Origin of the sequence: Pseudomonas sp. BYT-1 (genome assembly GCF_023611805.1) — a bacterium.
In the GTDB taxonomy this organism is placed as follows: Bacteria; Pseudomonadota; Gammaproteobacteria; order Pseudomonadales; family Pseudomonadaceae; genus Aquipseudomonas; species Aquipseudomonas guariconensis.
The window spans coordinates 5,426,373-5,483,048 of sequence record NZ_CP072559.1 but is presented as its reverse complement, the minus strand read 5'-3'; the positions used below and the strand labels follow the sequence as shown (position 1 = coordinate 5,483,048).

Annotated in this window: 51 protein-coding genes (1 of these 51 cut by a window edge); 26 read left to right on the top strand and 25 right to left on the bottom strand. The window is 62.6% G+C overall.

Annotated features, from left to right (window positions below):
- A protein-coding gene (locus tag J5X93_RS25730; protein ID WP_182942034.1) for a cation:proton antiporter crosses the window boundary here: on the top strand, nt 1-1,266 show its 3' portion. 495 nt of this gene lie to the left of the window's left edge; the window shows 1,266 of its 1,761 coding nt (coding positions 496-1,761); the start codon falls outside the window, past its left edge; the stop codon is at nt 1,264-1,266.
- A gap of 172 nt (nt 1,267-1,438) precedes the next feature.
- On the opposite strand, the gene J5X93_RS25725 is transcribed toward J5X93_RS25730, so the two are convergent.
- The 3 genes from J5X93_RS25725 to uvrD all read right to left on the bottom strand — a co-directional run bounded on the left by J5X93_RS25725 (nt 1,439) and on the right by uvrD (nt 5,218).
- On the bottom strand, nt 1,439-1,846 hold the full coding sequence (locus J5X93_RS25725; RefSeq protein WP_043209983.1) for an SMI1/KNR4 family protein: 408 nt from the start codon (nt 1,844-1,846) through the stop codon (nt 1,439-1,441).
- Between the two features lie 111 nt (nt 1,847-1,957).
- Nucleotides 1,958-2,806 (bottom strand): Tim44 domain-containing protein, encoded by an 849-nt coding sequence (locus J5X93_RS25720; protein ID WP_090344154.1) that lies wholly within the window; start codon nt 2,804-2,806, stop codon nt 1,958-1,960.
- A gap of 228 nt (nt 2,807-3,034) precedes the next feature.
- A complete protein-coding gene (gene uvrD / locus J5X93_RS25715; protein WP_090344156.1) occupies nt 3,035-5,218 on the bottom strand; it encodes a DNA helicase II in 2,184 nt (727 codons plus the stop codon).
- A gap of 239 nt (nt 5,219-5,457) precedes the next feature.
- Between uvrD and J5X93_RS25710 the strand changes: the two genes are divergently transcribed.
- Entirely contained in the window at nt 5,458-8,334 is a 2,877-nt protein-coding gene (locus J5X93_RS25710) for a putative bifunctional diguanylate cyclase/phosphodiesterase (protein ID WP_043209976.1), read from the top strand.
- A gap of 6 nt (nt 8,335-8,340) precedes the next feature.
- Here the strand turns inward: J5X93_RS25710 and zwf are convergent, their stop codons facing one another.
- Entirely contained in the window at nt 8,341-9,783 is a 1,443-nt protein-coding gene (gene zwf / locus J5X93_RS25705) for a glucose-6-phosphate dehydrogenase (protein ID WP_182816798.1), read from the bottom strand.
- 104 nt (nt 9,784-9,887) lie between these two features.
- Between zwf and hexR the strand changes: the two genes are divergently transcribed.
- Nucleotides 9,888-10,754, top strand: coding sequence for a transcriptional regulator HexR (gene hexR / locus J5X93_RS25700; protein WP_043209971.1), 867 nt, complete (start codon nt 9,888-9,890; stop codon nt 10,752-10,754).
- Between the two features lie 127 nt (nt 10,755-10,881).
- Nucleotides 10,882-11,100, top strand: a complete 219-nt coding sequence (locus J5X93_RS25695; protein WP_080642090.1) for a PA3496 family putative envelope integrity protein — start codon at nt 10,882-10,884, stop codon at nt 11,098-11,100.
- Here the strand turns inward: J5X93_RS25695 and J5X93_RS25690 are convergent.
- Nucleotides 11,042-12,004 (bottom strand): LysR family transcriptional regulator, encoded by a 963-nt coding sequence (locus J5X93_RS25690; protein WP_043209969.1) that lies wholly within the window; start codon nt 12,002-12,004, stop codon nt 11,042-11,044. The two genes, J5X93_RS25695 and J5X93_RS25690, sit on opposite strands and share 59 nt — an antisense overlap.
- Nucleotides 12,005-12,193: 189 nt before the next feature.
- On the opposite strand from J5X93_RS25690, the gene J5X93_RS25685 reads away from it, so the two are divergent.
- A complete protein-coding gene (locus J5X93_RS25685) occupies nt 12,194-13,609 on the top strand; it encodes an acetyl-CoA carboxylase biotin carboxylase subunit (RefSeq protein ID WP_070093419.1) in 1,416 nt (471 codons plus the stop codon).
- Between the two features lie 11 nt (nt 13,610-13,620).
- Complete coding sequence (gene oadA / locus J5X93_RS25680; RefSeq protein ID WP_043209967.1) at nt 13,621-15,429, top strand: sodium-extruding oxaloacetate decarboxylase subunit alpha; 1,809 nt, start codon at nt 13,621-13,623, stop codon at nt 15,427-15,429.
- Nucleotides 15,430-15,576: 147 nt separating this feature from the next.
- On the opposite strand, the gene J5X93_RS25675 is transcribed toward oadA, so the two are convergent.
- From J5X93_RS25675 to J5X93_RS25665, 3 genes are read right to left on the bottom strand one after another with little or no spacing between them, the layout of a single operon-like run.
- Nucleotides 15,577-16,248 (bottom strand): GNAT family N-acetyltransferase, encoded by a 672-nt coding sequence (locus J5X93_RS25675; protein ID WP_043209965.1) that lies wholly within the window; start codon nt 16,246-16,248, stop codon nt 15,577-15,579.
- Between the two features lie 4 nt (nt 16,249-16,252).
- On the bottom strand, nt 16,253-16,699 hold the full coding sequence (locus J5X93_RS25670; RefSeq protein WP_250034232.1) for a GNAT family N-acetyltransferase: 447 nt from the start codon (nt 16,697-16,699) through the stop codon (nt 16,253-16,255).
- Nucleotides 16,700-16,710: 11 nt separating this feature from the next.
- Nucleotides 16,711-17,340, bottom strand: coding sequence for an FMN-binding negative transcriptional regulator (locus J5X93_RS25665; RefSeq protein ID WP_102081160.1), 630 nt, complete (start codon nt 17,338-17,340; stop codon nt 16,711-16,713).
- An 89-nt stretch (nt 17,341-17,429) separates the two neighbouring features.
- Between J5X93_RS25665 and pdxR the strand changes: the two genes are divergently transcribed.
- Complete coding sequence (gene pdxR / locus J5X93_RS25660; protein WP_102081159.1) at nt 17,430-18,968, top strand: MocR-like pyridoxine biosynthesis transcription factor PdxR; 1,539 nt, start codon at nt 17,430-17,432, stop codon at nt 18,966-18,968.
- Nucleotides 18,969-19,049: 81 nt separating this feature from the next.
- Here the strand turns inward: pdxR and J5X93_RS25655 are convergent, their stop codons facing one another.
- The 4 genes from J5X93_RS25655 to aspA form a co-directional block, all read right to left on the bottom strand.
- Nucleotides 19,050-20,153, bottom strand: coding sequence for a polyamine ABC transporter substrate-binding protein (locus tag J5X93_RS25655; protein WP_250034230.1), 1,104 nt, complete (start codon nt 20,151-20,153; stop codon nt 19,050-19,052).
- The gene (locus J5X93_RS25650) at nt 20,153-21,196 is read right to left on the bottom strand and encodes a histone deacetylase family protein (protein ID WP_090344171.1); all 1,044 of its coding nucleotides are present in this window, start codon (nt 21,194-21,196) and stop codon (nt 20,153-20,155) included. Before J5X93_RS25650 ends, J5X93_RS25655 begins: the two co-directional genes overlap by 1 nt.
- Nucleotides 21,197-21,413: 217 nt before the next feature.
- Nucleotides 21,414-22,406 carry an AraC family transcriptional regulator gene (locus tag J5X93_RS25645; RefSeq protein WP_102081157.1) on the bottom strand — a complete coding sequence of 331 codons (993 nt, stop codon included), beginning with the start codon at nt 22,404-22,406 and terminating at the stop codon, nt 21,414-21,416.
- Between the two features lie 196 nt (nt 22,407-22,602).
- On the bottom strand, nt 22,603-24,027 hold the full coding sequence (aspA, locus tag J5X93_RS25640) for an aspartate ammonia-lyase (RefSeq protein WP_043209948.1): 1,425 nt from the start codon (nt 24,025-24,027) through the stop codon (nt 22,603-22,605).
- A 180-nt stretch (nt 24,028-24,207) separates the two neighbouring features.
- Here aspA and J5X93_RS25635 point away from each other — a divergent pair, with 180 nt between their 5' ends.
- The 5 genes from J5X93_RS25635 to J5X93_RS25615 all read left to right on the top strand — a co-directional run bounded on the left by J5X93_RS25635 (nt 24,208) and on the right by J5X93_RS25615 (nt 27,829).
- Nucleotides 24,208-25,149, top strand: a complete 942-nt coding sequence (locus tag J5X93_RS25635; protein ID WP_090344176.1) for a LysR substrate-binding domain-containing protein — start codon at nt 24,208-24,210, stop codon at nt 25,147-25,149.
- A 171-nt stretch (nt 25,150-25,320) separates the two neighbouring features.
- On the top strand, nt 25,321-25,812 hold the full coding sequence (gene purE / locus J5X93_RS25630) for a 5-(carboxyamino)imidazole ribonucleotide mutase (RefSeq protein ID WP_043209945.1): 492 nt from the start codon (nt 25,321-25,323) through the stop codon (nt 25,810-25,812).
- A gap of 10 nt (nt 25,813-25,822) precedes the next feature.
- The gene (locus J5X93_RS25625) at nt 25,823-26,905 is read left to right on the top strand and encodes a 5-(carboxyamino)imidazole ribonucleotide synthase (protein ID WP_070572184.1); all 1,083 of its coding nucleotides are present in this window, start codon (nt 25,823-25,825) and stop codon (nt 26,903-26,905) included.
- A gap of 96 nt (nt 26,906-27,001) precedes the next feature.
- On the top strand, nt 27,002-27,250 hold the full coding sequence (locus J5X93_RS25620) for a GlsB/YeaQ/YmgE family stress response membrane protein (RefSeq protein ID WP_043209941.1): 249 nt from the start codon (nt 27,002-27,004) through the stop codon (nt 27,248-27,250).
- 45 nt (nt 27,251-27,295) lie between these two features.
- Nucleotides 27,296-27,829: a DUF3299 domain-containing protein gene (locus tag J5X93_RS25615; RefSeq protein WP_043209939.1), complete on the top strand. Its 534-nt coding sequence runs from the start codon at nt 27,296-27,298 to the stop codon at nt 27,827-27,829.
- A gap of 60 nt (nt 27,830-27,889) precedes the next feature.
- Here the strand turns inward: J5X93_RS25615 and J5X93_RS25610 are convergent, their stop codons facing one another.
- Together J5X93_RS25610 and J5X93_RS25605 are read right to left on the bottom strand one after the other, a co-directional pair.
- Complete coding sequence (locus J5X93_RS25610) at nt 27,890-28,786, bottom strand: D-hexose-6-phosphate mutarotase (RefSeq protein WP_250034228.1); 897 nt, start codon at nt 28,784-28,786, stop codon at nt 27,890-27,892.
- 72 nt (nt 28,787-28,858) lie between these two features.
- Entirely contained in the window at nt 28,859-29,257 is a 399-nt protein-coding gene (locus J5X93_RS25605) for an acyl-CoA thioesterase (RefSeq protein WP_003253317.1), read from the bottom strand.
- A gap of 360 nt (nt 29,258-29,617) precedes the next feature.
- Between J5X93_RS25605 and J5X93_RS25600 the strand changes: the two genes are divergently transcribed.
- The 8 genes from J5X93_RS25600 (at nt 29,618) to J5X93_RS25565 (ending at nt 40,277) form a co-directional block, all read left to right on the top strand.
- Nucleotides 29,618-30,907, top strand: coding sequence for an MFS transporter (locus J5X93_RS25600; RefSeq protein ID WP_043209937.1), 1,290 nt, complete (start codon nt 29,618-29,620; stop codon nt 30,905-30,907).
- A 198-nt stretch (nt 30,908-31,105) separates the two neighbouring features.
- Complete coding sequence (locus J5X93_RS25595) at nt 31,106-32,104, top strand: phosphate ABC transporter substrate-binding protein PstS (RefSeq protein ID WP_043209935.1); 999 nt, start codon at nt 31,106-31,108, stop codon at nt 32,102-32,104.
- Nucleotides 32,105-32,243: 139 nt separating this feature from the next.
- A complete protein-coding gene (locus tag J5X93_RS25590; protein ID WP_070572176.1) occupies nt 32,244-34,532 on the top strand; it encodes an ABC transporter permease family protein in 2,289 nt (762 codons plus the stop codon).
- A gap of 17 nt (nt 34,533-34,549) precedes the next feature.
- Nucleotides 34,550-36,220 carry a phosphate ABC transporter permease PstA gene (gene pstA, locus J5X93_RS25585; protein WP_043209932.1) on the top strand — a complete coding sequence of 557 codons (1,671 nt, stop codon included), beginning with the start codon at nt 34,550-34,552 and terminating at the stop codon, nt 36,218-36,220.
- A gap of 102 nt (nt 36,221-36,322) precedes the next feature.
- A complete protein-coding gene (gene pstB / locus J5X93_RS25580; RefSeq protein ID WP_043209930.1) occupies nt 36,323-37,156 on the top strand; it encodes a phosphate ABC transporter ATP-binding protein PstB in 834 nt (277 codons plus the stop codon).
- A gap of 130 nt (nt 37,157-37,286) precedes the next feature.
- Nucleotides 37,287-38,057 (top strand): phosphate signaling complex protein PhoU, encoded by a 771-nt coding sequence (gene phoU, locus J5X93_RS25575; protein ID WP_043209928.1) that lies wholly within the window; start codon nt 37,287-37,289, stop codon nt 38,055-38,057.
- Nucleotides 38,058-38,221: 164 nt separating this feature from the next.
- Nucleotides 38,222-39,136: a response regulator gene (locus tag J5X93_RS25570; protein ID WP_043209926.1), complete on the top strand. Its 915-nt coding sequence runs from the start codon at nt 38,222-38,224 to the stop codon at nt 39,134-39,136.
- A gap of 244 nt (nt 39,137-39,380) precedes the next feature.
- Nucleotides 39,381-40,277, top strand: a complete 897-nt coding sequence (locus tag J5X93_RS25565; RefSeq protein ID WP_090344185.1) for a peptidoglycan DD-metalloendopeptidase family protein — start codon at nt 39,381-39,383, stop codon at nt 40,275-40,277.
- 66 nt (nt 40,278-40,343) lie between these two features.
- Here the strand turns inward: J5X93_RS25565 and J5X93_RS25560 are convergent, their stop codons facing one another.
- From J5X93_RS25560 to phoB, 3 genes are all read right to left on the bottom strand, one after another.
- Nucleotides 40,344-41,684, bottom strand: a complete 1,341-nt coding sequence (locus J5X93_RS25560; RefSeq protein WP_043209925.1) for a hemolysin family protein — start codon at nt 41,682-41,684, stop codon at nt 40,344-40,346.
- A 244-nt stretch (nt 41,685-41,928) separates the two neighbouring features.
- Nucleotides 41,929-43,236 carry a phosphate regulon sensor histidine kinase PhoR gene (phoR, locus tag J5X93_RS25555; protein ID WP_043209923.1) on the bottom strand — a complete coding sequence of 436 codons (1,308 nt, stop codon included), beginning with the start codon at nt 43,234-43,236 and terminating at the stop codon, nt 41,929-41,931.
- Nucleotides 43,237-43,394: 158 nt separating this feature from the next.
- The gene (phoB, locus tag J5X93_RS25550) at nt 43,395-44,084 is read right to left on the bottom strand and encodes a phosphate regulon transcriptional regulator PhoB (RefSeq protein WP_003253341.1); all 690 of its coding nucleotides are present in this window, start codon (nt 44,082-44,084) and stop codon (nt 43,395-43,397) included.
- Between the two features lie 177 nt (nt 44,085-44,261).
- Here phoB and J5X93_RS25545 point away from each other — a divergent pair, with 177 nt between their 5' ends.
- The gene (locus J5X93_RS25545) at nt 44,262-44,633 is read left to right on the top strand and encodes a COG4315 family predicted lipoprotein (protein WP_182942022.1); all 372 of its coding nucleotides are present in this window, start codon (nt 44,262-44,264) and stop codon (nt 44,631-44,633) included.
- Nucleotides 44,634-44,721: 88 nt separating this feature from the next.
- On the opposite strand, the gene ubiA is transcribed toward J5X93_RS25545, so the two are convergent.
- Both ubiA and J5X93_RS25535 read right to left on the bottom strand, forming a co-directional pair.
- Nucleotides 44,722-45,612: a 4-hydroxybenzoate octaprenyltransferase gene (gene ubiA / locus J5X93_RS25540; RefSeq protein WP_043209920.1), complete on the bottom strand. Its 891-nt coding sequence runs from the start codon at nt 45,610-45,612 to the stop codon at nt 44,722-44,724.
- Nucleotides 45,612-46,169 (bottom strand): chorismate--pyruvate lyase family protein, encoded by a 558-nt coding sequence (locus J5X93_RS25535; protein ID WP_090344189.1) that lies wholly within the window; start codon nt 46,167-46,169, stop codon nt 45,612-45,614. The genes ubiA and J5X93_RS25535 overlap by 1 nt, the downstream gene beginning before the upstream one ends.
- A 132-nt stretch (nt 46,170-46,301) precedes the next feature.
- Between J5X93_RS25535 and J5X93_RS25530 the strand changes: the two genes are divergently transcribed.
- From J5X93_RS25530 to J5X93_RS25515, 4 genes are all read left to right on the top strand, one after another.
- On the top strand, nt 46,302-46,469 hold the full coding sequence (locus J5X93_RS25530) for a rubredoxin (RefSeq protein ID WP_011536423.1): 168 nt from the start codon (nt 46,302-46,304) through the stop codon (nt 46,467-46,469).
- Nucleotides 46,470-46,498: 29 nt separating this feature from the next.
- Nucleotides 46,499-47,647 carry an NAD(P)/FAD-dependent oxidoreductase gene (locus J5X93_RS25525; protein ID WP_090344191.1) on the top strand — a complete coding sequence of 383 codons (1,149 nt, stop codon included), beginning with the start codon at nt 46,499-46,501 and terminating at the stop codon, nt 47,645-47,647.
- 189 nt (nt 47,648-47,836) lie between these two features.
- On the top strand, nt 47,837-48,136 hold the full coding sequence (locus J5X93_RS25520) for an HU family DNA-binding protein (protein ID WP_043209915.1): 300 nt from the start codon (nt 47,837-47,839) through the stop codon (nt 48,134-48,136).
- A 155-nt stretch (nt 48,137-48,291) separates the two neighbouring features.
- Nucleotides 48,292-48,666 carry a hypothetical protein gene (locus tag J5X93_RS25515; protein WP_043209913.1) on the top strand — a complete coding sequence of 125 codons (375 nt, stop codon included), beginning with the start codon at nt 48,292-48,294 and terminating at the stop codon, nt 48,664-48,666.
- A 118-nt stretch (nt 48,667-48,784) separates the two neighbouring features.
- Here J5X93_RS25515 and J5X93_RS25510 read toward each other — a convergent pair whose 3' ends face one another.
- The 6 genes from J5X93_RS25510 to exbB all read right to left on the bottom strand — a co-directional run bounded on the left by J5X93_RS25510 (nt 48,785) and on the right by exbB (nt 55,564).
- Complete coding sequence (locus J5X93_RS25510) at nt 48,785-50,188, bottom strand: aminoacyl-tRNA deacylase and HDOD domain-containing protein (protein WP_043209911.1); 1,404 nt, start codon at nt 50,186-50,188, stop codon at nt 48,785-48,787.
- Nucleotides 50,189-50,329: 141 nt separating this feature from the next.
- The gene (recG, locus tag J5X93_RS25505) at nt 50,330-52,408 is read right to left on the bottom strand and encodes an ATP-dependent DNA helicase RecG (RefSeq protein ID WP_090344197.1); all 2,079 of its coding nucleotides are present in this window, start codon (nt 52,406-52,408) and stop codon (nt 50,330-50,332) included.
- A 3-nt stretch (nt 52,409-52,411) separates the two neighbouring features.
- A complete protein-coding gene (locus J5X93_RS25500) occupies nt 52,412-53,338 on the bottom strand; it encodes a hydrogen peroxide-inducible genes activator (protein WP_043209907.1) in 927 nt (308 codons plus the stop codon).
- A gap of 94 nt (nt 53,339-53,432) precedes the next feature.
- The gene (locus J5X93_RS25495; protein ID WP_250034226.1) at nt 53,433-54,173 is read right to left on the bottom strand and encodes an energy transducer TonB; all 741 of its coding nucleotides are present in this window, start codon (nt 54,171-54,173) and stop codon (nt 53,433-53,435) included.
- Complete coding sequence (gene exbD / locus J5X93_RS25490; RefSeq protein ID WP_043209902.1) at nt 54,170-54,598, bottom strand: TonB system transport protein ExbD; 429 nt, start codon at nt 54,596-54,598, stop codon at nt 54,170-54,172. The genes J5X93_RS25495 and exbD overlap by 4 nt, the downstream gene beginning before the upstream one ends.
- Before the next feature lie 3 nt (nt 54,599-54,601).
- Entirely contained in the window at nt 54,602-55,564 is a 963-nt protein-coding gene (gene exbB, locus J5X93_RS25485; protein ID WP_250034223.1) for a tonB-system energizer ExbB, read from the bottom strand.
- A gap of 191 nt (nt 55,565-55,755) precedes the next feature.
- Between exbB and J5X93_RS25480 the strand changes: the two genes are divergently transcribed.
- Entirely contained in the window at nt 55,756-56,607 is an 852-nt protein-coding gene (locus J5X93_RS25480; RefSeq protein WP_043209901.1) for an SDR family oxidoreductase, read from the top strand.
- Nucleotides 56,608-56,676: the final 69 nt, after the last annotated feature.

Sequence of the window (56,676 nt, the reverse complement as noted above, 5' to 3'; positions counted from 1 at the left end):
ATCGCCCTGTTGTCGGGTATCGCCGTCAGCGGCACGGTCAGTTCCGGCGAAGTGTTTTCCACGGTCGGCAAATTGTCGCTGTTCATGATCGTTGCACTGGTGATCGGCATCCTGCTGGTGCCAAGGCTGTTGGCCTATGTGGCGAGGTTCGAAAGCAACGAGATGCTCCTGATCACTGTACTGGGGCTGTGCTTCGGTTTTTGTCTGTTGGTGGTCAAGCTCGAATACAGCATGGTCCTGGGTGCGTTCCTGATCGGCGCGATCATGGCCGAATCCCGGCAGTTGCTGAAGATCGAGCGTCTGATCGAGCCCGTACGCGACCTGTTCAGCGCCATCTTCTTCGTTGCCATCGGCCTGATGATCGACCCGCGCGTGTTGCTCGACTACGCCTGGCCGATCGCAGTGATCACCCTGGCGGTGGTGCTGGGCAAAATGCTGTCGTGCGGCATGGGGGCATTCATCGCCGGCAATGATGGACGCACTTCGCTGCGTGTTGGCATGGGGCTTTCACAGATTGGCGAGTTTTCCTTCATCATCGCTGCCTTGGGCATGACCTTGCAGGTCACCAGCGATTTTCTTTATCCGGTGGCTGTGGCCGTGTCGGCCATCACCACTTTGCTCACGCCTTATCTGATTCGCGCTGCCGATCCGCTCTCGCTCAAGCTTGGCAAGGTGGTGCCCGGACGCCTGGCGCGGGTGCTGTCGTTATACGGGGAGTGGCTGCGCAGCATTCAGCCCCACGGCGAGGGTGCGATGGTCGCGGCGATGATCCGGCGTATCCTGATGCAGGTGGGCGTCAACCTGGCGCTGGTCATCGCGATTTTCTTTAGCGGTGGTTACTTTGCCGCGCGCATTGGCAACTGGTTGAGCGAATGGGTCAACGATGTCAGCCAGCAGAAGGCGCTGATCTGGGGGGCCGCCTTGTTGTTGTCGCTGCCTTTCCTGATTGCCGCCTATCGCAAGCTCAAGGCGCTATCGATGCTGTTGGCGGAGATGAGCGTGAAGCCGGAGATGGCCGGACGGCACACTCAACGTGTCCGTCGGGTAATTGCCGAGGTGATTCCGTTGCTGTCGCTGCTGGTGATCTTCCTGCTGCTGTCGGCGCTTTCGGCGAGCATCCTGCCGACCAACGAGTTGCTGCTGGTCATCGCAATCGTGGCAGCGGTGGTGGTGGCCTTGCTGTGGCGATGGTTCATCCGGGTGCATACCCGCATGCAAATCGCCTTGCTGGAAACGCTGGAAAACAACCGGGATCAAACCCATTGAGCGTTTGCGCTCTCTGCGCAAGGCGACGTCGCAGTCCGAGGGGATGGAACGGTAACGCCGCCGCCAGGCGCAGAACGCCTGGCGATTCTACGTTGGGTGGTGGCTATGAGCCATCTCCTGGCGCAAGAAATTATGTCGCACCGAGGTGCACGAGCTTTGCGGGAAGTACGGTTCAGCTTTCCAGCCAGACGTCCCGGACCCAGTGCCAGACGGTTTCCCAGTTGTCTTCGCTGATCGCTTCTTCCTCGGCGTCCCACAGCACCACGGTGCCGTCTTCCTCGACACAGTAGTAGTTGTCCCCATCCTGGCACAGCGGGACCAGGTCGCGTGGTACGCCAGCATCCCAGGCGTTGGCGGCAACGTCTGGCAGGTAGGTGTGGGACTGGGGATCGGTGACGGTCACCGGCTCCAGGCTGCCGTACACCACGTCGCTGACCGTCAGCAGGAACTCACGCAGGCCGAACGGCATGTTGATCAGCAACTCTTCCTCGATTTCTACCAACAGGTCCTCGTCCGGCAATTCCAGTGGCACCGGCACGGGTTCATTGGCTTCACGGAGCTGATCGATCACTTCTTCCACGGCTTACATCCTCTGGCCTTGATGACAACGCTGCGGTTTATACCCTAGTAGCCCGCTGTGCCAAAAGCAAAAACCCCGGGCAAGCCCGGGGTTTGAGTGCAACGCGGTAGATCAGCCGTTCTGGCGGATACCGGCGAGCAGCCAAGGCTGGTTTTCGCCTTGGGCGCGCTCCATGTGCCAGCTTTCGCTGAATGCTTCACCCTGGTCGAAGCGCGAGGTCTTCGATACACCATGGAAGGTCAGGGTGGCGACAGTCTTGTCGGCACGATCGTCGACACCTTCGAGCTGCACATCGAGGTTGTCGATGTAGGTGGACTGGAAGCCATCACCCAGGTCGGCACGCTCGCGCTTGAGGAACTCGAGCATCTGCGGGGTGACGAATTCGGCGATCTTGTCCATTTCGTTGGCATCCCAGTGCTGCTGCAGCGACATGAAGTGCGTGCGGGCAGCGGACAGGAAGCTTTGCTCGTTGAACCAGGCCGGAGCGTTGATGACCGGTGCGCCAGCGGCGGCCGAAGCGCCACCGAAGACCGACGGTTGGGCTGGCTGGGCATGGGTTTCACGCTGGTAGGGCGCATGGCCGGCACCGGCCATCTGCGGCTGCTGCTGGCGGCGGCGGGCGGCGATAAAGCGGAACACCAGGAAGGCGATCAGGCCCATGATCAGGAAGTCGAAGATCTGCATGCCCTGGAAGCCGTCGCCCATGAACATGGAGGCCAACAGACCACCGGCGGCGATACCGGCCAGTGGGCCCAGCCAGCGCGAAGCACCGCTGGCGGCGGCCGGTGCACGGCCAGGAGCGGTTGGCGCGGCGGCAGGTGTGGTTGGCGCAGCCTGGCGGGTCTGGTGGATAGGCGCGGAGCCCGAGCTCTTGCCGCCGCCGAAACGCTTGGCGTTGGCATCCAGGCTCAGCGTCAGGCCGACGCACAGCGCCAGTACGATGCTAAGAAAACGTTGCATAGATGGGATATCCCCTGTGGGTGGATTGCACGCGCGTCATGTTGCACATGTTGTAGGAGACATGACCAGCGCCATAATGTTTCCAGCTTTTGCCTGAATGGTCTGAGGCAAGACTGATTGCTGGATAGGACCATTCGTCAAGATCTGTAGGAGGCGGCAGCATTGAACCAGGGGAGCTGGCGAAGCCTGCGGTAGGCCCTACTCGCACGGGGTCAGTGCCAGCGGGCCTCAAATCGCTTCCAGCTTGGCATACCCCAGCATCAACCACTTGCTGCCCTCGGCGAAGTTGACCTGCACCCGTGCCTGGGCACCAGAGCCTTCGAAGTTGAGGATCACGCCTTCGCCAAACACTGCGTGTTGCACGCGCTGGCCAAGGTTGAACGCGGTCTGTGGGATGCTGGCATTGGCGAACAGGCTGCTCGCTTGGCTCTGGCTGCCACCGAAGGGACGGCTGACCGAGTTGGACAAGCGCACCTCTTGAACCAGGCCTGCCGGAATTTCCCGTACGAAACGTGACACTTTGTTATAGGTCTCGCTTCCATACAGACGGCGGGTTTCGGCGTAGGTCATGATCAGCTGGCGCATGGCCCGGGTGATGCCCACATAGGCCAGTCGGCGTTCTTCTTCCAGACGGCCGGGTTCTTCCAGGCTCATCTTGTGGGGGAACAGGCCTTCTTCCATGCCGACCAGGAACACATAGGGGAACTCTAATCCCTTAGCGCTGTGCAGCGTCATCAGCTGGATGCTGTCCTCGTGCTCGTCGGCTTGGGCATCGCCGGCCTCCAGGGAGGCGTGGCCGAGGAAGGCGGAGAGCGGCGATAGGTCGGCGTCGTCCTCGCTGGTCTCGAAGTTGCGCGCCGCGCTGACAAGTTCCTCAAGGTTTTCTACCCGAGCCTGGCCCTTTTCGCCTTTTTCTTCCTGGTGATAGAGGATCAGGCCGGACTGCTCGATGACAGTCTGGGTCATCAGGTGCAAGGGCATTTCCAGGACCTTGGCTGCGAGGTTTTCGATCAATTCGATGAACGCGCCCAAGGCACTGGCGGCGCGGCCTTTGAGGGCCTTGGCCGCCAACAACTGGCACATGGCCTCCCACATCGACAACTGGCTGTGCCGGGCATGTTCGCGGATCGCCTCGACGGTCTTTTCGCCGATGCCGCGCGGTGGAACGTTGATTACTCGCTCTAGCGCGGCGTCGTTGCCGCGGCCTTCGAGCAGGCGCAGGTAGGCCATGGCGTTCTTGATCTCGGCGCGCTCGAAGAAGCGTTGGCCACCGTAGATCCGATAGGGAATGCGTTCGCGCAGCAAGGCTTCTTCGAGCACCCGCGACTGGGCGTTGGAGCGGTACAGGATGGCCACGTCGCTGCGGGCATTGCCCTGCTTGATGAAGCTCTCGATGGTCTCCACCACATAGCGCGCTTCGTCATGCTCGTTGTAGGCGGCATAGAGGGTCAGCGGCTCGCCTTCGCCCATGTCGGTCCACAGCTCTTTGCCCAGGCGCCCGCTGTTGTTGGCGATCAGGGCGTTGGCCGCCTTGAGGATACCGCCGGTGGAGCGGTAGTTCTGCTCAAGGCGAATCAGCTCGGCGTCGGGGAAGTCAGCGGTGTACTGATGGATGTTCTCGATCTTGGCGCCGCGCCAGCCGTAGATCGACTGGTCGTCGTCCCCCACCGCCATGAGGCTGCTGCCGCCTGCGGCAAGCAGGCGCAGCCAGGCGTACTGCACGGCGTTGGTATCCTGGAACTCGTCCACCAGCAGGTGGCGGAAGCGCCGCTGGTAGTGTTCGAGCAGTCCAGGGTGGTCGCGCCACAGGTCCAGGGCGCGAAGCAGCAATTCGGAAAAGTCGATGACCCCAGCGCGTTCGCAGGCCAGTTCGTAGGCCTCGTAGATGCTGCGCATGGTGCCCAGGAACAGATCGCCACCGGCCTGGATATGCTGTGGACGCAGACCTTCGTCCTTCTGGCCGTTGATGAACCATTGGGCCTGGCGGGCGGGCCAGCGCTGCTCGTCGAGGCCGAGCTCGCGGATCACCCGCTTGATCAGGCGCTGCTGATCATCGCTGTCCAGAATCTGGAAATTCTGCACCAGCCGAGCTTCCTGCCAGTGAGCGCGCAGCAGGCGGTGCGCCAGGCCGTGGAAGGTCCCCACCCACATGCCGGCCGGATTGATGCCCAGCAGTTGCTCGATCCGCTGGCGCATTTCGGCCGCCGCCTTGTTGGTGAAGGTCACCGACAGGATAGAGTGGGGGGAGGCCTGTTCGACCTGGATCAGCCAGGCGATACGGTGCACCAGCACGCGGGTCTTGCCCGAGCCAGCACCGGCCAGCACCAATTGACGCCCCAGCGGGGCCGCTACGGCCTGGCGTTGGGCATCGTTGAGGGAGTTCAGCAGGAGGGAGAGGTCATCATTGCGCATCCGGCCATTCTAGGGCCGCACAGGGGGCAGGGCAAACGGCCCCCGGAGAAATCTTGCAGGCGGTGCCAGGCCGTTCATCGGCGGCCTGGGCAGAGGCCTGTTCTTGAGCGGTCTGAGTAAACGGCCGCCGGTATTTTTGAAAACATGACGTAGAGCAGTTTGGCCCAGGCCATGGCTTGTGTATGCTCGCTGCACTTTTGCGGTCTGCCAATACAAGAACACAACAAGAACACGACCCTATGACCCAGGATTTCGCGGCGATCGGAGCATCGCCGGAGACGGCAAGGAGTGTGCGCAGGCAATTTGCGACCCAGCTCTGCATCGAGCGTACCCGTCTTCTCTATCAGGGCTCATTGCTGCCCACCCTGCTGATGCTGATCAACGGCCTGCTGTGCGCCTGGCTGTTGTGGAGCCCTGAGCGCTATCTGCTGGTCAGTGTATGGCTGGCCTGGCTGTTGGCGCTGGTGGCCCTGCGGGTGATCCAGGTCGCGGCCTTCGATGCGGCCACGCCAGCGCGTCAAGCCAAGGCGTCCTGGCAGCACATGTTCCTGTCCGGCTCGGCCTTCAGCGGCCTGACCTTGGCCTGTGCGGCGATCGCCTTGGTGCCGGTGGACGATTTCGTGCAGCAGGCCTGGGTGTTCGGACTGTTGGGGGCGGCGGCGTTGTCGGCCAGTGTCGCCTATGCCGTGAGCCTGCCGGCGTTTCTCAGTTTCGCCTTGCCCTGCCTGTTGCCGCCCATTGTGTTCCTGTTCTACTTCGATGCCGGTGCGCAGCGCGGCTGGGGCTGGCTCGGCCTGATCCTGCTGGGGGCGCTGATGGTGGTGGCCTGGCAGGTTAACCGCTTGCTCGAGCGCAGCCTGTTGCGCCGTTTCCAGAACCAGGCGCTGATCGAACACCTGCAGAGCGCCCAGCACCGTGGTGAGCAACTGAACCAGGCGTTGCTGGTCGAGGTGCGGCAGCGTCGTCATGCCGAAGACCAACTGCGCCAGGCCCAGGCTGGGCTCGAGCAGCGAGTGCTTCAACGCAGCCATGAGCTGGACCTGGCCAACCAGGCCCTGGGCAAGAGCGAGCAGCGCCTGGCCCTGGCGCTTCAGGCCAGCGAGTTGGGGTTGTGGGATTGGAACCTGCTCACCGACGAAGTGCATCACACGCAGCTGTACGCCTTGTTCGGCCTGGACCCGGAGCAGGTCCGCTCGGTCCGCGCCGACCTAAAGCCGCGCCTGCACCCGGACGATCTGCCGTTGCTGCGCAGGACATTGGTCGAACACCTCAAAGGCCGTACCGAGGACTACCGGGTCGAATACCGCATCCGGCATACCCAGGGGAATTGGCGCTGGATCGAAGACCGAGGCCGTGCCGTGGAACACGCCGCCGACGGCCGAGTCCTGCGCATGCTCGGCACACGGCGTGACATCACCGCGCAAAAGGAGCAGGAAGAACAGCAGCGTCTGGCGGCCACGGTGTTCGAAGCGGCCAGTGAAGGGATCGCGATCCTGGATGCGGGCTTCCAACTGCTGGCCGTCAACCAGGCCTTTTGCCAAATCACTGGCTTCGACCGGGAAGAGCTATTGCAGCGCAATGCCCTGGAGTTGCCCTGCAGCCGGGACGCCCGGCGTCACAGCCAGGCGATCGGCCAGGCGCTGGAGCAGCAGGGGCGCTGGCAGGGCGAGCTGGTCGAGGCGCGACGCAACGGCGAGCTGTACCCCCAGTGGTTGCAGCTCAATGGCGTGCGTGACGCGCGGGGCAACATCAGCAATATCGTAGGCTTCTTCACCGACCTGTCGGCCCGACGGGAGTCGGAGGAGCGCCTGCGCTACCTGGCCCACTACGACGACCTCACCGGGCTGGCCAACCGCGCCCTGTTCCGCCTGCGTTTGCATGAGGCCGGGCAACGGGTTCGGGTGAACGGGCGCAGCCTGGCGTTGCTGCACATCGACTTGGACCGCTTCAAGCTGCTCAACGAAAGCTTGGGCCACGAACTGGCCGACCAGCTGTTGAAGAAAATGGCCCTGCGCATCGCCAATGCGGTACCTGAAGCAGACACTGTCGCGCGCTTGTCTGGCGATGAGTTCGTCGTGCTGTTCGATGGCTACAGCAACCTTTCCAGCCTGGTGCGAGTGACGACCCGCCTGCTCGACAAGCTGCGCGTCCCGCAACGTCTGGGTGGGCATGAGCTGGTGATCAGTGCCTCGGTCGGCATCAGCGTGTTGTCGGACCCCAGTTTCGACCTCAACGCATTGCTAAGCCAGGCGGACATGGCCAAGCAGCATGCCAAGCATCTGGGCGGCGACAACTTCCAGTTCTATACCGAAAGCCTGCGCGCCAGCACCCTGGAGCGCCTGCAGCTGGAAAACCACTTGCGCAAAGCCATCGACGAAGGCCAATTGCTGGTCTACTACCAACCCAAGCTTTGCCTGCGCAGCGGCCGCCTGCTCGCCGCCGAAGCGTTGGTGCGCTGGCAGCATCCGCAGTGGGGCATGGTGCCGCCGGGCGACTTCATCGGCCTTGCCGAAGAAACCGGACTGATCGGGCCGATGGGCGAGTTCGTGCTGCGCGAAGCGTGCTGGCAGGCTTTTGAATGGCGGCGTCAGGGCATGAGCGTGCGGGTTTCGGTGAACCTCTCCGGCTATCAACTACGCCAAGGCAAGATCGTCAGCCTGGTGCGTCAGGTGCTGGCGGAAACGGGCCTTGCGCCGCAGTTGCTGGAGCTGGAACTGACCGAGAGCCAATTGCTGGACAGCGTCGAGCACATCATCTCGACGTTCCAGCAATTGCACCAGCTGGGGGTCAAATTGGCGATCGACGACTTCGGTACCGGCTACTCCTCGCTGAGCTATCTCAAGCGCTTCCCGGTGGACTACGTGAAGATCGACCAGGCGTTCATTCGCGGTCTGCAGGAGGGCAGCCAGGATGCGGCGATCATCCGCGCGATCATCGCCATGGCCAAGAGTCTGGGCTTGAAGGTCGTGGCTGAAGGGGTGGAAACCCAGGAGCAGCTTGCCTTCCTGCATGATCACGGGTGTGACGAGGCGCAGGGGTATCTGATCAGCAGGCCGCTGGATGCCCAGGCGTTCAAGGCTTTGCTGGATAAATCCCCGAGCATCCTGATGAGCTGATCGATTTCAGCTGTGCCAATGCCGGCCCTGATGGGCCAGCAGGCTGTTGGCCTGCTCCGGGCCGTTGCTGCCGGCAGGGTAGGGGCGAGGCGCCTGGAAGTGCTCTTCCCAGCCTTGCAGGATCGGATCGATCCAGGCCCAGGCGGCTTCGACCTCATCGCGACGCATGAACAAGGTCGAATCGCCCGCGAGCACATCCAGCAGCAGCCGCTCGTAGGCTTCCCAGCGACGGGTCTGGCCGAACACTTGAGCCAGGTTCAGGTTCAGCTCCACCGGCTCCAGACGCATGCCTTTGCCCGGGCTCTTGGTCATCATGCGCAGGCTGATACGTTCATCGGGTTGCAGCTGGATCAGCAACTGGTTGACCTGCCCGCCACTGAATAGCTCATGGGGCACCGGTTTGAACTGGATGACGATCTGCGAGGAGCGTCGTGCCATGCGTTTGCCGGTACGCAAGTAGAAGGGCACGCCAGCCCAGCGCCAGTTATCGATGTGCGCCTGGACCGCGACGAAGGTCTCGGTGTCGCTGTCGTTGTCCACGTCTTTTTCGAAGTAGTAGGCCGGCACTTCCTGGCCGCCGATCCGGCCGGCGCCGTATTGCCCGCGCACGGTCTTGTCCTGCACGTCCTGACCGGTGATCGGCTTGAGGGCACGCAGGATCTTCACTTTCTCGTCACGCACCGCTTCGGCTTCGAACTGCGCCGGCGGCTCCATGGCCACCAGGCACAGAAGCTGAAGCAGGTGGTTCTGCAGCATGTCACGGGTTGCGCCTGCGCGGTCGTAGTAGGCGCCGCGGTTCTCCACGCCCAGTGTCTCGCAGACGCTGATCTGCACGTGGTCGACGTGGCCATTGCGCCAGACCGGTTCCAGCAGGGCGTTGGCAAAACGTAGCGCCATGAGGTTCTGCACGGTCTCCTTGCCCAAGTAGTGATCGATGCGAAACACCTGGGACTCGTCGAACACCGCGCCGATCGCTTCGTTGATGGCCGTGGCTGACTCAAGGGAGTGGCCTATGGGTTTTTCCAGCACGATACGCGCCTCGCTGTCGGCAAGGCCTGCGATGCGCAAATGGTTGGCGATGGGCACGAACAGGTTGGGTGCGGTCGCCAGGTAGTAGATGCGCGCCAAGCCGCCAGGCTCGCCCAGGTAGCGTGCCAGGCGAACGAAATCAGCGCTTTGCGAGGCATCCATGGCGAAGTAGTCCAGGCGTGCGCAAAAACGTCGCCAGACCTCTTCGTCGAAATCCTGCCGGGCGATCTGCGCCCTGCAATTGCGTTCGGCGAGCTTGAGGTATTCATCCCGGGGCAGGTTGCGCCGCGCCAGGGCGATGATCCTCACGGCATTGTGCAGGCGGGCCTCGCGGTACAGGTGGTAGAGCGCCGGCAGTAGTTTGTGCAGGGCCAGATCGCCCGTACCGCCGAAGACCAGGATGTCGCAAGGAATAGTCAAAACCACCACTCTCCACATTGGTTTAGCTGGGCGGGTCGCTGGTCATGTAGTATAACTACAAGAAAGCTACATCCCGGCCAGCCGATCATAACCGAGTCCAGCCTGTGAATCTGTTGCAACATATCGCCCAATCGCGCCATTTGCTGCGCAAATCGGAACTGAAAGTGGCCGACCATGTGCTGCTAGATCCGGCTGCCGTCATGCACAGTTCGATGGCCGACCTTGCCCACAGCGTGGGCATCAGCGAGCCGACCATCGTGCGTTTTTGCCGCGCGATCGGCTGTTCGGGCTTCCAGGATCTCAAGCTCAAGCTGGCCCAGAGCCTGGCTGCAGGCGCCAGTTTCGGTCAGTTCGCAATCCATGAAGATGACTCGGTCGCCGACTATAGCCTGAAGATCTTCGATACCACCCTGCACACCCTGATGGAAGTGCGTGAGCACCTCAATCCCCAGGCTCTGCAGCAGGCGGTGACCGCCATGGCCCAGGCCCAGCGCGTGGAGTTCTATGGTTTCGGTGCCTCCGGCGCGGTGGCCGCCGATGCCCAGCACAAGTTCTTCCGCCTATTGCTCAGCGCTGCGGCGTACTCCGACCCGCACATGCAAGCCATGTCGGCGGTGACCCTCAAACCTGGCGATGTAGCGGTGTGCATTTCCCAGTCGGGTCGATCCAAGGATCTGTTGATCACCGCCAATCTGGTGCGTGAAAGCGGCGCCAACCTGATCACCCTTTGCCCGAGCCAGACGCCGTTGGCCGAATTGTCCACTGTCAACCTGGCCATCGACGTGCACGAAGACACCGAGATCTACACCCCGCTGACTTCGCGCATCGCTCACCTTGTAGTGATCGACGTACTGGCCATGGGCGTGGCCATGGCCCGCGGACCGAGCCTGGTGAATCACCTCAAGAGCGTGAAACGCAGTTTGCGTAGCCTGCGACTGTCGCCCAAGTCGATCAAGGCGACCGACGACTGAGCCTGCTGCCGATGCAGGGGCCAGAACAGGCAAAGCAAATTTCACGGTTTTGTCACCAATCCACAGCCAAACCGTAAACCTGCAAGGCCAACCTGAAGCTCCCCGCATCCTAACTGGGAGACAGGCAATGGCACGTGATCATGACGGTTCGTTCCAACCCACCGCCAAAGCTCGCAAGCAGCAGGAAAAGGACCAGCGCCGCATGGAGTTCCGCCGTGCGATCGAAAGCTACTGCGACCAGCGTCAGTTGCTGCGCGACATTACCGACTACCCCGACCTGCGAGACATCACGGTTTGGCAGGTATCGGCGGCATCTTCCCCGAAAATCGCTCCACAAGCCCGCTGATTTTCGCCCGTTCATTACGTATGAATGCAAGAAAGGCCAAGGCCACCGGTGATTGCCGCTTGGCCTTGGACTGCACCACGCACCAACTGCGATACAGCGGCAACTCCTCTACCGGCAGTTCTTTCAGCACGCCGGTGGCCAACTCCAAGTTCAGCGCATGGCGGGTGAGCAGCGCGATGCCGAGGCCTGCGATCACGCACTCGCGTTGGGCATCGGCCGAGGCGACTTCCAGCGTCTGAGTGAAGTGCACGCGTTTGTCCTTGAAGTATTCCTCGCAGGCCTTGCGGGTGCCCGAACCCTGCTCGCGAATCAGCAAGGTATGAGGCTCGAGATCCTGCAGGCGCAGCTTCTCCAGCTTGCACAGCGGATGGTCCGGCGGTGCCACGGCCACGATCGGGTTGTTCAGGAACGGCATGAACTCAAGCCCCATGTCCTGGGGCACCATCGACATGATGATCAGGTCGTCGCGGTTGTCCGAAAGCCGGCGGATCGCCTGTGCCCGATTGACCACCGTCAGGGTCAGGTTGACCTCTGGATGGCGTTGCTTGAACGCGGCGAACAAGTGGGGCACGAAGTACTTGGCGCTGGATTCGATCGCAAGTTTCAGTTGGCCCTGCAGTGAGCCCTGCATGTCCGAGAGCTGCATGTCGAGGTTTTCCAGGCGACCGAAGATGTCCCGGCTGGCGCGCTGCAGGGCCTCGGCCGCTTCGGTCAGGTAGAGCTTCTTGCCCACGTACTCGAACAGCGGCTGGCCAATCAGCTCCTCGAGCTGGCGGATCTGTAGACTTACGGCGGGTTGCGTCAATGCCATTTCTTCCGCCGCCCGGCTGTAGGAGCGCAGATCGCATACCTCGTTAAAGATTTGCAACTGACGCAATGTCATACGCATCAATGACTTACGCATTTTTCCACAGGCTCCCGCAAAACCTTGTTACGGCACTATAAGCTTTTGCTTATGTCGACCCTAACAAATATTGATTTTTGTTTATCAACCTACAGCGATAGGGTTGGTTTGCGACTGGCCAGCAACCTCTGGCCACGCGCCGACCGGGGAATCCGGCTCGTGTGTTCCATCGGCTTTGGGAAGACTCCAGTGATAAAAAAAATCCTGATCGCCAACCGGGGTGAAATCGCAGTTCGGATCGTGCGTGCGTGCGCCGAGATGGGCATTCGCTCTGTGGCGATCTATTCCGACGCCGACCGTCATGCCTTGCACGTCAAGCGCGCCGACGAGGCCTACAGCATCGGTGCCGAGCCCCTGGCCGGCTATCTGAACCCGCGCAAGCTGGTCAACCTGGCCGTGGAAACCGGCTGTGATGCCTTGCATCCAGGTTACGGCTTCCTGTCGGAAAACGCCGAGCTCGCGGAAATCTGCGCAGAGCGTGGCATCAAGTTCATCGGCCCTGCCGCCGACGTCATTCGCCGTATGGGCGACAAGACTGAAGCGCGCCGCACCATGATCCAGGCCGGTGTGCCGGTAACGCCCGGTACCGAAGGCAACGTCGCCGACATCCACGAAGCCCTGGCCGAAGGTGATCGTATCGGTTACCCGGTCATGCTCAAGGCCACCTCGGGTGGTGGCGGTCGTGGTATCCGTCGCTGCAACAGCCGCGAAGAGCTCGAGCAAGCTTTCCCCCGCGTGATCTCCGAGGCCACCAAGGCCTTCGGCTCGGCGGAAGTGTTCCTGGAAAAATGCATCGTCAACCCCAAGCACATCGAGGCGCAGATCCTGGGTGACAGCTTCGGCAACGTGGTGCACCTGTTCGAGCGCGACTGCTCGATCCAGCGCCGCAACCAGAAGCTCATCGAGATCGCCCCCAGCCCTCAGCTGACCCCGGAACAGCGCGCCTACATCGGCGACCTGGCGGTCCGCGCGGCCAAGGCCGTGAACTACGAGAACGCCGGTACCGTGGAGTTCCTGCTCGCCGATGGCGAGGTGTACTTCATGGAAATGAACACTCGCGTGCAGGTGGAACACACCATCACCGAAGAAATCACCGGCATCGACATCGTGCGCGAGCAAATCCGCATCGCCTCGGGCCTGCCGCTGTCGGTCAAGCAGGAAGACATCCAGCACCGCGGCTACGCGTTGCAGTTTCGCATCAACGCCGAAGACCCGAAGAACAACTTCCTGCCCAGCTTCGGCAAGATCACCCGTTATTACGCGCCCGGTGGCCCAGGTGTGCGTACCGACACCGCGATCTACACCGGCTACACCATTCCGCCGTTCTATGACTCCATGTGCCTGAAACTGGTGGTTTGGGCATTGACCTGGGAAGAAGCCATGGACCGTGGCCTGCGGGCCCTGGACGACATGCGTGTGCAGGGCGTGAAGACCACCGCCGCGTATTACCAGGAGATCCTGCGCAATCCGGAATTCCGTAGCGGCCAGTTCAACACCAGCTTCGTGGAAAGCCACCCGGAACTGACCAATTACTCGATCAAGCGCAAACCCGAAGAGCTGGCCCTGGCCATCGCCGCCGCCATTGCTGCACACGCAGGCCTGTGAGGAACCGAATAATGTCCAAGAAAATCTTTGTCACCGACACAATCCTGCGCGACGCCCACCAGTCCCTGCTGGCCACCCGCATGCGCACCGAAGACATGCTGCCGATCTGCGACAAGCTCGACAAGGTGGGCTACTGGTCTCTGGAAGTCTGGGGTGGCGCGACCTTCGACGCCTGCGTGCGCTTCCTCAAGGAAGACCCGTGGGAGCGTCTGCGCAAGCTGCGCGCCGCCCTGCCTAACACCCGCCTGCAGATGCTGTTGCGTGGCCAGAACCTGCTGGGCTACCGCCACTACAGCGACGACGTGGTCAAGGCCTTCGTCGCCAAGGCCGCGGTCAATGGCATTGACGTGTTCCGTATCTTCGACGCCATGAACGACGTGCGTAACCTGCGTGTGGCCATCGAAGCGGTCAAGGCTGCCGGCAAGCACGCCCAGGGCACCATCGCCTACACCACCAGCCCCGTGCACACCATCGACGCCTTCGTCGCCCAGGCCAAGCAGATGGAAGCCATGGGCTGCGACTCGGTCGCGATCAAGGACATGGCCGGCCTGCTGACCCCATTCGCCACCGGCGAGCTGGTCAAGGCGCTCAAAGCTGAACAATCGCTGCCGGTGTTCATCCACTCCCACGATACCGCTGGCCTGGCCGCCATGTGCCAACTCAAGGCCGTGGAAAACGGTGCCGACCACATCGATACCGCGATCTCCAGCTTCGCCTGGGGCACCAGCCACCCAGGGACAGAGTCGATGGTCGCCGCGCTCAAGGGCACCGAGTTCGATACCGGCCTGGATCTGGAACTGCTGCAGGAAATCGGTCTGTACTTCTATGCCGTGCGCAAGAAGTACCACCAGTTCGAGAGCGAGTTCACCGCCGTGGACACCCGCGTGCAGGTCAACCAGGTGCCAGGCGGCATGATTTCCAACCTGGCCAACCAGCTCAAGGAGCAAGGCGCCCTGAGCCGCATGAACGAAGTGCTGGCGGAGATCCCACGCGTACGTGAAGACCTCGGCTACCCGCCGCTGGTGACCCCGACCTCGCAGATCGTCGGCACCCAGGCCTTCTTCAACGTGCTGGCCGGCGAGCGCTACAAGACCATCACCAACGAGGTGAAGCTTTACCTGCAAGGCGGCTATGGCAAGGCGCCGGGTGTGGTCAACGAACAACTGCGTCGCCAGGCGATCGGCAGCGAAGAAGTGATCGACGTGCGCCCGGCCGACCTGCTCAAGCCGGAGATGGCCAAGCTGCGTGCCGATATCGGCAACCTGGCTCGCTGCGAGGAAGACGTGCTGACCTACGCGATGTTCCCGGACATCGGTCGCAAGTTCCTCGAGGAGCGTGAAGCCGGCACCCTGACTCCAGAAGCCCTGCTGCCGATTCCGGAAGCCGGTGCCGTGGCAGGCTCGGGCGGCGAAGGTGTACCGACCGAGTTCGTCATCGACGTGCACGGCGAGACTTACCGCGTCGATATCACCGGTGTGGGCGTCAAGGCCGAAGGCAAGCGTCACTTCTATCTGTCCATCGATGGCATGCCGGAAGAGGTGGTGTTCGAGCCGCTCAACGAGTTCGTCAGCGGCGGTGGCAGCAAGCGCAAGCAGGCCACTGGCCCAGGTCACGTGAGCACCACCATGCCGGGCAACATCGTCGATGTGTTGGTCAAGGAAGGTGACACCGTCAAGGCCGGCCAACCGGTGCTGATCACCGAAGCGATGAAGATGGAGACCGAAGTCCAGGCCCCGATTGCCGGCAAGGTCACTGCCATCCACGTGGCCAAGGGTGATCGCGTCACGCCGGGCGAGATCCTGATCGAGATCGAAGGCTGATCCAAGCCTTCGACAGCAAGCGGTTTACCTCATGGGGAGCGATATGCTCCCCTTTTTTTGTGCTGAATTTGTCGGTCTCTTTCACCAGCAGGCCCGTTCCCAGAGGGATAACGCATCCCCGTGGGAGTGGGTGTACCGCCGGCACTCTCAGCCTTTACGGCATGCTTCCAAGGTCTTCACTTGCCCCTCGGGCTGCTGGTTCTCTTCGCTCAACCAGCGCTCGAAGCCTGCCGCCACGCTTGGCCACTCATCATCGGTGATCGAGTACCAGGCCGTGTCCCGGTTGTGATCCTTGACCACCATGTGCTTGCGGAACACCCCTTCGAAGACAAAGCCGAAGCGCTCGGCGGCGCGTTTGGAGCGGGCATTGGCGTTGTTGCACTTCCACTCCAGGCGCCGGTTGCCCAAGGCAAAGCCGAGCTGGCTCAGCAAGTAGACGGCCTCGGTGCCGCGAGGGGTGCGCTGCATGGCGGCGCCGAAGGCGATGTGGCCGATCTCGAAGCGGCCCTGTTCGGGGACGATCGACATGTAGCTCAGGATGCCCTGGGCCTGGCCGGTGGCGCGGTCGATGACGCTGTAGAACAGCGGGTCACGACTGGCGGCGTTGCCTTCGAGCCAGCGGTCGAAGCTGGCGCGCTCATTGAAAGGCCCATAGGGCAGGTAGTCCCACAGCACTGGGTCCGAGCCAGGGCCCTGCAACACGTCCCAAAGGTCATTGCCGTGGCGGGCCGGGTCGAGTTTTTCCAGGCGGACGAAGCGTCCTTCGAGGGGCTCGGCGTTGGGCGTTGCCGCGGGCTTCCAGTTCAGTGCGTCTGTCATGGGCCTACAAGCCTTTGCGAAATTGAATGAAGCCCGGCCGCTCTGCGACTTGTTCGTACAGGCTGATGGCGGTGGCGTTGGTCTCGTGGGTGAGCCAGTGCACCTTGATGCAGCCGGCTGCCTTGGCGGTCGCGTAGACATGCTCGATCAGCTGGCGACCAATGCCCAGGCCGCGCTGGTCGGCGTTGACGTACAGGTCTTGCAGGTAGCACGAATTCTCGATGCTCCAGTTGGAGCGGTGATAGATCCAATTGACCATCCCCACGGCTTTGCCATCGACCCAGGCCAACGCCGAGTGGGTGGGCTCGTTCTCATCGAGCAAACGCTGCCAGGTGCTGGCGCTGACCTCATCGGCCAATTCGGTTTCGTAGAAGCGCAGATAGGCATGCCAGAGGGCGAGCCAGGCGGCATGGTCGTTGGCGCGCACTGGGCGCAGGGTAACGCTGGGCATGGTCTTTTCCTTCAGAGTGGGCGCATGTGCGCTGCGAGTTGGTTGTCCAGGTAATCGGAACTGCTGGCCAGACCGTCACGTACGCCGGCGATGTCTTGCGCCGAGCGGTTCTGGCTGAGCTTGCGCGCGCCTTGCAGACGGGCAATGGGCATGCGCAGGCCGACGATGGCGCGCAGCATGCCATCGATGTAATCGCTAGGTGCGTCGCTCACCTTCCAGGGTTTGGCGCGGTCTTGTTCGTGCCAATCGCTCAGGCGGCTGACGATCGCCAGCAGGCGAGGGGCGTCGTGAATTACCTGCACCGCGCCATAGGCGTGCACGGCCAGGTAATTCCAGGTGGGCACGACCCTGGGGTTTTCGGTCTTGCTCGGGTAGTAGCTCGGGCTGACATAGGCATCTGCGCCTGGGAAAACCAGCAACGCTTCGCCGCCTTGCTCCAAGTCCCGCCATTGAGGGTTGGCCCGGGCCAGGTGAGCATAGACAGTGCCGTACTCGCCTTGAGCTGTATCGAGCAGCACGGGTAGATGGGTCGCGAGCAAGCCGTTTTCGCCGTGGCTGACCAGAACGGCGAGGCGGGTGTCGCACATTTGCTGGTGCAGGCGCGCGAGGTCATGTTCTTGGTGGGGCTTGGCGTTATACATGCGAGATTCCTTGTCCAATGGCTTCATCCTAGGCAGGCTATTGGTACTCTGTAAGAGCCAATACAGCCTGTTTTCATAGGTCCAATGCCATGAACGAATGTCCTCTCGCGCTGCCCTTCGACCCCACGGGTATCGTGCTCGACCGCCGGCGCGGGCTCAGCCAGCAGCTGTACCAGGCATTGCGGGCGCGGGTGCTGGATGGACGCCTGGGCAGTGGCACGCGTTTGCCCGCCACCCGCGACCTGGCGGCCATGTTGTCGCTCTCGCGCAACAGCGTGGTGCGGGCCTACGACCAGCTGTATGCCGAGGGTTACATTGAAAGTCGGGTTGGCGATGGGACTTATGTGAGTCAGCTGCCCAAACTATCCACACAGCTATCCACAGGGTTATCCCAGGGGTTATCAACAGAGTTATCCACATTGTTGCCTTCTGATACTGAAGATTTATCCAGTTCAGGGCGCTCCAGCGAGCCTTTGCAGCGGCTTAAAAACAACCACCTTCCACCACCCAAGGCTGGTGCGCCGAGGGCTTTTCGCGTCGGTGTGCCGGCGTTCGATTTGTTTCCCTTCGAGGTCTGGGCCAGGCTGCAAGCGGGTTTCTGGCGAAATCCCGATCCTTCATCGCTCGGCTATGGCGATCCGGCGGGTGAACCGCAACTGCGCGAACTCGTCGCCGCCTACCTGCGACGCTCACGTGGGTTGTCGTGTGGCGCTGAACAAATTGTGATCACCAGCGGTGCCCAGCAGGCCATCAGCCTTTGTGCACAGTTGCTGTTGCAGCCGGGCGATGGAGTGGCTGTGGAAAACCCAGGGTATCGGGCGGCCGGCCACACTTTTGCGTTGGCGGGGGCGAAAGTCAGGGGTGTGCCAGTGGACGATGAAGGGCTGGATTGCGCGCAGCTGGCGCAACTTCCCGATTGCCGGATGGCCTATGTGACTCCGGCGCACCAGTACCCCACTGGCGTCACCATGAGCCTGGCCCGGCGCCTGTCATTGCTGGATTGGGCACAGCGTCAGGATGGCTGGATCATCGAGGACGACTACGACGGGGAGTATCGCTACAGCGGTGCGCCACTGGCGCCCTTGGCCTCCTTGGACCGGCAGGGACGGGTGCTGTACGTAGGCACGTTCGGCAAGATCGCCTTCCCGGCCCTGCGCCTGGGCTATCTGGTGCTGCCTCGACCGTTGGTGGAGGCATTCAGTCAGGGGCGGGCGTTGGCGGTGCGCCATTCGGAGGTCGGCACCCAGTGCGTAATGGCGCAATTCATGGCCCAGGGGCACTTTCAACGGCATATCCGGCGCATGCGCAAGGCAGCGCTGGCGCGGCGAAATGTCCTGAAAGCCGGGTGGCCGGAGGATGTGCCAGGGCTGGGCGCCATGCCGGAAGTGGCGGCTGGGCTGCATGTGAAAGTGGCTGTGGATAACCTTGCCCGTGAGCAAGAGTTGGTGGCCAGGGCAGAGGCGGTGGGGGTGGAGGTCAACCCGCTGAGCAGTTACTGGCTCGAAGACGGCAATGTCCCTGTGGATAAGCGCGCCGGATTGGTGCTGGGGTTCGCGGCGGTGCCTGAAGCGCAGATTGCGGATGCAGTGATGCGATTGCGCAGGGCGTGGCGACCTGTTCGCGGGTGAACCCGTTCTCACAGACACAGCGCTGTACTTACAGGCAGCGCTGTACCTGTGGGAGCGGGTTCAACCGCGAAGCATTCCAACTCAAGTCCCGGACTTGATGCGTGTCCAGGCCCGGGTGCGCGCCCGTTCGGCCTCGCGTGGCAGTGGCTTGAGGGTATACAGCTTGGCCATCGCTTCGGCGGTCGGGTACAGGTTGGGATTGTTGCGGATCGCCGGGCTGACTTTGTCGGTGGCGTCCTTGTTGGGGTTGGGGTAGCCAACGAAGTCACTGATCGGCGCGATCACTTCAGGGCGCAACAGGTAGTTGATGAACCTGTGTGCATCCTCAGGATTGGCGGCATTCTTGGGAATCGCCAGCATGTCGAACCAGATCGGTGCACCTTCCTTGGGCAGGCGCATGTCCACCACCACGCCATTCTTGGCGTCGCGCGCGCGGTTGGCGGCCTGGGAGAAGCTACCCGAATACCCCACCGCCACGCAGATATCGCCGTTGGCGATGTCAGCCATGTACTTCGAGGAATGGAAGTAGGTGATGTGCGGGCGGATCTTCAGCATCAGCTCTTCGGCTTTCTTGTAGTCGGCCGGCTTCTCGCTGTTCGGTGGCAGCCCCAGGTATTGCAGCGCCAAGGGCAGGATCTCCGACGGTGAATCGAGCAGGGCGACGCCGCACTGCTTGAGCTTGGCGATGTTCTCTTCCTTGAAGATCAGATCCCAGCTGTCCACGGGCGCCTTGTCGCCGAGCACCGTCTTGACCTTGTCCGGGTTGAAGCCGATCAGCACGGTGCCATACATGTACGGCACGGCGAACTTGTTGCCCGGATCGTTGGCCTCGATCAGCTTCATCAGCGCCGGATCCAGGTGCTGCCAGTTGGGGAGCTTGGATCGGTCCAGCGGCTGGAACACACCGGCTTCGATCTGCTTGGCGAGGAACACGTTGGACGGCACCACCACGTCGTAGCCGGAGTTGCCGGTGAGCAGCTTGGCTTCCAGGGCTTCGTTGGTGTCGAAGATGTCGTAGATCAGCTTGACGCCGCTGTCCTTCTGGAAGTCCGTCAAGGTCTGCGGCGTGATGTAGTCGAACCAGTTGTACACGCGCAGGGTGCGCTGTTCGGCCTGGGCCTGAAGGGCTCCGGTGAACAGGGTGGCAGCGATGAACGGGGCGAGCAGACGCTTGAGTCGGACCATTACCGGGCTCCTGGCTGGGCATGCTGGAAGCCTTCCAGCACGTTGACTGCGTTGATACCGATTTCTTCCACAGCGTAGCCACCTTCCATCACGAACAAGGTCGGCTTGCCGAGCTGGCCGATACGCTTGCCCATCTCCAGGTAGTCTGGGCTGTCCAGCTTGAACTGGGAGATCGGATCGTCCTTGAAGGTATCCACGCCCAGGGACACCACCACCACGTCCGGCGCGTAGGCGGCGATACGCTGGCAGGCGTCCTCCAGGGCAGCGCTCCAGGCGGCCCAGTCACTGCCGGCGGGCAGCGGGTAATTGATATTGCAGCCTTCGCCTGCACCTTCGCCGGTTTCGTCGGCATAGCCGAGGAAGAACGGAAACTCGTCCTGCGGGTCGCCGTGGATCGAGGCGAAGAACACATCGCCGCGCTGGTAGAAGATGTCCTGGGTGCCATTGCCGTGGTGATAGTCGACATCGAGGATGGCGACCTTGCGGTGGCCTTGGTCAAGGAAGGCCTGGGCTGCGATGGCGGCGTTGTTGAGGTAGCAGTAGCCCCCCATCACTTCGGCCGCGGCATGGTGCCCTGGTGGACGGCACAGGGCGAATGCCGAATGGGCGCCTTGCTGGATCGCGGCCTGGGCAGTGAGGGCAACCTGGGCTGCACTGTAGGCGGCTTGCCAGGTACCGGCGGTGATCGGCGCGCCGGCATCGAAGCTGTAGTAGCCAAGCTCACCATGCAGGCCAGTCGGTTTGACCTTACGCAGGGTGCGGGCTGGCCAGGTGAAGGGCAGCAGGTCTCCTTCCTGGCCCAGCTGTGACCAGCGCGCCCAGGCCCCTTCGAAGAAGTCCAGGTAGTCGGCGCCATGCACCCGCAGCAAGGGCGCGCGGCCGAAATCACGTGGCCCTTCGACCGGACCCAGGTTGCGCTTCTTGACTTGCTCCAGGACGTGGTCAGCGCGCGAAGGCATCTCGAAGCAGGGCATCAGCTTGCCGTCGATCAGCTCGCAGCGGCCGTGGTGCAGGCGGTGATCATCAGAATAGATCGTCAGCATTTTTATTCTCCGGGTTTACTGGCGTGGCCTCATTGTGTGAGTCGGCGAGTGGCGGGAGAACGTTGCAAACGGCCAAAAGGGGATCGATGTGGCCAAAGACAGTGTCCGGTGTGGGGGAATGTTCGCGGGTAAATCCGCTCCCGCAGGCCTCCCGCTGATTTTGAATTCAGCACAAATACCTTAGGAGCGGGTTTACCCGCGAAAAGCCCGGCACCGATCAGCCGCGAAAATGACTCGGTGCAACGCCGCTCCAGCGCTGGAAGGCATGGCGAAAGCTCGCGGTCTCGCTGAAGCCGAGCGTCTCGGCGATGCGGTAGATTGGCATCTGGTCCTCGGCCAGCAACTGCTTGGCCCGCTCGAAGCGCAGCTCGTCGAGCAATTGCTGATAGCTGCAGCCCAGGGCTTGCAGGTGTCGGCGCAAGGTGCGCGAGGAGCAGTTCATCTGGCGCGCCAGACCTTCGAGTCCGGGGGCGGCATCGAGTTGCTTGATCAGCAGCTGGCGGATGCGCCCCAGCCACGCCTGGCGCCCGGTGAACTCAAGGTTCAGCTGGCGGCAACGCTCGGCCATTGCCTTGTGGGTGATGGGGTCGGCCAGGGGCAGGGGCATGTCCAGCCAGCGGCGTTCGAAGGCAAAGGCATTGTCGTTGGCCTCGAAGCCCAGGGGGCACGGGAATGCATCGGCATAGAGCGCGTGGTAACCCGGCCGTGGATGCTCGAAGCGCGCCGCGAGCAGCGGCAGTGGGCGCCCCAGCAGGTCGTCACAGATGACTTTCAGCGACACCAGGCAGAATTCGGCATTGAAGGCCGCCAGGGCAGGGCTGTCTTGGTAATCGCTGGCGCTGAACCAGATCCGCTGGCCGTCGTCCTCCAGGCGCAAGTGAAAGGCTGTGCCCAGCAGTGCGGGATAGCGCAGCGCCAAGCGCAGGGCGTCACCCAAAGTGGCACTGGAGAGCAGGGCGTAACCGAGCATCCCGTAGCATGACACGTGCATGCGCCGCCCCAGCTCCAGGCCGATCTCCTCGCGCAGGGCTACGGCATTGGCGCATACCTGCAGTTCTTGCTGGGTGGTGATGCGGGCATCGGCATGGCCCAGATCCGCCGCGCCAATGCCGCTGCCGCAAAGCAGGCGCTCGGCATCGCAGCCTTCTTCCTGGAAGACCTTGAGAATCAGCGAAACTGCGTTGAGGGTGGTCAGGTGGCTGTGCAGCATGCTCGGTATCCCGTGGGGCTGGGAAGCATTATGGAGCAAGTTGTGTGCCGGACGGCCATGTGGCGCTGCTTTGCAGTCCACTACGGCCTTGGTGGCCGCGCGCATAAAAAAAGGGCCCGTAGCGTGCGCTCGGGCCCTTGAAAGGTTGAGAGGTGTCTAGTCCCTCGACCTGGTGAGACGTTTTACAGCGGTCTGGTTACGCCTTCAGCGGAACCAGACGTGGAGCGATCATGTTTTCCGGACGCAGGATGTCGTCGAGCATCGCGTCGTCCAGCAGCTTCTCTTCGCGCACCAGTTCCAGAACACCGCGGCCGGTTTCCAGGGCGACGCGGGCGATACGGGTGGCGTTTTCGTAGCCGATGTACGGGTTCAGGGCAGTGACCAGGCCGATCGAGTGCTCGACCAGTTCACGGCAGCGCTGTTCGTTGGCGGTGATGCCGACGATGCAGTGCTCGCGCAGCATGTCCATGGCGCGCTGGAGCAGGCGGATGGAGTCGAAGATCTTGTAGGCGATCAGCGGTTCCATGACGTTCAGCTGCAGCTGGCCACCTTCGGCGGCGACGGTCAGGGCCAGGTCGTTGCCCATGATGGCGAAGGCCACCTGGTTGACGGCTTCCGGAATAACCGGGTTGACCTTGCCTGGCATGATCGAGCTGCCTGGCTGGCGTGCCGGCAGGTTGATCTCGTTGATGCCGGTGCGCGGGCCGCTGGACAGCAGGCGCAGGTCGTTACAGATTTTCGACAGCTTGACCGCGGTGCGCTTGAGCATGCCGGAGAACAGCACGAAGGCGCCCATGTCGGAGGTGGCTTCGATCAGGTCGGCAGCCGGGACCAGCGGCTGGCCGCTGATGGTCGCCAGGCGCTGCACGGCCAGGGCCTGGTAGCCAGGGTCGGCGTTGATGCCGGTGCCGATGGCGGTACCGCCCAGGTTGATTTCGGTCAGCAGCTCCGGAGCCAGCGAGCGCAGGCGCTGCAGGTCTTCGGTCATGGTGGTGGCGAAGGCGCGGAATTCCTGGCCAAGGGTCATCGGCACGGCGTCCTGCAGCTGGGTACGGCCCATCTTCAGTACGTGGTCGAATTCCTTGCCTTTGGCCGCGAACGCCTGGATCAGGCTGTCGAGGCTGGCCAGCAGGGCGTCATGACCCAGCAGCAGACCCAGGCGGATCGCGGTCGGGTAGGCGTCGTTGGTCGACTGCGCCATGTTCACGTCGTTGTTCGGGTGCAGGTACTGGTACTCACCCTTCTGGTGGCCCATGACCTCCAGCGCGACGTTGGCGATGACTTCGTTGGCGTTCATGTTGGTGGAGGTACCTGCACCACCTTGGATCATGTCCACAACGAACTGGTCGTGGAACTCGCCGCGGATCAGACGGGCGCAGGCCTCGCTGATGGCAGCGTGCTTGGCATCGCTCAGGTGGCCCAGCTCACGGTTGGCGTCGGCAGCGGCCTGCTTGACCATGGCCAGGGCCACGACCAGCTTCGGGTAGTGCGACAGCGGAACACCGGAGAGGTGGAAGTTGTTGGCAGCGCGCAGAGTCTGGATGCCGTAGTAGGCATCGGCAGGGACTTCAAGGGTACCAAGCAGGTCTTTTTCGACGCGGAACGATGCAGCGGAGGACATGACGGATATCATCTCGATTTAAACCCGGCACCTGCCGGAATGCCGCCAATCCTAGGCCTGCCCGGATTTTGCGGCCAATGCTGTTGCACGCTAACCTATGCACAAACGGCATACCGATTCATGTGACGCCAATTGACAAACGAGCGTGTTCCATTTTGGTGCGCGCTGGGAGACCGCTTCATGAACCTCGAAAGCAAGTGGCTGGAAGACTTCAGCGCCCTGGCCGCCACCCGTAGTTTTTCCCAGGCGGCGGAGCGTCGTTTCGTCACCCAGCCGGCCTTCAGTCGGCGTATCCGCAGCCTGGAAGCGGCGCTGGGGCTGACCTTGGTGAATCGTTCCCGCACACCGATCGAGCTGACCGAGGCCGGGCAGTTGTTTCTCGTCACGGCGCGCACGGTTGTCGACCAATTGAGCGAAGTTCTGCGCCATTTGCATCATCTCGAAGGCGGCCAGGGTGAAGTGGTCCAAGTGGCTGCCGCACACTCGCTGGCATCGGGCTTCTTCCCACGCTGGGTGGCCCAGTTGCGCAACGACGGCCTGAACATCGCCACCCGTCTGGTGGCCACCAACGTGGGCGATGCCGTGCATGCGTTGCGTGAAGGTGGTTGCGACCTGATGCTGGCGTTCTATGACCCGGATGCGGCCTTGCAGATGGATGCCGAAATCTTCCCCTCGCTGCACATGGGCACTACCGAGATGCTGCCGGTATGCGCCGTGGGCGCCGACGGCAAGCCGTTGTTCGACCTTGAAGGCGAGAGCAGCGTGCCTCTGCTGGCTTACAGCGCTGGGGCTTTCCTCGGTCGATCGGTCAACTTGCTGCTGCGTCAGCGCAACCTGCGCTATACCACTGTCTATGAAACCGCCATGGCCGACAGTCTCAAGAGCATGGCCCTTGAGGGTATGGGTATCGCCTGGGTGCCGCGGCTGTCGATGCGCGGCGAGCTGGAGCGTGGCGAACTGGCGATCTGTGGAGGTAGCCAATGGCACGTGCCGTTGGAAATTCGCCTCTATCGCTGCGCCTTGGTTCGCAAGGCCAACGTGCGTCTGCTCTGGCGCAAGCTGGAGGGTGGCACGACGACCGCATCTGTTGACCCGAAAGTCAGCCAAAGCCCCGAAAAATAAGGCCGACAGTTGGTCGCCGGGGGTGCCTGGATGGCCTCGCGTTACGTTATACTTCGCGGCCCCCAGGCCGGAACGATCCGGCCATGATCAGCAAACAAGCCACGCCGGTCGTCCCGCGTGGCTTGTTGTTTTTTGACGCGCCCAAGGGCGCACAAGCGAAGAGGCTCGACGATGAGTGCACTGGTTGGCGTGATCATGGGCTCCAAGTCCGATTGGTCCACCCTTAGCCACACCGCCGATATGCTGGAAAAACTCGGCATTCCCTACGAGGTGAAGGTGGTTTCCGCCCACCGTACGCCGGATCTGCTGTTCCAGTATGCCGAAGAGGCCGAAGGCCGCGGCATCGAGGTGATCATCGCCGGTGCTGGCGGTGCTGCCCACCTGCCGGGCATGTGCGCCGCCAAGACCCACCTGCCGGTGCTGGGCGTGCCGGTGCAGTCCTCGATGCTCTCGGGTGTCGACTCGCTGCTGTCGATCGTGCAGATGCCCGCAGGCGTACCTGTCGCCACCCTGGCCATCGGCAAGGCCGGTGCCATCAACGCGGCGCTGCTCTCGGCGAGCATCCTGGGTGCCAAGTACCCGCAGTATCACGCGGCATTAAAGCAGTTCCGCACGGAGCAGACCGAAACTGTCCTGGACAATCCGGACCCGCGCCAGGCCTGAGGCTATCAACATGAAGATCGGTGTAATCGGTGGTGGCCAGCTCGGCCGCATGCTGGCCCTGGCGGGTACTCCGCTGGGCATGAACTTCGCTTTCCTCGACCCGGCCCCGGACGCCTGCGCGGCTGCCTTGGGTGAGCACCTGCGCGCCGACTACGGCGATCAGGATCACCTGCGTCAGCTGGCTGACGAAGTCGACCTGGTGACGTTCGAGTTCGAAAGCGTTCCGGCCGAAACCGTGGCCTTCCTCTCGCAGTTCGTTCCGGTCTATCCAAGTGCCGAAGCCCTGCGCATCGCCCGTGACCGTCTGTTCGAAAAGAGCATGTTCCGCGATCTGGGCATCCCGACGCCGGCGTTCGCCGACATCCTGTCCCAGGAAGACCTGGACGCGGCGGTGGCCAGCATCGGCCTGCCGGCAGTCCTCAAGACCCGGACCCTGGGCTATGACGGCAAGGGCCAGAAGGTCCTGCGCAGTGCCGAGGATGTGGTCGGCACCTTCGCCGAGCTGGGCAGCGTCCCATGCCTGCTCGAAGGCTTCGTGCCGTTCACCGGTGAAGTGTCGCTGGTGGCCGTGCGTGGCCGCGATGGCGAAACCCGCTTCTACCCGCTGGTGCATAACACCCATGAGAGCGGCATCCTGCGCCTGTCGGTCGCAAGCGATGCGCATCCGCTGCAGGCGCTGGCCGAAGACTACGTGGGTCGCGTGCTGCAGAAACTGGACTACGTGGGTGTGATGGCTTTCGAGTTCTTCGAGGTCGACGGTGGCCTGAAGGCCAACGAAATCGCCCCGCGGGTCCACAACTCCGGGCACTGGACCATCGAAGGGGCCGAGTGCAGCCAGTTCGAGAACCATCTGCGCGCCGTGGCCGGCCTGCCGCTGGGCTCGACCGCCAAGGTCGGCGAGAGCGCCATGCTCAACTTCATCGGTGAAGTGCCGGCTGTGGATAAGGTCGTGGCCATCGACGACTGCCACCTGCACCACTACGGCAAAGCCTTCAAGGCCGGCCGCAAGGTTGGTCACGCCACCCTGCGCTGCGCCGACATGGCCACTCTCAAGGCCAAGATCGCCGAAGTCGAAGCGTTGATTGCCGGCTGATTGAACCTCTGCCCTGCGCAGGCCCTCTGAAATGGCAACAAGCCAAAGTGCTGTCTAGGCTTTGGCTTGTTCCATCTTCAAAGCAGAGGGATTGCCATGGGTATCATTGGAACCATTTTCATCGGCCTGATCGTCGGCCTGCTGGCCCGTTTTCTGAAACCAGGGGACGACAGCATGGGCTGGATCATGACCATTCTTCTCGGTATCGCCGGGTCCCTTGCCGCGACTTATGGCGGGCAGGCGCTGGGTATCTACCAGGCGGGGCAGGCCGCAGGTTTCTTTGGCGCCCTGGTGGGTGCCATCATCCTTCTGGTGATCTACGGATTCATCAAGAAACGCGGGTGACTGGTTTAGAATGCTCGGCAATTGACTGAGTTGCCGAGCATTTTCATGCGTGCGTTTTTCCTTGTTCCCCTACTGCTGGCCAGTGCACTGGCCCATGCCGAGCTGCCCGAAACCGACTGGCTGGAGCTGATGCCAAAGTCGGACCAGAAGGCGCTCGAGCAGATGCCTGAAATCGACCACGACTCTCCTGAAGCCATAGGCACCTTCACCGAAAAGGGTGGGCTCAAGCAGGCCAAGGGTCTGCCGGCGGTGATGTACTCCACCAAGACGGTGGCCGCCATGAATGGCAAACAGATCCGCCTGGGCGGTTATCCGGTACCGCTGGAAAGCGACGCCAAGGGCAACAGCACCTTGTTCTTCCTCGTGCCGTATCCCGGCGCCTGTATCCACGTGCCGCCACCGCCACCCAACCAGCTGGTGCTGGTGCGTTATCCCAAAGGCATGAAAATCGACGACATCTACACGCCGCTGTGGGTCAGTGGCACCTTGAAGGTGGAGAAGGTCAGCAACGACCTGGCCGATGCGGCCTATGCGCTGGAGGCAGGGAAGGTGAGGGTGGTAGAGGACGCCGACCTCTGATTCGGTCTTTTCCGAGCCGCTCCCACAGGTTATGTGAGAACCCAGTGGGAGCGGGTCTGGTCAGAGTGCTTCGCTGGTGATCGTAACGCTCAGCGAATGACTCGCCCCTGGGGCCAGGTTTACCACATCGTCCCACACATTCGCTGTTTCGATGCACAGCATTCGCTGCCAGCCATCATCGGCCATGTCCGCCAGCTCCCGGGCGCGATCGGTCCATGGGTTCCAGATCACCGCCGAGCGTGAGCCCGTAGCGTGCAAAGTGATGCGGCGGTTCCATTGCGGGTCGACGATCTTCAGCAGATCAGGTGTCTGCAGGTAGATGCGGTCGGTCTCGCCGGCAAAGCCCAGGGCGCTGTGCTGCTGGCGCAGTTCCCAGTCGGCCAGGGTTTCGATGTAACCAAGGTTCTCCACGCCCTCGACCCGAGCCTGTCGTACATCGCTGACCGCAAAGTAGCTGTGCAGGGCCTGGCTGATGGTGACGTTGTCATTACCCTGGTTGAAGCTGCTCAAGGTCAGCTTCAATTGCGTGCCCATTTCGATCAGCAGCTTGAGCTCGACCTCATGAGACCAGCCTGGCAGGTCGCCCAGCGCTTCCGGTAGGCTGAACTCGATGCGAAGGCCTTCTGCGGCCTCCTCGATGCCCAGCAGCTGCCAGTCACGGGTGCGCGCCAACCCATGGGCTGGTGCCTGTTCGCCTTGGTACATGGCCTGCACGGCCTGGGGGTTGCGCTGCAGATTGCCGAACCAGGGCCAGCACACCGGCACTCCGGCGCGCACGGACTTGCCCTGGCGGAAGATGGCTTGGTCGCTCAACCACAGCAATGGGGGCTCACCCAGTCGTTGGTAGCTCAAGACCTGGGCGCCCTGTTGGGCGATCAGCAGTTCGGCATGATTGCTGGTGATGCGCCAGCAGTTGAGTTCGCCGTGTTGTTCCGTTTCGACCTGGAAAGTAGCCATGCGCTCGTCTCGTCGTGATGCATATCAGGCCTTGGACCTCATGCCTTGCAACGAGTTTACCGCGCCCCTGGCTCAGCGACGAGGGACTGAACGGGTACGGCCACTGCCGTCGATGGCGACGAAAACGAACACAGCTTCGGTGACCTTGCGCCATTCGCTGGAAAGCGGGTCGTCGCTCCACACTTCCACCATCATCTGGATGGAGCTACGGCCGATTTCCAGGGTCTGGGTGTAAAAGGAAAGCTGCGCGCCCACGGCCACCGGGACCAGGAAAGCCATGCGGTCGATCGCCACGGTGGCAACGCGGCCACCGGCGACGCGGCTGGCCATGGCGGTGCCGGCCAGGTCCATCTGGGCGACCAGCCAGCCGCCGAAGATATCGCCGAAACCGTTGGTTTCACGGGGTAGGGCAGTGATCTGAAGGGCAAGGTCGCCCTGTGGGATAGGATCTTCTTGTTCGAGCTCAATCATGCGGTGGGGCCTCGGACCCGTGACGCTTTCGTTGGTTGGCGCAAATGACGGTCGCCGGGAAAACGATTCAGCTTGAAACATACTACGCTGATTTCGCTTCGATGGGCGGCCAAAGGGAGACTCTGCGAAACCGCCTGCAACATTGACCGGCGTTTTCGCACAGCATCCCACGTGTTGCTCAACCTTTTCCTACGAGCGGTCAGTATATAGACCTGCACAGCCAGCGACGACCGCGCATTCGTGAATATCTGTATGGATTTTGTACCGCTATGAGGCGGGTGCGGCAATTTGTTATCTTCGCGGGTCACTGACCCAGAAGCCGCGTGACAAACGGCCTGCAGACCAATAAGAGAACAACCCATGACCTCCGTGCCGAGCAGTATCGAGCAGCCCTCGCGGCCGCTGACCCGCAGTGACTACAAGACCCTTTCACTGTCCGCCCTTGGTGGAGCACTGGAATTCTACGACTTCATCATCTTCGTGTTCTTTGCCACGGTAGTCGGCAAGTTGTTCTTCCCCGCCGACATGCCCGAGTGGCTGCGTCTGATGCAGACTTTCGGCATCTTCGCGGCCGGCTACCTGGCGCGGCCTTTGGGCGGCATCATCATGGCCCACTTCGGCGACCTGCTCGGTCGCAAGAAGATGTTCACGCTGAGCATCTTCATGATGGCCTTGCCGACCTTGGTCATGGGCCTGCTGCCAACCTACGCGCAGATCGGCCTGTGGGCCCCGGTCCTGCTGCTCTTGATGCGTGTCGTGCAAGGTGCGGCCATCGGTGGCGAGGTTCCGGGCGCCTGGGTGTTCGTCTCCGAGCATGTGCCGGCGCGCAATACCGGTTATGCCTGCGGCACGCTCACGGCGGGCCTGACGTCAGGCATCCTGCTCGGCTCGCTCGTGGCAACCTTGATCAATACGGTCTACAGCGCCGACGAAGTGGCGGACTACGCCTGGCGCATTCCGTTCCTGCTCGGGGGCGTGTTCGGCCTGTTCGCGGTGTACCTACGCCGCTGGCTGCACGAGACGCCGGTATTTGCCGAGATGCAGCAGCGAAAGGCCCTGGCCGAAGAGCTGCCGCTGCGTGCGGTGCTGCGTGATCATCGTGGTGCGATCATTTTGTCGATGCTGCTGACCTGGCTGTTGTCGGCGGGCATCGTGGTGGTGATCCTCATGACCCCGGCGCTGCTGCAAAGCCTCTATCACATCAGCCCCACCGACTCGCTGAAGGCCAACAGTCTGGCTATCGTCCTGCTCAGCATTGGCTGTGTGGGTGCCGGCAGCCTGGCCGATCGTTTCGGCGCCGGGCGTGTGTTCATCGTCGGCAGCCTGGCGCTGCTGGCATCGTCCTGGGCCTTCTACCACAGCCTGCCGACGCGACCGGACCTACTGTTCCCGCTGTACGCGTTGACCGGTCTGTTCGTCGGCATCGTCGGTGCGGTGCCTTATGTGATGGTCAAGGCCTTCCCGCCGGTGGTGCGTTTCAGTGGGCTCTCGTTCTCCTACAACCTGGCCTACGCCATCTTCGGCGGCCTGACGCCAATGGTGGTCACCGCGCTGCTCAAGTTCAGCCCCATGGCACCTGCCTATTACGTGGCTTGCCTGTGCGCCGTGGGTCTGCTGGTGGGTGTCTACCTGCTCGCGACCAAGCGCTGACCGAGGGCGGTCGTATCCGCAAAGACGGCATGGCGATGTTTATCCTGCAGTGCCGCAACATCCTGTAAAGGCCATCCCGGGCGACCGTGATGGCCTTTCATCCAATTGTCACATTCAAGTCATAGAGTGTTCATGCGGCCTGCAGATACTTGGGCCCGATCCATCTCACACCCCAAATATTCCTGCTAGGAGTTAGGCATGAAACTGAAGCGTTTGATGGCGGCCCTCACGTTCGCCGCCGCTGGCGTCGCTACCGCCAATGCGGTTGCCGCCGTCGATCCTGCAATCCCGACCTACACCAAGACCACTGGCGTATCGGGCAACCTCTCCAGCGTCGGTTCCGATACCCTGGCGAACCTCATGACTCTGTGGGCCGAGGCCTACAAGAAGGAATACCCGAACGTAAACATCCAAATCCAGGCTGCCGGCTCCTCCACTGCGCCACCCGCGCTGACTGAAGGCACCGCCAACCTCGGCCCGATGAGCCGCAAGATGAAGGACGTCGAGCTGCAGGCCTTCGAGCAGAAGTACGGCTACAAGCCGACCGCCATTCCGGTCGCCGTCGACGCCCTGGCAGTCTTCGTCCACAAGGACAACCCGATCAAGGGCCTGACCATGGCTCAGGTCGATGCCATCTTCTCCTCGACCCGTCTGTGTGGCGGCAAAGCCGACGTCAAGACGTGGGGTGATGTGGGCGTGACCGGCGATCTGGCCAACAAGCCGATCCAGCTGTTCGGCCGCAACTCGGTATCCGGCACCTACGGCTACTTCAAGGAAGAAGCGCTGTGCAAAGGCGACTTCAAGCCTAACGTCAACGAGCAGCCAGGCTCGGCTTCGGTCGTGCAGTCGATCAGCAGCTCGCTGAACGGCATCGGCTACTCGGGCATCGGCTACAAGACCGCCAGCGTCAAGACCGTGCCTCTGGCCAAGAAAGAAGGCGGCGCCTTCGTCGAGGACAACGAAGCCAACGCCCTGAACGGTACCTACCCGCTGTCGCGCTTCTTGTACGTCTACGTCAACAAGGCCCCGAACAAGCCTCTGGCCCCGTTGGAAGCTGAGTTCGTGAAACTGGTCCTGTCCCAGGCGGGCCAGCAGGTCGTGGTGAAAGACGGCTACATCCCGCTGCCGGCCAAAGTGGTCGACAAGACCCTGGCTGACCTGGGTTTGTCCCACGCCGGTAACGTTGCAAAGAAGTAAGTAACTGAGGAAGAGGCCGGCGCCGAACGCCGGCCTCCTCCACGAATTCCTCGTCCGAAGCCAGGATTCCTGAGCGGCGGGCTTTTTTGCGTCACTGCATTGTCATGTTTTTGTCATACGGGACCGCTAGGGTGTGCGCATGAATGATCTGGCCAACTCCACCATGACCCAAAATTCTCCCCCCGTGCGGATTGACTTCAATACGCCCGAGCTGCAACGCAAGCGCCGCCTGCGTGCGCTGAAGGATCGCCTGACCCGCTGGTATGTACTGGTTGGCGGGCTTGCCGTGCTGGCAGCCATCACCCTGATCTTCTTCTACCTGGCCTACGTGGTCCTGCCGCTGTTCCAGGGCGCCGAGCTGACCAGCAAGAAAGCGCTGGAGCCGACGTGGCTGCAACAGGATGCCGGCAAGCCGCTGATGATCGCCCTCGAGGAGCAGAACCTCGTGGGCATGCGCGTTTCCGATAAGGGCCAGGCGCTGTTCTTCGATACCAAGACCGGCAGTGAAGTCGAGCATGTCGACCTGCCGTTGCCGGCAGGCACTCAAGTGACGTCCATCAGCGCCGACCAGCCGGGCAGCCCGCTGGTGGTGCTTGGTCTGTCCAACGGCCAGGCGCTGGTGTTCCACCACACCTACAAGATCACCTATCCGGACAACAAGAAGACCATCGATGCGGGTATCGACTACCCCTATGGTCAGGCGCCGTTCGTGCTCGACCCACAGGGCCGCGCGCTGGAGCACGTGAGTGTCAACGTCAACGGCGATACCTTGCTGCTGGCTGGCTCCACTGGTTCGCAACTGCACGTGACCGAGCTGACCCGTCAGGAAAACATGATGACCGGCGAAGTCACCACCGAGCAGAACCGCATCGAGCTGCCGCAGATGACCGAGCCGGTGAAGGCCATCTTCGTCGATCCGCGTCAGCAGTGGTTGTACGTGGTCAACGGTCGTGCCATCGCCGACGTCTTCAGCCTGCGCGACAAGAGCCTCAATGGTCGTTACAAACTGTCTGAGGATGGCGACACCGAAATCACTGCCAGTGCTCAACTGGTCGGCGGCATCTCGCTGATCTTCGGTGATTCCAAGGGTGGCCTGAGCCAGTGGTTCATGGCTCGCGACCCGGATGGCGAGTCGCGCTTCAAGCTGATCCGTAGCTTCCAACTGGGCAAGGCGCCGGTCGTGCAGATCGATGCCGAAGAGCGTCGCAAGGGCTTCGTCGCCCTGGACAGCGAAGGCAAGCTGGGCGTGTTCCACAGTACCGCCCACCGCACCCTGCTGGTCGAGCCGGTCGCGGAAGGCGCCGGCGTGCTGGCCCTGTCGCCACGCGCCAACCGCATCATCATCGAGCAAGGCGGCAAGCTGTTGCCACTGAGCCTGAAGAACCCGCACCCGGAAGTGTCTTTCAGCGCGCTGTGGGGCAAGGTCTGGTACGAGAACTATGACGAGCCGAAGTACGTCTGGCAGTCCACGGCCTCCAACACCGATTTCGAGCCCAAGCTGAGCCTGTCGCCGCTGACCTTCGGCACCCTGAAGGCCGCCTTCTACGCGATGATCCTGGCCGCGCCTCTGGCCATCGCCGCCGCTATCTACACCGCCTACTTCATGGCTCCGGGCATGCGCCGCAAGGTCAAGCCGGTCATCGAGTTGATGGAAGCGATGCCGACGGTGATCCTCGGCTTCTTCGCCGGCCTGTTCCTGGCACCGTACCTGGAAGGTCACCTGCCAGGTGTGTTCAGCCTGCTGCTGATCCTGCCGATCGGCATTCTCGCCGCCGGCTTTGCCTGGAGCCGCCTGCCGGAGTCGATCCGCCTGCGTATCCCGGACGGTTGGGAAGCGGCGATCCTGATCCCGGTCATCCTGGTGATCGGTTGGTTCGCCCTGTTCATGAGCCCGTTCATGGAGAACTGGTTCTTCGGCGGCGACATGCGTCTGTGGATCACCAATGACCTGGGCATCACCTATGACCAGCGCAACGCCCTGGTAGTGGGTATCGCCATGGGCTTCGCCGTCATCCCGAACATCTACTCCATCGCCGAAGACGCTGTATTCAGTGTGCCACGCAGCCTGACCCTGGGCTCCCTGGCCCTGGGTGCGACACCCTGGCAGACCCTGACCCGCGTGGTCATCCTCACCGCAAGCCCGGGTATTTTCTCGGCGCTGATGATCGGCATGGGCCGTGCGGTGGGCGAGACCATGATCGTGCTCATGGCCACCGGCAACACCCCGGTCATGGAGCTGAACCTGTTCGAAGGCATGCGCACCCTCGCCGCCAACGTGGCGGTGGAAATGCCCGAATCCGAAGTCGGCGGCAGCCACTACCGTGTGCTGTTCCTCGCTGCCCTCGTGCTGCTGATGTTCACATTCATCATGAACACCTTGGCCGAGCTGATTCGCCAGCGTCTGCGCAAGAAATACTCGTCGCTTTGATAGAAAGGTAGAGATCCGTGAAAAAGGATTCCCTCAAAGGCTGGTTCAAGAGCGGCGCCCCTGGCGTCTGGATCAGCGGTGGCGCGGTCGCCATGGCGGTGATCATGACCGTCGGCCTGCTCGCCGTGATCGCCGTCCGCGGCCTGGGCCACTTCTGGCCAGCCGACCTGATCCAGGCCACCTACAAGGTGCCGGGCCAGGGCGATCATGTGATCATCGCAGAGGTGGTGCAGAAAGAAGAAGTGCCACGTGCCCGCCTCAAGGGCGCCGGCTTGCCGGTTCCGGACGAAGGCCCGGAGTTCATGACCCGCGAGCTGGTCAAGGTGGGTAACCGCGACCTCAACGGCAGCGACTTCACCTGGTTGGTAGGCGACTGGCTGGTCGACCAGCAGAAGCCGGCCGACTTGATTGCCCTGGAGCGCCGCGAGTGGGGCAATTTCTATGGCTACCTGGCGAGCGTCAAGGAAGAAGGCCGTGTGGTCGCCGAAGGCCCTGCCGCCTGGGCTGAGCTGCAGAGTCGCCTCAAGCGCGCCGACCAGCTGGCCCGAGAGCTGCAGACCCTTGAGAAGAAAGACATCGGTGCCATCAACCATGGTCTTGAGCGTCTGCGCCTGCAGGCTCGCAAGCTCGAGCTGGACGGCAAGCTGGACGCTGCCGCCCAGGCGGACATGGACGCTGAGCGTGCCGAGCTCAACGCTCGCTACAAGGCCATCGAAGAGCGCCTGACCGGCCTGCACCAGGCATTCGCCCGCGACAGCCTGGTGGCCCGCGACGGCAATGGCCGCGAAGTGGAGATCAACCTGAGCAAGGTGGTCCATGCCTACCAGCCCAACGGCATGTCTGTCATGACCAAGCTGGGCGTGTACTTCAGCAAGGTGTGGGAGTTCCTGAGCGACGACCCGCGTGAAGCCAATACCGAAGGCGGTATCTTCCCGGCCATCTTCGGCACCGTGATGATGACCCTGATCATGGCCGTGATCGTTACCCCGTTCGGTGTACTGGCGGCGGTCTACCTGCGTGAATATGCCAAGCAGGGCCCGGTGACTCGCCTGATCCGTATTGCAGTGAACAACCTGGCGGGTGTTCCGGCGATCGTCTATGGCGTGTTCGGCCTGGGCTTCTTCGTCTATGTGCTGGGTGGCTCGATCGACCGCCTGTTCTTCCCCGAAGCCCTGCCGGCGCCGACCCTCGGTACCCCGGGCCTGCTGTGGGCCTCGCTGACCCTGGCGCTGCTGGCAGTGCCGGTAGTGATCGTGGCCACCGAGGAAGGCCTGGCGCGCATCCCACGTACGGTGCGCGAAGGCTCCCTGGCGCTCGGCGCGACCAAGGCCGAGACCCTGTGGAAGATCGTTCTGCCAATGGCCAGTCCGGCCATGATGACCGGCATGATCCTCGCCGTGGCCCGTGCCGCGGGCGAAGTGGCGCCGCTGATGCTGGTGGGTGTGGTGAAACTGGCGCCATCGCTGCCGGTGGACGGTAACTACCCGTACCTGCACCTGGACCAGAAGATCATGCACCTGGGCTTCCACATCTACGACGTCGGCTTCCAGAGCCCCAACGTCGAGGCCGCGCGGCCGCTGGTGTACGCCACCGCGCTGCTGCTGGTGCTGGTGATCGCGACCCTCAACCTCTCGGCGGTGTGGATCCGTAACCACCTGCGCGAGAAGTACAAGGCCCTCGACAGCTGATTTCAGCTTTAAGCTTCAAGCGGCAAGCTCCAAGCAGATTGCCGCTTTGACCCAACTTGCAGCTTGCAGCTCGAAGCTTGCAGCTACGAACGGAGTGAGAACATGCAGCATGAATCCCACGCCCACGGCATCGACATGTCCGCCCTGGGCCGCGACAAGCAGAGCCTGCGCCTGGCCGAAGAAACCGTGGCCATCGAAGTCCCGGGTCTGTCCCTGTTTTACGGCGACAAGCAAGCGCTGTACGACGTGAAGATGAACATTCCCAAGCAGCGCGTGACCGCCTTCATCGGCCCGTCCGGCTGCGGCAAGTCGACCTTGCTGCGCACCTTCAACCGCATGAACGACCTGGTCGACGGTTGTCGCGTGGAAGGCGCGATCAACCTGTACGGCAACAACATCTACCGCAAGGGCGAGGATGTGGCCGAGCTGCGCCGCCGCGTCGGCATGGTGTTCCAGAAGCCCAACCCGTTCCCCAAGACCATCTATGAAAACGTGGTCTACGGCCTGCGCATCCAGGGCATCAACAAAAAGCGCGTGCTCGACGAAGCCGTCGAGTGGGCCCTCAAGGGCGCGGCCCTGTGGGATGAGGTCAAGGACCGCCTGCACGACTCGGCCCTAGGCCTGTCCGGTGGTCAACAGCAGCGTCTGGTCATTGCCCGTACCATTGCCGTTGAGCCGGAGGTGCTGCTGCTCGACGAACCTTGCTCGGCGCTGGACCCGATCTCGACGCTGAAGGTCGAAGAACTGATCTACGAACTGAAATCCAAATACACCATCGTCATCGTGACCCACAACATGCAGCAGGCGGCCCGCGTATCGGACTACACCGCCTTCATGTACATGGGCAAACTGGTCGAATTCGGGGATACCGACACGCTGTTCACCAATCCGGCGAAGAAGCAGACCGAAGACTACATCACCGGTCGTTACGGCTAAGGGCGCCTTTGGCGCAGCTGCAAGCATCAAGCTGCCAGCTGCCAGAAAAAGCGGTTAGCGCGGCGCCAGGGAACGACACGAACCACTTGAAGCTTGCAGCTTGGGGCTTGCAACTTCGCGGAGCGAAAGCATGATCAACAAAGAGAGCCTTACCCACCACATCTCCCAGCAGTTCAACGCCGAGCTCGAGGAGGTTCGCAGCCACCTCCTGGCGATGGGTGGCCTGGTCGAGAAGCAGGTCAACGACGCCGTCACCGCGTTGATCGAGGCCGACTCGGGCCTGGCCCAGCAGGTGCGTGAAGTCGACGAGCAGATCAACCAAATGGAGCGCAACATCGACGAGGAGTGCGTGCGCATCCTCGCCCGTCGTCAGCCGGCGGCTTCTGACCTGCGTCTGATCATCAGCATCTCCAAGTCGGTGATCGACCTGGAGCGCATCGGCGACGAATCGACCAAGATCGCCCGCCGCGCCATTCAGCTGTGCGAGGAAGGCGAGTCGCCACGCGGCTACGTCGAAGTGCGCCACATCGGTGACCAGGTCCGCAACATGGTGCGTGACGCGCTGGACGCCTTCGCCCGTTTCGATGCGGATCTCGCCCTCTCGGTGGCCCAGTACGACAAGACCATCGACCGCGAGTACAAGACCGCCCTGCGTGAACTGGTCACCTACATGATGGAAGATCCGCGCTCGATCTCCCGCGTGCTGAGCGTGATCTGGGCCCTGCGTTCGCTGGAGCGCATCGGCGACCATGCGCGCAATATCTCGGAACTGGTGATCTACCTGGTGCGCGGCACCGACGTGCGTCACATGGGCCTCAAACGCATGAAGGCCGAAGTGCTGGGCGAAGCGGCCGACGATGGCGAAATCGCTAATGTTCCGGCCGAATCGGACGATAAGTAGGATTGCTCCCGAGCATCGACGCCCGGCCTAGGCCGGGCGTTTTCGTTTGCGGTCGAGCAGCCAGCAGGCACCCGCGAATGACCAGAGGAGTCCCGGCGTGACCAGTGGTTTGGCAAATGGCCATCAGTCGGCGGTATGCTAGTCGGGGTTCAAGAGGAGTATCGATGAGTAAGGTCAATGTGCTGGTCGTGGATGATGCGCCATTCATCCGGGACCTGGTGAGGAAGTGTCTGCGCAATGCCTTCCCAGGCATCGTCATCGAAGATGCGGTCAACGGCCGCAAGGCCATGGCCATGCTGGGCAAGGAACGGTTCGACCTGGTCCTGTGCGATTGGGAAATGCCGGAGATGTCTGGCTTGGAACTGCTCACCTGGTGCCGGCAGCAGCCGGAGTACAAGGACTTGCAGTTCATCATGGTGACCAGCCGTGGCGACAAGGAAAACGTGATCCAGGCCATCCAGGCCGGTGTTTCCGACTTTGTGGGCAAGCCGTTCACCAACGAGCAACTGCTGACCAAGGTGAAGAAGTCGCTGACCAAGCTCGGCAAGCTCGACAGCCTGATGGCCAGCGCACCGGCGCGGGTCAACTCGGCATTTGCCAATGACTCGCTCAGTGCCCTGACCGGCGGTCGCCCCGAGACGGTCAAGGCTCCGGTGGCTGCTGCCGCTGCGCCGGCACCTGCGCCTGGCAAACCGCTGATCAACGCGCCGACCCCGAAGACGGCCGCCGCCGCCGCCCAGAGTGGACGTGGCCAGGGGCAGTTGCGCTTGTCCAGCGGTACCCAGCCCTGCGTGATCAAGGCATTGAGCCTCAAGGAAGCCTTGCTGGTGGTTCGTCGCAGCCCCACGCTGCCACAGGTGCTCGAAGGGGCGGTGTTGGACCTGGAGCAAGGCGAGAACGCCGAAGTCGCGCGGCTAAATGGCTACCTGCACGCCATCGCCGCCCTGGAGCCCAAGCCTGAAAGTGACTGGCTGCAACTGACGTTCAAGTTCGTCGACCAGGATGCGCAGAAGCTCGACTACCTGTCGCGCCTGATCGCCCGCGGAACCGCGCAGAAGCACTTCACCCCCGGCGCCTAGATCGCCAATCCGGAGCGCGGCTGCGCGCAGGTAAACCCGCCCACAGGTATCCGCGGAGCACGTGTGGGAGCGGGTTTACCTGTGAAGCAGCCACCGTCCATGGATACCACGGGCTTTGCCCCTTTTCGCGGGTGAAGCGGGGCGCCAGTGATGGCCAATTGCTCATTTCCCGACCAACTGCAATACCCCTTTGAAATCCGACTGCTAGGCTTCCAGACACAATAACTGTCAAAAAGCCACCGCCATGCCAACTCGTCTGCTGCTGTTCTGTGCCTTGCTCACGGTCTCGGCGTCGAGCGTGGGCATGACGCTGTACAAGACCACCGATGCTTACGGCGTGGTCTCCTACTCTGAACACCCAAGCCCTGGTGCCAAAGCGTTCGTGCTGCGCGAGCCGATGTTCGAGCGGCTGGAGCGCCAGGTGCGTTTGCGTACAGTCGATTTTGCGGGCGGTACGCGCTTTTTCGTGCGTAACGATCTGTTCGCGCCGGTGGAGGTCGAGCTGCGTTTGCAGCGCCTGGCCAATGTCCAGGGCGGCAGTGCGCCCCGGATCGTCCGGCGCGTGGTACCGCCGCGCTCGACGCAGGTGCTGACGGTACTGGCGGCGTTGCCCGGCGAGCGGGTGAAATACGATTCGAAACTGCGCTATGCCCTGGGTGACCCCGCGCGGCGCCCACAGGCGTTTCGCTATCCGTTCCCCTGGCAAGGAGGGCCGTTCCGGCTGAGCCAGGGCCCGAACGGGCGCTTCAGCCACTTTGGCCCCAAAGGGCGCTACGCCATGGACATCGCCATGCCCGAAGGCACGCCGATCGTCGCGGCGCGGGGCGGGGTGGTGGTGAAGATCGAGAACAACCAGACGGGCCGTGGCAACAACCCGGCGGGCAACTTCGTCAGGATCCTGCATCCGGATGGCACCATGGGTGTCTATCTGCATCTGATGCGCGGGTCGGTGGTGGTCAGCGAAGGGCAGCGGGTGTTGCAGGGGGCGCCATTGGCGAAGTCGGGCAATACCGGCAACAGCACCGGGCCCCACCTGCATTTCGTGGTGCAGCGCAACGTGGGGTTGGCGCTGGAGTCGATCCCCTACCAGTTCGACCGACCGATCGGAGGGATGCCAGACTTCACCGCTGGCAACCCTTGAGCTTGCAGGGGGCGCTGTGGATGCTGGCGCCAGCCAGCGATGGGGCGCAAAGCGCCCCCAGAGCAGTCAGATGAGCTTCAGTACCTTGGCCAGCACGATCTTCGGCCCTTTCATCTTCTTGATGATGATGCGCAGGCCTTCGACCTCCAGCACTTCCTCTTCCTCCGGTACGCGCTTGAGCGTTTCATAGACCAGACCTGCCAGGGTCTCGGCCTCGATGTGGTCCAGATCCACCCCCAGCAGCCGTTCGACCTTGAACAATGGCGTGTCGCCACGTACCAGCAGCTTGCCCGGCTGGTAGGCGAGGATGCCGCGTTCGGTCTTGCGGTGCTCGTCCTGGATGTCGCCGACCAGCACTTCCAGCACGTCCTCCATGGTGAGGTAGCCGATCACCTTGCCGTCGGCTTCCTCGACCAGCACGAAGTGCGCGCCGCCCTTGCGGAATTGCTCCAGCAGCTGGGACAGCGGCATGTGCCGCGAGACGCGCTCCAGCGGGCGAGCCAGGTCGTCCAGGTCCAAGGTTTCTGGGAAGTGGTCCATCTCGGCCAGTTCCAGCAGCAGGTCCTTGATGTGCAACAGCCCCACGAACTCTTCGCGCTCGGCGTCGTAGACCGGGTAGCGGCTGAACTTGTGGCGACGGAACATCGCCAGGATTTCCTTGAGCGGTGCCTTGGCATCGAGGCTGACCATGTCCTCGCGGGAGTTGGCCCAGTCGACCACTTCCAGTTCGCCCATCTCCACTGCCGAAGCCAGTACACGCATGCCTTGGTCGCTTGGGTCCTGGCCACGGCTCGAATGCAGGATCAGCTTGAGTTCTTCGCGGCTGTAATGATGCTCGTGGTGCGGTCCAGGCTCGCCCTGGCCGGCGATACGCAAAATGGTGTTGGCGCTGGCGTTGAGCAGGTAGATCGCCGGGTACATCAACCAGTAGAACAGGTACAGCGGCACCGCCGTCCACAGCGACAGCAGCTCGGGTTTGCGGATCGCCCAGGACTTGGGCGCCAGCTCGCCGACCACGATGTGCAGGTAGGAGATCACAAAGAAGGCGACGAAGAACGAGATCGCTTTGACCAGCTCCGGCGTATCGACGCCAACGGCGGCTAGCAGCGGCTCGAGCAGGTGCGCGAAGGCCGGCTCACCGACCCAGCCCAGGCCCAGGGAGGCCAGGGTGATGCCCAGCTGGCAGGCCGACAGGTAGGCGTCCAGCTGGTTGTGAACCTTGCGCAGGATGCTGCCGCGCCAGCCGTGCAGTTCGGCGATCGACTCGACGCGGGTCGCGCGCAACTTGACCATGGCGAACTCGGCGGCAACGAAGAAGCCGTTGAGCAGCACCAGAAGGAAGGCAAAGAGAATCATGCCGAAGTCGGCGAAGAGGGAGATGAAGCTGAAACCAGGGGAAGGGTCCATGATGGAGTTTTTACAGGGTCCGTCTTTGAATTAGGGAGAAAAAAAGTGCCAGCGTTGGCTGGCACAGGGGATCCAATGTAGCGGTTGAAGCTGCAAAAGCAAAGGGCGCGCTATCACCCCGTTGGTGGCAACGCCGCCTGCACGGCTGGCACGCACCTCGTGGGAGCGGGTTCAGCCGCTAACCAGGTCATGCACCGGCTGTGCCGGCGTCGGCGGGTAAAATCGCGCCTGCGGTGCCGTGGTTTCAGGCTTTGTTCGTCACCACCTGGGCAGGTGCGAAATGGCAGGTGAAGGTGCTGCCGTGGCCTGGCACGCTGCTGATCTCAAGGCGTGCACGATGGCGCAGCAGCACGTGCTTGACGATCGCCAGGCCAAGTCCTGTGCCGCCCGTATTGGAGGCGCGGCTGGAGTCGACCCGGTAGAAGCGCTCGGTCAGGCGGGGCAGGTGTTTGGCATCGATGCCGATGCCGGAGTCCTGCACGGAGAGGTGAGCACCTTGCTCGTCCGCCCACCAGCGAATGCGGATGTTGCCTTCGTCCTGGGTGTACTTCACGGCGTTGAACACCAGGTTGGAGAAGGCGCTGCGCAGTTCCGACTCGCTGCCCTTGAGGCGCACGCCAGGCGCTGCCTCCAGCGTGATGCGCTGGTTGCGTGGGCCGGACAGCGCTTGAGCGTCGCCCTTGATCGATTGCAGCAGGGCCTCGACGGCCACGGGCTGATTGTCCGAGGGATAGTCGGTGGCTTCGAGCTTGGCCAGCAGCAGCAGGTCGTTGAGCAGTGTCTGCATCCGTGCGCCTTGCTGGCTCATCTGCTGGAGCGCCCGGCCCCAGCGTGGGTTCACGTCGTCGACGTTGTCCAGCAGGGTTTCCAAGTACCCTGTGATGACCGTCAGGGGGGTGCGCAGCTCGTGGGAGACGTTGGCGACGAAATCCTTGCGCATCTGCTCGAGCTGATGGATGCGGGTGACGTCGCGTACCAGCATCAGGTGCTCGTTGTTGCCATAGCGGGTGATGTGAAGCTGGACCCGCATCCGGTCGTTGATCGGGGAGGGGATCTCCAGCGGCTCGACGTAGTTCTCCGATTCGAAGTACTCCTTGAAGCGCGGGTGGCGCACCAGGTTGGTCACCGGCTGGCCGCCATCCTGTGGAGTCTTGAAGCCCAGCAGGGTTTCAGCGGCGCGGTTCCACCATTCGAGGTTGCCTTCGCTGTCGAGCATGATCACCGCATCGCGCAGCGCCGCGGTGGATTCCTGCACCCGGTCGATCACCGCCTGCAGGCGGCCGCGCACCCGCTGATCGCGACGTTGCAGGTGGTAGATGCTGTCGAACACCTCGCCCCACAGGCCGTAGCCATCGGGCGGGGCTTCGTCGGGCTGATGATTGCGCAGCCAGTCGTGCAGGCGCAGCAGTTGCTTGAGGGTCCAACCTAGGTAGAGCGCAAGGCCGATGGCCAGGCTCCAGCCGTAGTAGCCGCTGACCAGCCCGCCGATCAGGCAGACGGTGATCAGCAGCAGCATGTGGCGAATCAAGGTCGCGTGCCAGTTCTGGTTCAATTGAGGGGATCCTTCGGATCCAGCTTCAAGCTGCAAGCTGTGTGCTTCAAGCTGCAAGAAGAAGCGGATCGGTGGTGCTGTTCAGTCCTTTATTCCAAGCCTGGCGGCAAGCTGTTCGGCGCTGCCGGCGCGTGCCGCCTGAAGCTTGGCGCTTGCAGCTAGCTCTTGGTCGAGAAGCGGTAGCCGGTGCCTCGGACGGTTTGTACCAGATTTTCGTAGGCTTCACCCAATGCCTTGCGCAGGCGACGAATATGCACGTCGACGGTGCGTTCCTCGACATAGACATTGCCGCCCCAGACTTGGTCGAGCAACTGGCCCCGGGTGTAGGCGCGCTCCTGGTGGGTCATGAAGAACTGCAGCAGGCGGTATTCGGTAGGGCCCATTTCGGCGGGCTTGCCGTCGATGGTCACGCGGTGGCTGATCGGATCGAGCAGCAGGCCGCCCACTTCGATCGGCGCCTCGCTGTCGCTGGGGCCGGTGCGGCGCAGTACGGCTTTGAGACGCGCGACCAACTCACGAGGCGAGAACGGCTTGGTGATGTAGTCGTCGGCGCCGACTTCCAGTCCCTGAATCTTGTTGTCCTCTTCACCCTTGGCGGTGAGCATGATGATCGGGATGTCGCCGGTCAGTTCATCGCGCTTCAGGCGCCGGGCCAACTCGATACCCGAGGTGCCGGGCAGCATCCAGTCGAGCAGGATCAGGTCCGGCTTGCGATCGACGATGATGGCATGGGCTTGCTGGGAGTTTTCCGCTTCCAGGCAGTCATAGCCGGCCATTTCCAATGCAACGGCGATCATCTCGCGAATGGGCGCTTCGTCGTCGACGATCAGAATGTTTCTGCCAACCATTGCGTAAAACCTCTCCCAGGAACTGTGTCTTGGCCCGCATTAGATAACGGAATTATTGCAGCTGTGTGACAGGACATTGGCGATTCTGGCGACATTCCATGACTGGACTAGGCTTGAAGGGGCCGCCACGGCGGTGGCGAAACCTCATTTACACCCCCCGAAACCATGGTGATTCCAATGACACGACATACGCTGAGCTGGATGGCCCTTTTCGCTGCGCTGGCGCTACCGGGGGTGGCATCGGCCCACCACGCGATGGAAAAGGATGGCATGTGGGTCGATCATGCTGGCATGACCCTCTACACCTTCGACAAGGATGCCGACGGCAAGTCCATGTGCAACGGCGAGTGCGCCAAGAACTGGCCACCGTTGATGGTCAAGGCCGAAGACGAGCCCGCCAAGGACAAGTGGACCCAGGTCACCCGCGATGACGGGACCAAGCAGTGGGCCTATGACGGCAAGCCGCTGTATACCTTCATCAAGGACAAGAAAGCCGGGGAAAAGACCGGTGACGGCGTGAAGGACGTCTGGCATATCGCCAAGCCTTGAACCTTACAGAGCGGGTTTACCCGCGAATGCGAAGGTGCAATCACCATCGATTCGCGGCTAAACCCGTCCCACAGCGATGGTGCAGGGCTCAGCGCAATGCGTAGTCCACCACCACACCGATGAAGATCAGCATCCCTGCCCAGTGATTGTGCAGGAAGGCCTTGAAGCACGATTCCCGGTCCAGCTTGCGCGTTGACCAGTATTCCCAGGCAAAGCACCCAGCTGCCGCAAGCAGGCCCAAGTGGAACCATCCCCCCATGTCGAAGCGATTGCCCGCCAGCAACAGGCAGCCCAGCGACAGCATTTGCAGGGTCAGGATGATGGTCCGGTCGGCTTCGCCGAAGAGGATTGCCGTGGATTTCACGCCGATTTTCAGGTCGTCGTCGCGGTCCACCATCGCGTAATAGGTGTCATAGCCCACGGTCCACAGCAAATTGGCGATGTACAACAGCCAGGCGCTGGCCGGCAGCTCGCCCCCTGCGGCGGTGAACGCCATGGGGATACCCCACGAGTAAGCCGCACCCAGCACCACCTGGGGGTAGTAGGTGTAGCGCTTCATGAATGGGTAGCAGAACGCCAATGCCACCGCGCCGAACGACAGCCATACCGTGCGGGCATTGGTGCACAGCACGAGCAGGAAACTCACTCCCACCAGGATCGCGAACAGCATCAGCGCTTCGCGAGGCCTTACCCGGCCGCTGGCCAGCGGCCTGTCGGCGGTGCGTTTGACATGGCCATCGACCTTGCGGTCGGCGAAGTCGTTGATGCAGCAGCCGGCGGCACGCATCAGTACCACGCCCAGGCCGAAGATCAGCACATTGGCCAGCGTCGGCGAGCCGTTGCCGGCGATCCACACTGCAGAAAGGGTGGGCCACAGCAGCAGGTAGATGCCGATCGGGCGGTCCATGCGGCTGAGCTGGATGAAGTCCCAGGCCCGGGGATGCAGGCGGTTGAACGACTTGAGCAGTTGCAGGTACATCAGCGGATTTCCTCCTTGGCCGCTTGCCATAGGGCCGGCAGGAACACCTCGGCCACCAGCAGGTCAAGGCCATCGCGGGCAAACCGCGAACGCCGCCCCCACAGGTTGGCATGGCGCGCTTCGGGCGGCAGCCAAGCCTGTGGATAACTGCACACTTCGATGGGGTGACGGGTGAAGGCCTGGTCGCAGAACAATAGCTCGCCCAGCGAGCGGCTGCCCAACGTCTCGAGGTTCAGGCCACCGCGCTCCAGGGCGCTGCGCCCGGCCACGCTGCGGGCGAACACCCAGGGTTGGTCATGGCCGCGCAAGTAGACTTCGCGCACCCAGCCTTCTTCGCCAGGAGCCAGGCCCAAGGCTTGGCATTCGTCATCGCGCAGGGGCTGCCAGCCCTCGAACAGGGGGGTGACGGCGAAATGGTCACGGGAGAGGTGGGTCAGGCGGCGGGTCAGAGAGCCTTGATCGAAGAGCCAGTCGAGAATCGACGGTTCGATGCCGGCAGCCAGCTGTGAATACGGCAGCCACGCGACAGCGGCTGCTTGCGGGGTTTCGTACGGCACGTCGGTATGCTTGTTACAGCCAGAGAGGCGGCGAGCTTAGCATGTTTGCCGCTGTTGCTTGCATACTGCTGGAAGGGCCAGTACAAAGCCCCTGCGGTACCGCCGCGCCTGATCCAGATGAGGAAGAACGAGATGAAGAAGTGGCAATGCATTGTCTGTGGCCTGATCTACGACGAGGCCGAAGGCTGGCCGGATGACGGCATCGCCCCGGGCACCCGCTGGGAAGACGTGCCGGAAGACTGGCTGTGCCCCGACTGTGGTGTCGGCAAGAGTGATTTCGAAATGATCGCCATCGGCTGATCACACCTGTTCAACGAGAGGAGCATGACATGACGTCCCCCGTGGTGATCATCGGTACCGGCCTTGCGGGCTACAATCTGGCCCGGGAGTTTCGCAAGCTCGACAGCGATACGCCGCTGTTGCTGATCACTGCCGACGATGGCCGTTCCTACTCCAAGCCCATGCTTTCCACCGGCTTTGCCAAGCAGAAGGATGCCGACGGCCTGTGCATGGCCGAGCCGGGCGCCATGGCCGAACAGCTCAAGGCCGAAATCCGCACCCATACTCCCATCAGTGGCATCGATCCTGGCCACAAGCGTCTGTGGATCGGTGAAGAGGCGGTCGAGTACCGCGATCTCATCCTGGCGTGGGGGGCACAGACGGTCCAAGTGCCGATCGAGGGCGATGCGGCTGACCTGGTCTTCCCCATCAATGATCTTGAAGACTATGGGCGCTTTCGGGCCGCGGCGGCAGGCAAACACCGGGTGCTGATCCTCGGCGCTGGCCTGATCGGGTGCGAGTTCGCCAACGACATGAGCCTTGGCGGCTTCGAAGTCGATGTGGTCGCCCCTTGTGAGCAAGTGATGCCAACCCTACTGCACCCTGCTGCGGCCAGTGCGGTACAGGCGGGCCTGGAGGGGCTTGGGGTCCGCTTTCATCTGGGGCCGGTGCTGACCCGCCTGCAGCGCGATGAACAAGGCCTGGAGGCACACCTGTCCGATGGCCGCGTGATCGCCTGTGACCTGGTGGTCTCGGCCATCGGCCTGCGCCCGCGCACGGACCTTGCCGCTGCCGCGGGCTTGCAGACAAACCGGGGTGTGGTGGTGGACCGGCAGTTGCGCACCTCCCACGCCAATATCTTCGCCCTGGGCGATTGCGCCGAGGTCGATGGAATCAACCTGCTCTATGTCATGCCGCTGATGACCTGCGCCCGTGCTTTGGCCCAGACGCTCGCTGGCAACCCTACCGCTGTCGCCTATGGGCCGATGCCAGTGACCGTTAAAACCCCAGCGTGCCCGCTGGTGGTTTCCCCGCCCCCTCCTGGGCGCGAAGGTGTCTGGCAGGTCGAGGGGCAGGGCGCCGACCTCAAGGTGCTCTGCCGCGATGCCTCTGGCCAGCTGCTGGGCTATGCGTTGACCGGCACGGCGGTGATGGAAAAGCTGGCGCTCAATCGGCAGTTGCCACCCCTGATGGCGTAAATAGCGGGCGCTCTGTCGGGTATGTCCTGTTCTTGAAGCGACAATGGCCACCCAAGTACTGGCGCGGCTTCGGTGAGCGTGCCATTCTCACTCCCGTCTGCCGCAGATTAGAGCCTGCGGTGCCTTGAACGCTGCTTCGCGAAGCAGCACGGCAATAACAACAAGAAATCCCGTATAAGAGGCTTCACTATGCGTAAACCAGAACTCGCCGCTGTTATCGCCGAAAAGGCCGACTTGACCAAGGAAAAGGCCAACCAGGTCTTGAATGCGATCCTCGACAGCATCACCGGTGCGCTGGACAAGGACACGGTCACCCTGGTCGGTTTCGGTACTTTTGAAAAACGTCATCGTGGCGCCCGCACCGGCAAGAACCCGCAGACCGGCCAGCCCGTCAAGATCAAAGCCAGCAACACTGTTGCCTTCAAGCCCGGCAAGAACTTGCGCGACAGCGTCAACCAACCCGCCAAGCCTGCGAAAAAAGGCAAATGACCCTTCATCGATAACAGTGGTTATCCAAACGGGCGCCCTGGGCGCCCGTTGTGCATTCAGGTACCTGGAAAATCATCGAAACAGCAGATTTGCATTGAGCGACCAATAAAAGGATAAACTGCGCCGCTCAGTCACTTTTTAGTCGAGGCGTGTTGATGAAGTTTCGCTTCCTGCTCTGGGCCATGGGCCTGTTGATGGCCAGGGCCAGCCGCAACAATCCGGCGTTCCAGCAACAATTGCGTGACAAGGATCTGGTGTTCCAGATGCAGACCCTCGATGGCCGGATTGGCCGGCATTTCATCGTCAGCGGCGAGCGCATCAGCAGTAAAGGGGGCCTGCACCCGCAGCCGGCCTTCGCCATTGCCTTCAAGGACGCAGCCTTTGGCTTCGCCACGCTCCAGGCCAGCAACAAGCAGCTGGCCTTCATGCAAGGCATTCAGGACAAGAGTATCCAGATCAAGGGCAATCCGGCGCTGGTCATCTGGTTCCAGGGCCTGATGAAATACCTCAAGCCCAAGAAGAAGGGTTGATACGGGGAGCGGCTTTTCCTGTTGTCTTCTCGGCGGGTAAGCCGCGACCCTCTAGGGGTCACGGGTTTACCTGAGCAGGCCGGTGCACAAGACGGTTGCTCCCACAGCTGCTCACCGCTTAATGCGGGGCATGGAACTGCGAGGCCAGTTCGCGCAGCAACGCCTCGGCCTCCAGCACCTTGTTCACGACATCGTCGGCCTTTTCCCGGGTCAGGCTCAGCCGTTCCAGCAAGGCCTCGGGAATCTCCTCCTGAGGCCCTGAGCCGATACCGCGGGCCCGCAACAGGCGAATCGCCAGGCACACCAGGTTGGGGAACGCCGAATTCTCCCCCTCATAGCTCGGGTCGTGCTGGAAGCGCAGCGCGGTGCACAGCTCTTCAGGCATGTCCCACAGCTTCATCAGCCAGGCGCCGATCTGTTCGCGGCTGATGCCCAGCAGGTGTTGCTCCACGTAGGTGTGACACAGGTGCGGATTGACCTCCAGATGGCGGCAGATCAGCGAGAAGTGCGGCGGAAACACGTGCGCCAGCAGCAAATACCCGAAATTGTGCAGAAGGCCCGCCAGGTAGGTCAGGCCGGCCTCAGGTCGCTCGGCTCGGGGCATGGCACGGGTCAGGCCTTCGATAACCGCAGCGGTGTAGATCGACTGCTGCCAGTAAGGCGTGGTTTGCTGAGGGTGATCCTTGGGCAGGCTCAAAGTCTTGCCTAGCGCCAGGCCCAAGGCCAGGTTGATCACTAGGTCGAAGCCCAGTACGCGCACGATGGCATCCTCCACCGAACGGATCTTGCCGGGCGAGGCGTAGTAAGGCGAGGCTGCCCAACTGACCACCTGAGCGGCCAGGGCCGGGTCGGTTTCCACGACACCGGTGATGTCATCGATGCTGGCATTGGGGTCGACGCGCAGTTTAATGATTTTCTGTGCGGTGTCCGCCAGCGGAGGAATCTCGATGGTCTGCTCGAGGCGTTGCTGGATGCGTCGTGCGGTGAAGGCCTGGACGGCGCGGGTGATTTCCTGGGGGTCATCGTGCGGGCGGTCGAGGTTGGGCCGGATGTCGTGGGTCTGTTCGCCGAAGTTACCCGCGCTGGCTTTGCTCAACATGCCTTTGAACGCTTCGCGTGGGATCTCAAGCAGCAAGCCGGGCTCACCGGACTGGATCAGCAGATTGTCGACTTTCAGCAGGCTGGCTTCGTAGAGGCAGGGGTAGCTGGTCAGTGCCGGGATCCCCGGCAGGGTCTTGAGAGCATGCTTGTCGAGCATGTGCGCAAGGCGTGCGACCGGCACGGCCACCAGCTTGCGACCGGTAAGCTCGGTCAGGCGGTTCAAGTCCAGCAATTGGCTCTGCGGGAACAGCACCATCAAAGCGCCGACTTCGTCGTCGAGAAGGATCGCCTGGACTCGAGCGTTGACCGGTAGCTGCGCATGCTCGGGCACTTCGCGGTAGGGCACGCCGAGCTTGTCGAGCAACAGCCGAATGACAGAGGGTGCGTGTGGGGTCGAAGTATCCAGGGCAACTTCAGTCATGGTCTGAGTCCAAGGTTTTCTTTTAAACGCGAAGTATAACCACCCGGCGCGATAACTGGATCCATTATGCTTCGATGGTGGCCCAGGCAGCGTGAGGCTGCAAAACAGGCCTCTAGGTTTGGGTGCATTTCGTGATCGGCATCACACCTGTCCGTACTGTTGGCCATGGCGCAGCCAGCGGTCCAACAGTGGGCTGACATGGTCGGGCCAACGGGCCAGCAGCGCCTGGGCTGCATCACGCACGGCAGGGAGCAGATCTGCGTCACGCATCAGATCCGCTACCTTGAACTGCAGCAGACCGGTCTGGCGGGTGCCGAGCATTTCGCCGGGGCCGCGCAGCTCCAGGTCTTTCTCGGCGATGACGAAGCCGTCATTGGTTTCGCGCATGATACCCAGGCGTTCACGGCCGATCTGCGACAGGGGCGGATGATAGAGCAGCACGCAATGGCTGACCGCGCTGCCCCGGCCCACCCGACCGCGCAGCTGGTGCAACTGGGCAAGGCCCAGGCGCTCGGGGTTCTCGATGATCATCAGGCTGGCATTGGGCACATCCACGCCCACCTCGATCACGGTGGTCGCCACCAGCAACTGGAGATTGCCGGCCTTGAACTCGGCCATCACCGCGGCTTTTTCCGCCGGTTTCATGCGTCCGTGGATCAGGCCCACACGCAGTTCGCCCAGGGCGCTGCCCAGCTCTTCGAAGGTGCTTTCTGCCGCCTGGCAGGTCAGTTCTTCCGACTCTTCGATCAGGGTACAGACCCAATACGCCTGGCGCCCTTCGGCGCAGGCCGCGCGTACCCGCTCGACCACTTCGAAGCGCCGGCTGTCGGCCACCAGCACGGTGTTCACCGGGGTACGGCCAGGGGGCAACTCGTCGAGGATGGAGGTGTCCAGGTCGGCGTAGGCGCTCATCGCCAGCGTCCGCGGAATCGGGGTGGCGGTCATGATCAACTGGTGCGGGCACAGCGCGCCGTCCACGCCTTTCTGGCGTAAGGCCAAACGCTGCTGTACGCCAAACCGGTGCTGCTCGTCGATGATCGCCAGGGCCAGGCGGCGAAACTTCACTTCTTCCTGGAACAGCGCATGGGTGCCGACCACCATCGGCACACCGCTGGCGATCTGCTCCAAGGCGCTGGCGCGCGCCTTGCCTTTGAGCTTGCCCGCCAGCCAGGCCACCTCGATGCCTAAGGGCTCGAGCCAGCGTTTGAAGGTCAGGTAATGCTGTTCGGCGAGGATCTCGGTAGGCGCCATGAGGGCCACCTGGTAGCCGGCTTCCAAGGCCTGCAAGGCGGCAAGGGCCGCGACTACCGTCTTGCCTGCGCCGACATCGCCCTGCACCAGGCGCATCATCGGCTCGGGCTGGCTGAGGTCGTAGGCGATTTCGTTGCCGACTCGCTGCTGGGCGCCGGTGGGGCTGAAGCCCAGGTTGGCCAGGTATTGCGCTGGCAGGCGGCTGGCCTTGGGCAATACCGGGGCTCGCAGGGCGCGCAGGCTTTCGCGCAGGCGCTGTTGGGAGAGCTGATGGGTCAGCAGCTCTTCGAAGGCCAGGCGATGCTGGGCCCAGTGCTGGCCTTCGGCGAGTTCGTCGAGGTCGGCGTCGGCCGGTGGGTTGTGCAGGTAGCGGATCGCATCGTCCAGCGGCGCCAGGTGGTAATCCCGGGCCAGTTCTTCGGGCAGCCAGTCCGGCAGGCTGCGCGGGCCGAGCATGGCCAGGCTCTGCTGGCACAACAGGCGCAGGCGTTGCTGTGTCAGGCCTTCGGTACTCGGATAGATGGGCGTCAGGGTCTGTTCGACTGGTGGCGCCGGTTCGTTGCCATTGAGCGCCCGGTACTCCGGGTGATAGATCTCAAGCCCCGACGCACCGGGGCGGGCCTCGCCGTAGCAGCGCAAATGGGTGCCACGCTTGAGGCCTTCTTTCTGGGCATTGCTGAAATGATAGAAACGCAGGCTCAGCACGCCGGTTCCATCTCCCAGGCGCACCACCAGGCTGCGGCGCTTGCCCATGGTCACGTCGGCGCCGCTGACCACACCTTCGATCACCGCGTCCTGACCGGGACGCAAAGCCCCGATGGGCACCACGCGGGTGCGATCCTGATAGCGCAGCGGCAGGTGGAACAGCAGATCTTGCAGGTTCTCCAAGCCGACCTTGGCCAGTTTCTCGGCCATGGCTTCGCCAACACCCTTGAGGGCGGTCACCGGGACAGTCGACAGCTCGGTCATGGGTCAGGCCGATTTTTCCGCAGGCGGCTTGGCGACCGAGCAGAGGCGGATCGAGTCGGCGAGGATCTCGATGGCCTTGGGCCGCGGGAAGCTGGCGCGCCAGGCGATGGCGACGGTACGGAAAGGCGAAGGCGCCGTGAGTGGGCGCACCTCGATCACGCCTGGGGCGTAATGGTGGCTGTGTACGGCCGACAGCGGCAGGATCGACACGCCAAGGCCGGAGGCGACCATGTGGCGGATGGTTTCCAGCGAGCTGGATTCGACCGTGGTGTGCTTGGAGCCTTCGCCGCCCTTGTTGATGGTCGGGCAGGCCTCCAGCACTTGATCACGGAAGCAGTGGCCCTCGCCGAGCAGCAACAGGCTCTTGTCATTGAGCATGGCGGTGTCGATGGTCTTCTTGGCGGTCCAAGGGTGATCGGCGGGCATCAGCGCGTAGAAGGGCTCGTCGTACAGCGGCAACGTCAGCACGTCCGCCTCGTTGAACGGCAGGGCGATGATCACCGCGTCCAGCTCGCCGTTGCGCAGTTTTTCGCGCAGTACGTGGGTGAAGTTCTCTTCGATGTACAGCGGCATCTGCGGGGCGACCCGGTGCAGCTGAGGAATGAGGTGCGGGAAGAGATAGGGGCCGACGGTATAGATGGCACCGACCTTGAGCGGCGCGGTGAGTTGGTTCTTGCCGGCCTGGGCCAGTTCGCGAATACCTTGGGCCTGCTCCAGAACCTTCTGCGCCTGGGCGACGATGCTTTCGCCGACCGGGGTCAGGCGCACCGCGCTCTTGCTGCGCTCGAAGATCAGCACGCCAAGCTCGTCCTCGAGTTTCTTCACACCGACCGACAGGGTCGGCTGGCTGACATGGCAACGCTCGGCGGCGTGGCCGAAATGCTGCTCCTGGGCGAGTGTGACGATGTAGCGTAATTCTGTGAGGGTCATAACGTGCGTCCATGAAGTTGCGGCCCCAGCATAGCGGCTGCAATCGATAGACGCACGTTATCAGACTTGCTGTTTTGTGACAGAAACAAAAGTATCAGCGACGGTCCAGCGAGTAGACGAACGGCGCCACGACTTCGATCTGGCCATTGTTCAGCAATTCCTTCGGCGGCTTGGGTACTGGCTGCGCCCGGCGGATCATTTCCAGGGTCGCTCGGTCTAGCGCCGCACTGCCCGAACCACCGGCCAGCGAGAACGACAACACCTTGCCTTCGGCGTCTACCACGAAGCGCAGCCTGTTGATGCCTTGCAGACCACGGCGGCGAGCGTCTTCCGGATACCGCTTGTACTTGGCCAGGTGGCGCAGCAAGTCGCTCTGCCACGTCGGCAGCGCATTGCTATTGGACGCGATGCTCGGCGCTGGTGCCGCCGATTTCTGCGGTGGCGTGTTGCTGGGCGGCGTGTCCGCGACCTGTTCCTTGGCCGGTGGCAAATCCTTCGGCGGCTCAGGTTTTTTCTCAGGCTTGGGCGGTTGAGGCTTGGCCTTGGGCTTGGGTGGTTTGGCGATGGCGATCTTCGGCTTGGGCGCCTCTACCAGCTTGGGTAGCGGAGGCTCTTCGACCGGTGCCGGAGGCTGCGGTGCGGCCTTGGGCGGTGGTGGCGGTGCCGGTGCCGGTGCGGGCAGCGGCGCCAGCTCGACCATCATGGCTGCCGGTGGTAGCTCGACGGCCTGGGGCACGGACCAGTTCAGGGTCAGTAGCACCGCCAGCACATGCACGCCCAGCACGATCGCCAGGCTGACGCCGTAGCGCGCCAGGTTGGACCGTGTCGTTGTCATTGCTTGGCTGCCGTTTCGAGACCGACCAGGCCGACCTTGAGGTAGCCGGCGGCGCGCATGGTGTTCATCACTTCCATCAGGTCGCCGTAATCAACCCCTTTGTCGGCCTGGAAGAAGATCGTGGTTTCCTTGTCACCCTTGGTCTTGGCATCGAGCATTGCGCCAAGCTGGTCGCGCTGGGCCACCTCGTCATCGCCGACATAGAGTTTCTTGTCGGTCTTGACGCTGACGAACACCGGCTTCTCGGGCCTCGGCGCCGGCTTGGCGGTCGAGGCTGGTAGGTCGACCTTGATGTCGACGGTAGCCAGCGGTGCGGCGACCATGAAGATGATCAGCAGCACCAGCATGACGTCGATGAAAGGCGTGACGTTGATTTCGTGGTTTTCGGCGAGGTCGTCGCCACCTTCGTTCAGATGCAGGCCCATGGCTTACCCCACTTTCACCATGTGCGGGGCAACGCGCTCGCCACCCTGGTGGTCCAGGTCGCGGCTCACCAGCAGCAGTACCTGGGCCGAGGCGTCGGAGACCTGGGCCTTGTAGCCGGCAATCGAGCGGGCGAAGACGTTATAGATGACCACGGCCGGAATGGCCGCGACCAGGCCCAGGGCGGTGGCCAGCAGGGCTTCGGCGATGCCGGGGGCGACTACGGCCAGGTTGGTGGTCTGGGTCTTGGCGATGCCGATGAAGCTGTTCATGATGCCCCAGACGGTACCGAACAGACCGACGAAAGGCGCAGTGGAACCGATGGTGGCAAGCATGCCGGTGCCGCTGCTCATGCTGCGGCCGCTGGCGGCGACCAGGCGCTCCAAGCGGAAGCTGACGCGCTCTTTGATGCTTTCCTTCTCACGGGCATTGACCGAGAGGCGCATTTCGTCCAGCGCATCATGGACCAAGGTGTGGGCCAGGGTGCCTGCCTTGTTGGCGGCGTCGCTCGCTTCCTTGAGGCTGGCTGCTTTCTTCAGCAAGGCGATTTCGCCACGCAGTCGGCGCTTGGCACCCATCAGCTCGAAGCCCTTGGCGATCCAGATGGTCCAGGTGATCAGCGAGGCGATGGCCAGGCCGATCATCACGGCTTTGACGACGACGTCGGCGTTCTTATACATGCCCCAGGGAGAAAGATCGTGTGCCATGCCCAGAGAGGTGTCTTCGACCAGGGCCTGGACGTTCTCGTCCGCAGGTGCCTGGGCATTGGGGGTAGCAGCGGGGGCCTGGGTTTCACCGGTTGGAGCCGGGGCGGCAGGTGCTGCAGCGGCAGCGGGGGCGCTGGTGGCTGCGGTGGCAGGCTCATCGGCCATGGCGGCCGGGGCCAGCACCAGGCTGAGGGTCAGCGCGGCGATGGCGCGCCATGCGCGCGACGTGGTTGGCGAAGCGGAGGATTGTGTACGTGTCATGCTGGCCGGACCTGATGAAGATAAAAAGGTGACGTTCTCCAAGGCCTCGAGGCGGGCCGAGAACAGATAGGGCGCCATTATTGCAAGTAATTCTTGTTAGCAGAAGTAATAAAGTTGCCTTTTTTAACCATCGTCTAGCCGCCTATCGATTAATCCGGTTAGCCTGAACCTTTGCCTGTGGAGCGATTGAAATGTCCGAACCCTGCGTGATGATCGTTGGCTGCGGTGATGTAGGCGGTCGTCTAGCTCGCCAGTTGCTGGCGCTGGGCTGGCAGGTCAGTGGCTTGCGACGCTCGGTCGAGCACCTGCCTGCGGGCGTCGTGCCGATTGCCGCCGACCTCTCCGAGCCCGCGATACCGGCAGCCTGGCCCCAGCGTTCGCCCGACTATTTGGTGTACTGCGTGGCCGCCAGCCAACACGATGAGGCGGGATACCAGGCCGCTTATGTCGACGGTCTGCGTCATGTACTCGATTGGCTAAAGGCGCGTGGACAGCAGCCCCGGCGGCTGCTGTTCGTGTCCAGCAGCAGTGTGTATGCGCAGGCGCAGGGCGAGTGGGTCGACGAAGACGCGGTGACCGAACCCCAAAGCTATTCGGGCCGCGTGATGCTGCAGGCCGAGCATTTGGCGCTGCACAGCGGGCTGCCCGCAACGCTCGTGCGCCTGACTGGCATCTATGGCCCGGGTCGGGAATGGCTGCTCAGCCAGGTGCGTCAGGGTTATCGGGTGGCCGAGGAGCCGCCGCTGTATGGCAACCGCATCCACGCCGAGGATGCGGCAGGTTTGCTGGCCTTCCTGCTCCAGGCCGACGCCCGGGACGTGGCGCTGGACGCATGCTATATCGGCGTTGATGACGACCCTGCACCCTTGGCCGAGGTAGTGGGCTGGCTGCGCCAGTACATGGGCGTGAGCGAATGGTCGGACGAGCAACGCGTTCGGCGTACCGGCAGCAAGCGCTGCAGCAATGCACGAGCACGTGCGCTGGGATGGGCGCCACAGTATCCAAGCTACAGGGAAGGGTACACCGCGATCTTGAAAGGGTAGACCGCAATCAAGGCTGCTTCTTGCAGGACCGCCTCGGGTTTTCGCAGCTAAACCCGTCCCACAGGCACC

Bases quoted from the DNA above. Each gene is read 5' to 3' on its own strand.
- J5X93_RS25720 (WP_090344154.1), bottom strand. From the start codon at position 2,806: ATGCAACGTTTTCTTAGCATCGTACTGGCGCTGTGCGTCGGCCTGACG.
- uvrD (WP_090344156.1), bottom strand. From the start codon at position 5,218: ATGCGCAATGATGACCTCTCCCTCCTGCTGAACTCCCTCAACGATGCC.
- J5X93_RS25710 (WP_043209976.1), top strand. From the start codon at position 5,458: ATGACCCAGGATTTCGCGGCGATCGGAGCATCGCCGGAGACGGCAAGG.
- J5X93_RS25695 (WP_080642090.1), top strand. From the start codon at position 10,882: ATGGCACGTGATCATGACGGTTCGTTCCAACCCACCGCCAAAGCTCGC.
- J5X93_RS25690 (WP_043209969.1), bottom strand. From the start codon at position 12,004: ATGCGTAAGTCATTGATGCGTATGACATTGCGTCAGTTGCAAATCTTT.
- oadA (WP_043209967.1), top strand. From the start codon at position 13,621: ATGTCCAAGAAAATCTTTGTCACCGACACAATCCTGCGCGACGCCCAC.
- J5X93_RS25675 (WP_043209965.1), bottom strand. From the start codon at position 16,248: ATGACAGACGCACTGAACTGGAAGCCCGCGGCAACGCCCAACGCCGAG.
- J5X93_RS25670 (WP_250034232.1), bottom strand. From the start codon at position 16,699: ATGCCCAGCGTTACCCTGCGCCCAGTGCGCGCCAACGACCATGCCGCC.
- J5X93_RS25665 (WP_102081160.1), bottom strand. From the start codon at position 17,340: ATGTATAACGCCAAGCCCCACCAAGAACATGACCTCGCGCGCCTGCAC.
- pdxR (WP_102081159.1), top strand. From the start codon at position 17,430: ATGAACGAATGTCCTCTCGCGCTGCCCTTCGACCCCACGGGTATCGTG.
- J5X93_RS25655 (WP_250034230.1), bottom strand. From the start codon at position 20,153: ATGGTCCGACTCAAGCGTCTGCTCGCCCCGTTCATCGCTGCCACCCTG.
- J5X93_RS25650 (WP_090344171.1), bottom strand. From the start codon at position 21,196: ATGCTGACGATCTATTCTGATGATCACCGCCTGCACCACGGCCGCTGC.
- J5X93_RS25645 (WP_102081157.1), bottom strand. From the start codon at position 22,406: ATGCTGCACAGCCACCTGACCACCCTCAACGCAGTTTCGCTGATTCTC.
- aspA (WP_043209948.1), bottom strand. From the start codon at position 24,027: ATGTCCTCCGCTGCATCGTTCCGCGTCGAAAAAGACCTGCTTGGTACC.
- J5X93_RS25635 (WP_090344176.1), top strand. From the start codon at position 24,208: ATGAACCTCGAAAGCAAGTGGCTGGAAGACTTCAGCGCCCTGGCCGCC.
- purE (WP_043209945.1), top strand. From the start codon at position 25,321: ATGAGTGCACTGGTTGGCGTGATCATGGGCTCCAAGTCCGATTGGTCC.
- J5X93_RS25625 (WP_070572184.1), top strand. From the start codon at position 25,823: ATGAAGATCGGTGTAATCGGTGGTGGCCAGCTCGGCCGCATGCTGGCC.
- J5X93_RS25620 (WP_043209941.1), top strand. From the start codon at position 27,002: ATGGGTATCATTGGAACCATTTTCATCGGCCTGATCGTCGGCCTGCTG.
- J5X93_RS25615 (WP_043209939.1), top strand. From the start codon at position 27,296: ATGCGTGCGTTTTTCCTTGTTCCCCTACTGCTGGCCAGTGCACTGGCC.
- J5X93_RS25610 (WP_250034228.1), bottom strand. From the start codon at position 28,786: ATGGCTACTTTCCAGGTCGAAACGGAACAACACGGCGAACTCAACTGC.
- J5X93_RS25605 (WP_003253317.1), bottom strand. From the start codon at position 29,257: ATGATTGAGCTCGAACAAGAAGATCCTATCCCACAGGGCGACCTTGCC.
- J5X93_RS25600 (WP_043209937.1), top strand. From the start codon at position 29,618: ATGACCTCCGTGCCGAGCAGTATCGAGCAGCCCTCGCGGCCGCTGACC.
- J5X93_RS25595 (WP_043209935.1), top strand. From the start codon at position 31,106: ATGAAACTGAAGCGTTTGATGGCGGCCCTCACGTTCGCCGCCGCTGGC.
- J5X93_RS25590 (WP_070572176.1), top strand. From the start codon at position 32,244: ATGAATGATCTGGCCAACTCCACCATGACCCAAAATTCTCCCCCCGTG.
- pstB (WP_043209930.1), top strand. From the start codon at position 36,323: ATGCAGCATGAATCCCACGCCCACGGCATCGACATGTCCGCCCTGGGC.
- phoU (WP_043209928.1), top strand. From the start codon at position 37,287: ATGATCAACAAAGAGAGCCTTACCCACCACATCTCCCAGCAGTTCAAC.
- J5X93_RS25570 (WP_043209926.1), top strand. From the start codon at position 38,222: ATGAGTAAGGTCAATGTGCTGGTCGTGGATGATGCGCCATTCATCCGG.
- J5X93_RS25565 (WP_090344185.1), top strand. From the start codon at position 39,381: ATGCCAACTCGTCTGCTGCTGTTCTGTGCCTTGCTCACGGTCTCGGCG.
- J5X93_RS25560 (WP_043209925.1), bottom strand. From the start codon at position 41,684: ATGGACCCTTCCCCTGGTTTCAGCTTCATCTCCCTCTTCGCCGACTTC.
- phoB (WP_003253341.1), bottom strand. From the start codon at position 44,084: ATGGTTGGCAGAAACATTCTGATCGTCGACGACGAAGCGCCCATTCGC.
- J5X93_RS25545 (WP_182942022.1), top strand. From the start codon at position 44,262: ATGACACGACATACGCTGAGCTGGATGGCCCTTTTCGCTGCGCTGGCG.
- ubiA (WP_043209920.1), bottom strand. From the start codon at position 45,612: ATGTACCTGCAACTGCTCAAGTCGTTCAACCGCCTGCATCCCCGGGCC.
- J5X93_RS25530 (WP_011536423.1), top strand. From the start codon at position 46,302: ATGAAGAAGTGGCAATGCATTGTCTGTGGCCTGATCTACGACGAGGCC.
- J5X93_RS25525 (WP_090344191.1), top strand. From the start codon at position 46,499: ATGACGTCCCCCGTGGTGATCATCGGTACCGGCCTTGCGGGCTACAAT.
- J5X93_RS25520 (WP_043209915.1), top strand. From the start codon at position 47,837: ATGCGTAAACCAGAACTCGCCGCTGTTATCGCCGAAAAGGCCGACTTG.
- J5X93_RS25515 (WP_043209913.1), top strand. From the start codon at position 48,292: ATGAAGTTTCGCTTCCTGCTCTGGGCCATGGGCCTGTTGATGGCCAGG.
- J5X93_RS25510 (WP_043209911.1), bottom strand. From the start codon at position 50,188: ATGACTGAAGTTGCCCTGGATACTTCGACCCCACACGCACCCTCTGTC.
- recG (WP_090344197.1), bottom strand. From the start codon at position 52,408: ATGACCGAGCTGTCGACTGTCCCGGTGACCGCCCTCAAGGGTGTTGGC.
- J5X93_RS25500 (WP_043209907.1), bottom strand. From the start codon at position 53,338: ATGACCCTCACAGAATTACGCTACATCGTCACACTCGCCCAGGAGCAG.
- J5X93_RS25495 (WP_250034226.1), bottom strand. From the start codon at position 54,173: ATGACAACGACACGGTCCAACCTGGCGCGCTACGGCGTCAGCCTGGCG.
- exbD (WP_043209902.1), bottom strand. From the start codon at position 54,598: ATGGGCCTGCATCTGAACGAAGGTGGCGACGACCTCGCCGAAAACCAC.
- exbB (WP_250034223.1), bottom strand. From the start codon at position 55,564: ATGACACGTACACAATCCTCCGCTTCGCCAACCACGTCGCGCGCATGG.
- J5X93_RS25480 (WP_043209901.1), top strand. From the start codon at position 55,756: ATGTCCGAACCCTGCGTGATGATCGTTGGCTGCGGTGATGTAGGCGGT.